Below are 57,671 nucleotides of genomic sequence, written 5' to 3'. Positions count from 1 at the left end.
ATTTTGTGCAGCTCATTCATACCGAGCCTCTAGCAGGCATTCGCCTAGCTCAACTGATGGCGCGTCGCCTGCGACAAGTCAACCGCCGCCTGCGTTTACGAGAGTCCGACAGTACCTCGCGAGTAGCAGATATTCTCTTATTTTTGGCCGAAGGGCAAGGCAAAAAAATCCTGGAAACAGGAGGTACAGAAATACCGAACCTGCCACACAGAGAATTAAGCAGCCTCAGCGGGCTGGCTCGCGAAACAGTAACGCGAGTGCTCAGCAAGCTGGAAAAAAAAGGAACTATTCAGCGCGAACGTGACGTTTTGTGCATTCCCGACCTGCACGCCTTAGAGCGTCTGTTAGTCTAGAAGTATCAGAGTTTGCTTTTATTGAATCTAATTCAAAAGCACTCTCTGTTAACTAAGTGATATTAATGATTTCCTGCAGGAGGTAAAGCTGTGAGTTTTAAGAAAATTTTCGCCGCCTTAGATGATTCTGAACTGGGCCACCGTGTCTTCACGCAAGCTTTAGAATTAGCTCTGAACGATCGCGCCCAGGTGATGCTATTTAACTGCGTTACTGTCAGCACGCTGGGGGAGACGGCAGTGCCAATTCCGGTAGATTTGGGCATGAATGTCGAGTTAATGGATCAAGCTTATCAAGCTCAACGTTTGCGGCTGGAAAGCGACGTAAAACACGCTTCGGGTTTGCTAAAAAATTACTGCGACGCTGCAGCAAAAAAAGGATTGCAGGTAGAATTTGACTGCAAAAAGGACGGCAATCCGGGGCATTGTATCTGTGAAGCCGCCGAAAATTGGGGCGCAGATTTAATAGTATTGGGGAGGCGCGGCCGCACGGGGTTCGCAGAAGCTTTCCTCGGCAGTGTCAGCAATTATGTCGTTCACCACGCATCTTGTTCGGTTTTGGTAATCCAGGAAGGCAAAATTGAAAAATAATGCTGCTGAAAATGTTTGCTGAAAAAATCGATCGAAAATAAGACTTGCGCTCCTGGCTGATTCCCGGTTTCTGCGAGCAATATTAAATTTGGCGGCGAGGCATCCAAACACTGAAACCGGGAATCAGCCGTATCGGGGGCCAGTCCCGTAAAATCTAAAATCTAAAATCTAAAATCGGATGAGTGATTTTTTGTCAGCAGATGCTGCGTCTAATTCGGGTAGTTCACCCAGTACAAATAACGAGCCCCAAACCGCCGATATTTCAGCAATGACTGGCGATCGCCCAAATCCCGATCCGGGGAAGCACATCTCTGGGGAAGCGCCTTTAAGGCTGGTAGAAACGGCTTTTTTGGCAAGTACCGCTAGCTTAATTTGGCTGGTAAATTATTACTTTCCGCTGGGGCCTTTGCTGCGGGTTTTTTTTCCGATACCCATCGCCCTGGTTTACTTGCGCTGGGGCAACCGAGCAGCTTGGATGGCAGCTTTGGTATCGGGTTTGCTGCTGTCGGTACTAATGGGCCCGACGCGGAGCATTTTATACGTGATGCCTTTTGGAATTATGGGAGTTGCACTGGGAGGACTTTGGAGGCGCAAAGCGAGTTGGTCACTCTCTATTAGTGTGGGTGCTCTCATTGGTACTGTCGGCTTCTTTTTTCGGTTTTGGCTGCTGTCAGCCTTGGTGGGTCAGGATCTATGGGTTTACGTAACGGCCCAGGTAACAGAGATGGTGGAATGGGTGTTTGTGAAGCTGGGCTGGCTTAATGTACCGAGTTTGGACACAATTGGGGCGATCGCAGCCGGGATGATTTTAGTTAACAATATTGTCTATTTATTTGTAGTGCATTTAGTAGCTTTGCTGCTATTAGATCGTTTGGGAAATCCAATTCCGCGGCCGCCAAGCTGGGTGCAACTTTTGATCGATTATGAAGAGTAGTTATTGGGAGTTGTTGACTGTTGACTGTTGACTGTTGACTAATAACTAATAACTAATGACTAATGACTAATTTATGATTGGTATTTATACAGAAATAGAACAGGGGCAGCGATGGCTCGATCGCTATCGAGGACGAAAACCGATATTTGCCTGCGTGTTAGGATTTACCGCGACAGGCTTAATTCCGGGGATTTCAGCAGCAGGAGCAACCCCGCACGATCGACAATTTACTTGTTTAGCCGATGCAGAATTTTTGTATAACGGCCCCCAACCGTCGCCCCAATATCCTTTGCCGCCCCTAGAAGCGGGTGCCTCGCCGGTACTAATATCTCGCGCTGTAGTCGAAGCTTTGGAACTTCCGCTTTACCTATTTAATGCTGGTTTGCCCCTCCCACCTCCCGTACCTGCAATTGACTTGGGGGGCACTCCGGCAAAGTGTCTGATTTCTGGGAATGCTTTAGAACTCGAAACAGTCAAACATTTGCTCGAACAAGGATTAATTTGGGGAGCTAAATTGGCTGCTCAAACTAATGGCAGTTATTTAATCTTAGGGGAGTGCGTAGTTGGGGGAACGACTACTGCTTTGGGCGTGTTAATGGGTTTGGGTATTGCAGCGGCGGGCAAAGTTAATAGTTCTCATCCTCGCTGCAATCACGCTCAAAAATTGGCTGCAGTGACAGCGGGACTCAATAATGCTGAGTGGGAAATTAACGGACAAAACAGCACTCCCTTGGAATTGGTAGCGGCGGTGGGCGATCCGATGCAAATAGCGGTGGCGGGAATGGCGATCGCCGCGAGTCGGACTTGCGGGGTGCTTCTGGCTGGGGGTACGCAAATGCTGGCAGTGTACGCTTTGATGGAAGCCTTAGCCCGTGAATATGCTCTGCTATGGAGTCCCGAACAAGTTGCGGTGGGGACTACGCGCTGGGTGGCCAAAGACCCTACAGGAGACACGGTAGGACTTGCTAATGAGATCGGCGGTGTGCCTCTGTTGGCCGCGCAGCTAAGTTTTGCTGGATCTCGCTACGGGCAACTGCAAGCTTACGATCGCGGCTATGTTAAGGAAGGTGTCGGTGCGGGAGCGTGTGCGATCGCCAGTGGCTTGACTGCAAATTGGACTCCAACTCAACTCCTCCACGCTGTTGAAGCTTTAGCCTCGCGCTGTGAGATTAAACATTAAGTAGATAGTTATAAGAATCGATGCCAGATTTGTGAACTTCTCTCTTTCTTCTCTTTCTTCTATCTCTCTGCGTCCTCTGCGCCCTCTGCGGTTTGTAAAAAAATCTTGTTCACCAAAGAAATAGCCTTCCTATTTCTACACAATATCTCGCTTTCATGCAGTATTCTTCCTGCTAATTGCGGGAGATAAAAAACTCTATGCAATGAATCTATAAGTAGACGAGCATAAATCAACGCAACTTGTATTTTTTTTTATTACTACCCGCTCCCCGCTAGCAATATTTAATTAGGCCCGCCTAGATGTTGCGAGTGCATTCTTTTGGAGAGCAACTGTTCTTCCAAGGCGGCAATTCGATTGTAAGCTGCTGTTAGCTGAGCAGTTAAGCGCTGGATTTGAATCTCTGCGCTCAGCTCTTTTTCCAGGCTTTGAGAATTCTTGTCGAAGTAGCTGTCATCTAACAGTATGTCTTTGTGTTCGAGGAGGCCATCGAGACTGCTGTAGCTTTGATAGGGCGAGGTTTGGTCATTTCCTAGCGTTCCAGAGCGATCGTTTCTCTGTTGCTGGGTCAGCTTCGTCTCCTTGGCCGACTCCAAGAGCTTTTCATTGAGGTTTTCTATGAGTTTGTAGAGGGCCTCGACTTGTTGGCTCAATACTGTAACTTGCTGGCGGAGCGCTTCCATACAATTATCCTTTGGCTCGTAACTTAATATCTTTACATTTTAGGTAAATCTTTACATAACTTGGATTTATCACTAAATTATTTAATTTTTGACTTAATTGTTGTGTTCCCAATCCTGACGGTAGATTTAGGGAGCCAGCTTGAAGATAATCGCTCGCCATTGGTGAGTCGATTGTAGATTTTAGATTTTAGGTTTTACATAGTCTTGGACAGAGCAACCGGGTGGGTTAACCCCCATTCTTGGTTCAAACCTTCAATCAGAGTTAAAACGTCTGGTTTCTGAGAGTCGGATCGCAGAGCGTCCTATTAGATTGACTTCGCTCTCGCCCGTGCTTTCAGGATTCAGATGAGTGGATTTTTAGTTTTTTTAGTTAGTGACATCCTCCCACACCAAATCAAAGATTATGGTGTGGGCTTCCCAACATCACTGCTGGGTTTTCCTAGTTTTCCCCTTGCGGGATTTCGCCTCTGACCTAGACTGACTTTCATCAATCCCCGGCAGACCGACTGCATAGGCGTTTTCTATTCCGCAAAGTCCTTGCGTACTGATGAGTTCCAAACCACGCAACCTAATGACTTCTGATGCTGCATGATCTCTATCTGTTTCGTATCCGCACTCACCACATCTATGAACTCGTTCGGAAAGCTCTTTTTTACCCGTATGCGTGTTGCACTTAGGGCAAGTTTGAGATGTTCCATCTGGATTGACCCGGAGGAAGTAGATTTGATGCTTTTTAGCCACCCACTCCAACAGATTGAGAAATTGACCAAAAGCAGCATCCAAGGTATGTTTTCTCAACATCCCCCTGGACATCGCTTTCAAGTTCAAGTCCTCAACAAAGACCATCCCAATACCTTCCTTGGTACACAAATGGTTAGCCAGTTTGAATTGCCAATCCTTCCGAACTCTAGCGATGTGGTTGTGGAATCTGGCAACCTTGATTCGAGCTTTCTCACGGTTCTTAGAACCCTTTTTCGTTCTGGCATACTTACGTTGCAGCAATTCCAGCTTGCGGTACAAAGATGTCAAGAATCGGGGTCTAGCAATAAACTCTTTATCCGAGGTTGTCAAAAACTTGGACAGTCCCAAATCGATACCCAGCGCATCGACCTGCGGTTGAGCGTCAGGTATCGACATATCAGACTCAATTGTCACTACAACGAACCACCTATCAGCTTTCCTCAAAACCCGTGCTTGCTTAACCACAAACCCCTCTGGGATAGGTCGATGCAAGTTGATAGGCATCTTCCCAACTTTGGGCAAGCTTATCTGCCATCCCGTAATGGGGTTGATTTTGAATTGAGGAAACAGCATGGACTTGATTTGTCCAAACTTCTTGAAGCGAGGAAAGCCAAACCCCCGCGACTGAAAATAATTCCAAGCATCATGCAATCTGCGAATGGTAGTTTGCAGAACTTGAGAAGGGGCTTCGCCCAACAACGGGAACTTTTTCTTCGCTTTGGGAAGTTCGTTCTGTTGAGCGTAATAGGTAGGGAATGGCTTGTCGGCTGGAATGATGTATTCTCTCTCCAGCGAACAATAATCCAAACTACATTTACGCGAATTGACCCAATCTTTGATTTCTCGCAAAGCGTAGTTATAAACCTTGCGATAAATTTCCAACCAATGAAGCATCGTTTCTTCTTGGTTGGCGTCGGGATAAATTCGGTAGCAGTAGTTCATGATAAGAGTCATACAGTCAACTCTAACACAGAACTACGGGTCTATAAACCTACATATGCTACCGATTTCACGCCTGATTGACCGGATAAAATCGGTCTGGGGGCGTCCATGTATCGCAACACCAAATCAAAGATTATGGTGTGGGACTTATTGCTCCCCCAGACCCCCTCGAATAGTTAAAAAATGTAACACAGATGCAGTCGATCGACCCGGCTGGCGAGCACAACTGGCTCAAAGGAACTTTTCGCACAGAAATTAGGCGTTAAGTTGAGGGAGTTTTCGGCATCGGAAAGCTCGATCGACAAGGTAGAAGGTAAAATCAGGGCAAGAGCCAATCGATTGCGCGATTTTAGATTTTAGATTTTAGATTTTAGATTTTAGATTTTAGAATTGAAGCATTGACCCCATGGATAAATTCGGGGGATTGTATCCTGGATGCTTTCGGTCAAACAGACTCTCTTGGCAGCAGAACCGAGTACAATGGCTCTGTGTTTGAAAAAGAAATAAGACAAATCGGCGCCAACTACCGGACTCGACAAACAATTATTTCCCCGGCTGTAGAACACAAAACGATGGGTCAATATTTAGAAAAGCGGATTGACAGGTGAAACGAAGGTCTTTGCTATTGGGGGCCGCCACCCTAACTTTAAGTCAATTGGCGGCAGGGTGCGACTCGAAGCCCATTCTCAAAATTCGATCGCTCAAAAACGGTATTCCGGCCCAACTGGTAAGCAAATTTAGGCGCGATGTACAACCGTCTCCGCTTTTACAGGTAACGCAAGAACCACAATTAAAAGAATTATTCGCCCTGTTGCAGGAGTGGAAACGGGTTCCCGAATCAAAAAATCAAGCTAACTTGGTGATGTTGGGAGATTACTGGCTGACTTTGGCAATTAGGCAAAAATTGATTCAGCCGATCGATCCTGCTAAGTTTGCTAATTGGTCACAATTGCCCGAAAGATGGCAAAAACTCGTCAGGCGTAACGATGAGGGTAAATTAGATCCTCAAGGTAAAGTGTGGGCTGCACCTTACCGCTGGGGAAGTACGGTAATTGCCTATCGAACCGACAAATTTAAGGCTTTGGGGTGGACTCCGACAGATTGGAAAGACTTGTGGCGATCAGAATTGCGCGATCGAATTTCTCTCCCGGACAGTGCCAGAGAAGTTATCGGTTTAACATTAAAAAAACTCGGAAAATCTTACAATACGCAGCAATTAGATCAAGTCCCAAATCTTAAAAAAGAACTCGCAAATCTGCACCAACAAGTTAAACTTTATAGTTCTGACGCTTACCTGCAACCATTAATTTTAGGCGATACTTGGTTGGCAGTAGGTTCCTCTGGGGACTTGCTGCCGCTGCTGCAAACTCAAAAGGATATTGCTTTAGTAGTTCCGGTTTCGGGAACTGCACTTTGGACGGATTTGTGGGTACAACCAGCATCAGGGAATCCAGTTTCTTTAGTGGAAAAATGGATTGATTTTTGCTTGCAGCCTCGGGTTGCTCCTCAATTATCTTTGCTGGCAAAGGCTAGTTCGCCGATAATTGTTGGCATGAAACCCGAAGATTTACCGGAAGCTGTTCGCACTAATTCTGTGTTGTTGCCGGATGCTAAGATTCTTGCTGCTAGCGACTTTCTGCTGCCGTTTGGGGATGCGGGCATTTCGCTGTATCGATCGCTCTGGCAAGAAACTAGGCAAGTAGTGAGAAGTTAAATTACAGTCATCCCGCGAGCCCGCCAGGGGTTGAAACCCCTGTCTAATAGCTAAAGTCCTCTCAAAGAGGACTGAAGAACTCATTAGTCGTCTTCAGACGACTTTAGCTTTGAGGCAGGGGTTTCAACCCTTGCCGGACTATGGGTTTGACCTTAAGTTGACACTCCCAAAGGCACGGCGCCGTGTCCTAACTCTTGTAAGGACACTAATCTAAAAGCCTTTCACCCTTCCTCGAAGACCTGGATTTGAGAGAGATTCTAAATCAATCCGACAGTTAAGCCGATCGCCCTTGCATGAATAAACTGCCAAAGCAGTGCCTTGACGGTTGCAAACTCGCACATTGTAACCATAATCGTTGGCGACAGTGCCAAAGCGGTTAACAAACTGATAGCGTTCCATATAATCGAGCAAACTCCAAAGTTGGCGGTTGACTATGAGAATTACCCAAGTATTGCCGGGATCGACAAACCAGCGATCGAGCAATTTGCCGCCAAATAGTTTTTGAGCTAACCACAGACTCGGCACGCTTTTTTCGGTTTGCGAAAGCGGGGGCGACGGGAAATTAGCAGCGCTGCCAGTCGGGCAGACAGGCTCCTGGGAAAAAGCCGCAGATTGTCCCCACAGCAAGGCTCCTAGGCACGCATAACAGGCGATCGGGAACAAAAATAAACTTTTTGTCAAAATGCCATGCCTGCGGGGAGAAACTTGATTTTCGTGGCGCATTTTGGGGTAATTCATCATATTCATCATATTATTAGACAAGATTGCATAAATCATTCATTGATACAGAAACCGCAGATGTAAGGCAGATAAACACGGATAAACGCAGATAATTTTTTAAATTACTCGTTACTAGGCTGGAGCCTAGTAACGCAGATCCGGAGGCTCTGCCTCCATGTTTCCAAGCGAGGCAGAGCCTCTAGATTTAGGTTCCCAGGCTAGAGCCTGGGAACAAGTTAATTTTATTATTATTCAGTCCGCGGAGGCGGACATTGTTTGTATAGTAGCGGTTTCAACCCCCGACTCTTATTGCTGCTGCTTTCATTGTTAAAATTCCGATCGCCTAAACAATGAAGCAGGCAGACAAGCAGTAAAAGTAGAACCGCAATTTAACTCGCTAGAAACTTCAATATCGCCGCCCATCATCTGACAAAAACGCTGGCTGATAGTCAGTCCCAAACCAGTACCGCCGTACTTGCGAGTAGTTGAATTGTCGGCTTGAGTGAAAGGCTGGAACAGTCGCTCTTGTTGTTCTTGTGTCATGCCGATACCCGTGTCCGTCACTCGGAAAATTAAAAAATCTGCATCCAAAATTAACATTTGAGCAACTCTCGGTTGATATTTATTTTTTAATTCTTCACTGGTAATTCTTTCGACAGTAAGCACGATCGCCCCATTAGCAGAAAATTTAGCAGCATTGCTGAGCAAATTCAGCATTACCTGCCGCACTTTCATCAAATCGCCGTGCATCGCGCCGATATTGTCAGAACTCAATACTTGCAAAGTATTGCCGTTTTTATCCATTAGCGGTTTGATAGTTGTTACTACTTCCTCGATTAAGCCTCCAACATCGAAGCTTTCGAGGTAAATCTCCATCTTGTCAGCTTCAATTTTGGAAATGTCTAGAATGTCGTCAATTAGGCGCAGCAAGTGTTTGCCAGCAGTGCGAATTTTGTCTAAATCCGAGACTACCTGTAAGTTGCCTAACTCTTCGGCATCTTCCGCTAGCATATCGCTGTAGCCGATAATCGCGTTCAGGGGAGTGCGTAACTCGTGGCTCATATTTGCCAGAAAAGCACTCTTGGCGCGGTTGGCGAGTTCTGCGGCTTCTTTAGCCAACTGCCATGCTTCCTCAGCGTCTTTGCGTTCGGTGATATCCCGAAGTGTCGCCACCACCGCTTCGACGCTGCCGTCTGTCGCACAAACCGGGCTGAGAATGTACTCGTAGTCGCGGGTTCCCCAGCTTGCGGTGGGGACAATTACTTCGCCTTTGACGGGTTCGGCTGTGGCAAATATGCCCTGGCATTCTTGGTGAACCCGCTGCATAATTGTTGGCGGCCAGCCTAATTCCTGCCAGGTTTTGCCAATCATTTCTCTGGGGTTCATGCCGGCAGCTTGAGCGGCGGTGCGGCTGACATAGGTGTATTTTCCCGATCGATCTACTAGAAAAATTAGGTCAAGAGAAGCACCGAGAATGCCGTCAACTGTTCTGGCGTGTCGGGCTACTTGAGCCGTCATTTGTCTGACTGTGATGGCGCCGCGGACTCTGGCGGCGAGTTCAAACCGCAAGAGTTCGTTGGCTTGTTTGAGGAATAGGGTGCGCTGTTCGACTTCTATTTCTAGTTCTGCTTTGGCTTTTTCTAGGGTGCGTTCGGCAAGTTTGCGATCGCTCACATCTGTAGAAATTGTACCGACTGCATAAGCTTTACCTTCGGAGTTGCAGAGGGGAAATTTCAGAGAAATATAAGTGTGCGGGCCATCGTCTTGAGGGATGATTTCTTCGATGGTTAGGGGCGAGGAGGATTCGAGAACTTTCAAGTCGTTTTCTCGCAGGGCTGCTGCTTTGTCTTGGGCAAAAATATCGCCGTCAGTTTTCCCTGTTATTTGCTCTTTGGCGATGTCGAACAAATTGTCAAAATGGCGGTTGGTGAGCAGGTATTTTCCGTCAGCATCTTTGATGTAAATTACTGCTGTTGAGTTGTCTAAAATCGCTTGCAGCAGTGCTTCGCTCTTTCGCAGGGCTTTTTGAGTGTTTTGGCGATCGACTATTTCTGGCTGCAATTCCCAGTTGAGGCGATTTAAGTCTTGCCAAGCTTCCTGGACTAGATTTAAGGCGATCGCGCTTTTTTCTAATTCTGTATTTTCTGTATTTACCTGCCGCGACTGGTTTGAGACGGAGTTTGCGGGCAATTCTAGGGGTTGGAAAGCAAGCGGGATGTGGGGATTTGCGATCGGTCGAGCGCCCGCAATTTTTTTATATCGAAAATCGACTGCTAATTGACCATCTAAACTAGATTTTTTAGGAAATAAATCGGGGAATTCGCCGAAATTTAAATTGTCATAAATTATATCAAATGTCCGCGATCGCTGCGACAGTTCGGCGCTGGAGTTAAATGCCCAATTCCCCTCTGCTGTTGATAAATCTGAGTTAGCGCGTTTAGCAATCCGGCGGGTGACGGCAACTCCCAAGGCGAAGGGGACAATGGCAGCCGCAGACATTGCCAGCAGCCAGTTGTTTGCCCACCAAGTTTCTATTGATGTTTTGGGGATGAATCGCACTAAAATTGCTGCGGGTTTTCCCGCTAAATTGCCAAGGGATTTGGCAGCTACTGCATAAGTTTGACTGGCTGTTTGTACGTTTCCGGTGACTGGTTTGCCGGCGGCTGCGACTGCTGATTGCAGCAGCGATTTCTCTGCCAGCAAGTCTGGTAACTGTTGGTTTTTTGTAAATGTTTGCGAAGCCAAAACAAATTTGCCGTCAGCCAGCGGTGCGTAGATAGCCTGATATCCGCCGCCCTGTAATTTGAGGGTTTCGGTGTTAGCAACCGCCGAAGTTTGGCTGATAATTTTTTCTAACACTAAGGCCGCAATCACTGTCTGATTTTTGGGATCTTTTATGGGAATTGCTGCGTAGTGGAGGAGAACAGGTCGATCGCCCTTTCCGGGCGACAAAGATCCCAATTGTTCCTGAAATTCTGATTTAGCAATGATTTCGGTAGCGGTAATTGGGTTTTTTGTAGCGAATACTCGATCGACTATTTGTTGCAGGTTAAAACTTTTTCCCTTCTGGTTGGGGTTGACGCTAACCACTATCTGCCTGTTTTTTCCAACTAAGGCCGCGCTGTCTATTTCCCCTGTTTTGACTTGATTTTCTAGAATTTGCTTGACAGATTTTTGCAAATATGATGGTTTTTTGCCACTGTTGTAAGCTAAAGCTGTTTGGGCGATCGTTTTGCTGTCAGAGGAGTTTTGCAAACGATCGGCGGCGCGATCGAGTGGTAGATTATAGTTAATTTCACTAAGGCTCAGTTCTGATTTAGCTTGATTTTGCAGTTGATTGCTTCCAACTGCCGATGTTAGCCAAATTGCTGCTGTCGTTAGTCCGACGGGCAAGATTGTTTGTAAAGTTAGCAGTCCGATTAGCTGTTTTCTGGTAACAGATAAGTTGTAGGTACACGGCTTGAAAGCTGCTTTCAATCTTCTTTCGGAAGTCGCAACTTTAGTTTGCTGCAGACAATTTTGCTGGCTGTCGTTTAACTGAGTATGAGCCATAGTAGTTGATGCGGGATCGGTTATAGATGACAAGCAATCAATTTTAGATTTTAGATTTTAGATTTTAGATTTTAGATTTTAGATTTTAGATTTTAGACTTTAGCGTGAGCGCTCAGTTGAACGATTTTAGATTTTATATCGAGTTCGGTTAATCACTCCTATCCTATCCGGTCGAGCGACCGAGATTTTTGTAGGGGTTCGTGAGCCAAAAATACCTGCCAATAATTGACAATCTCCAAAACCCGCCCCGACCGGGATATTATGGTTAATCGATCGGACATGATATCATCATAAAATTGTTGCCTCTCGTCGCCGTCAACCAAGCAAGAAAATGACTGGGGTATTCTCAAAAAAATCGGTTTCTCGCTGTTAATTAGATTGTGTTATTTAGTTGTTTTTACATATAATACTGTCGGCTCCTATTTAAAGTGTGTTGGGAGCATCCAAATGAGTGCTTTCACAGGAGTATTAGCGGTTATACAGCATATTCGGTGGTTCATGAAGTACAGTATCCGCCTTAATTGTTGGTACATTGTTATGTAGGGTGCGTCGCTGCTCATGTTTAATGAAACTTGCAGATTGACTGGTGGCGACGCACCTTACTTACGACAAGATTGTGTGTACCGCATATACATGGAATATGCTGTATGTAGGCGTTGCTGTGCAAGATACTCGCATTCCTCAAAAACGCTTTTTACAAAATCGGGATGATCGCGCATACAGTCGTAAAACGAAGTAGTTTATCGATCGACTGTATCGTAAATTCAGTTAAACAGAGATGTTGCACCATTCTCAATCAGGTTTTTATGGGCGGGCTCTCCTGCCCAACCCCTACTCCCCACAAGAAATTAATTCTTTGTGGAACAGGCCGGAAAGCCTGTTCTGGAGAATGGTGCAAGATGTCAGGTTAAACCAAAGTTTAGCGTAATTATTGCAACACTTAGATACGCTCGATCGCCTTTTCCCTGCTTCACATTTTTTTCAATCCCACAACCGCCTGCCTGCTTTGCCACCGAGTCGCTGGTGAGTATCTTTGAGCAAAGTTGGGATGTCTAACTCTTCGGGACACCGGGGCAAACATTCGCCGCAATCGGTGCAGCGGTTGCCTTTGCTGCCGGGAAACCAGTGTCCGGCATTTTCAAACATGGCATAGCGGTATTTGCCAAAGTCAGTCATGTCGCACCCGACGGCGAGATTGCGGAGTCGCAATACTTCGGGAATGTTGATGTTTTCCGGGCAAGGCAAACAGGCATAGCACTGGCTGCATTTGTCGGTTTTCAAAGTGGCTGCAATAACCGATTCTAGCCGATCGAACGCAGCGATTTCGGCATTGGTGAGGGGAAAGTCGCGATCGCAATATTTCAGGGGTTGCTCTAATTCTGTCGCATTTGCAGGGCCCACACTCAAAGTCCCAATCCTCGTATCGCTAAGTAAAAACCGATAGTTTAACTCTAAGGGCGAGAAAGGCGAGCACAATTGTGCGAGAGTTTCCGGGGGCGTGTAGAGTTGCCCTCCTTTATCGGCTGGGGAAATGATGAAAACGCCCATATCTTTGTCTTTGGCGAGTTCAATTGCCGGGGCGTTGCGCTGAAAAAAATAGTAATAATGCAGATTGACAAATTCAAACAAATCTGTATTGATTGCAGCCAAAATCAGATCCAGAGGCCCGTGAGTCGAAAAGCCAACGTGCCGAATTCGGCCATCACCCAGGGCTTTACTTACAGCTTTCATGCAGCCTGTGGGATCTCGCACAATCGCCAAATGTTCCCAAGTATTCAAACCGTGAATTGCCAGACAATCGATATAGTCTAAATTCAGACGTTTGAGGGATGCGTCGATGCAGCGTTCCATTGCTGCTGCATCCTCGGTTGGGGAAATTTTTGTAGTGACGTGAAGGCGCGATCGATGGACAGACAAACCAGCCGACAGGGCCGCACCGAGATATTCCTCGCTGCAACCGTAACCCGCCGCCGTTTCCAGGTGATTGATTCCCTGAGACAGGGCCTGTTGTACAGTCTGACAGGCAGTTTCCTCAGAAGCCAAATAGCGCATGGTTCCCAAGGAAAATACAGACAGGTGCAACTCCGTTTTGCCAAACCGTCGATAGCGCATAAAGTTTAGGAAGTTTCGCCCGGGCCCAAGCCGCTTCTCTTAATCAAATCCTCTGGACGGAGGTTTGAGATAAATTCCCGGAAGGCCCGGCGTTCTGCCTCATCAGCATCTCGATCGACCGGTATCGAAGCATCGGCGACGACTTCTTCCATCACCCAGATGGGGCAGTTCGTTCGCAGGGCTAGGGCGATCGCGTCGCTAGGTCGGGCATCGATCTCTTTTTTAACTTCTCCCTGACGGACGATCAGGACGGCATAGAACGTGTTATCTTGCAGCGAGTGAATAACTATACGCTCCAAGGTAAGACTCCATGCCTCTAAGAAATTGACCATCAGATCGTGAGTTAAGGGCCGAGGAGGCTTGTGGCCTTCGATCGCGCTAATAATAGCTTTTGCTTGCTCCTGACCGATATAAATAGGCAAAGCGCGTCGCTCAGTAGAGTCTCTCAATAGGACAATAGGGCTGCGCGTGGCTGCATCTAAGGCAATTCCAGCGACTTTCATTTCAATCATAAAAATGCTCGGTAAGTGGGAAACTCAGAGACTTTAGTCCTGAGAGGGAAACAACATGGGCGGTTTCAACACATTCGACTACGCTCAGTGAGCACCACCTTGAATCCCCTTTCCCCTTTCGGGGGTAGAGGGGTATGGTTGCCCCTCTTTGGAGATATGGTTGTCTCCGGCTCCCTTTCGGGGTAATGTTCGCTTGTCGGTCAATGTTATGAGAGCTTGTTAGACTTGCAACACTGTCTCAGTGACCTTAAGACTGTTTAATTGCAAATGACAGAGCGGAAAACTAGCGTCGCATTCAAGGAGTGTCGTGACTCAAATAACGTAGCCAGTTAAGGCTGAGGCCCGTCAGCACAGCTTGCTTCGATTGCTCTTACAAGCTCAGTCCCTGGTTTTAGGGCTGGGTTACTGACAGAATTAAGAAACTGCAAGGCGGTAGAAAACTCGGACATAAAGATGACCTAAATCCAGTATGACTCGATCTTCGCCTGAATCTGCAACTGATCTGGGACTATCGATTTTAGATTTTAGATTTTCGATTTTCGATTGACTCCGGGGGACAGGGGGACAGCAAAACCTCCTGCGTCTGGTTTGTGCCTGTGGTTTCATGTAAATAAGCGATCGACTAAGGAAAAATACTTATGTTTACAGGACTGATTCAATCTCTCGGAAAGCTGAAGTCGTTAGGCAACGATTACTTCCAAATTTCCTGCACATCAAGCAACTCCTACCAGATTTTACAAGATTTAGCCATTGGGGACAGCGTAGCCGTGGATGGAGTCTGTTTGACGGTAGTGGAAGTTCTGCCGCAAGGTTTTGTCGCCGTCGCTTCCCCAGAAACTCTCCGGCGCACTACTCTGGGATCATTCCCCGATGCTTTGGTGAACCTAGAAACCTCCCTGCGCGCCGGTAGCAAATTGGGGGGACATTTTGTGACGGGGCACGTAGATGCGATCGGCACTTTAGCCACATCCACCCAAACCGCCAACGCTTGGGAGATGCGCTTTACTGCCCCACCAGCAGCAAATTCGGGATGGCAACGTCAAATCGCACCTTACATCGTTTCCAAGGGCAGCATCGCCGTCAACGGCATCAGCTTAACCGTGGCAGATTGCGATGCTGACGGTAATTGGTTTGAAGTTGCTGTCATTCCCCACAGTTTTGGTGAGACAAACCTCAGCTATTTGCAACCAGGAAGTTTAGTAAACTTAGAAGCAGATATTCTGGGCAAATATGTCGCCAAATTTCTCCGCAGCGGCTCAAAATCCCATCCCGAACCTTGGGAAGAAGATTCCGCAATCAACAGTTTAGGAACAATTACACCCGAATTCTTAGCAGAACACGGATTTATGTAATCAATGAAACAATAAAAATCATTGCTGAACGAAGTAGCTGTGGGCCGACTAGCATCTTTTTATCATTTAGAATATAACTTTTAGTTGTAGTCTATCACCATTCTCTTGCTTTGCACAACTCATTGATACGTGCTATATACCATTGACGTTGAACAGAGAAGGCGGTACAATTTTTATTAGGGGTTTCTTGGCTATCTCTTCCAGCGACTGTGTAAGTCCTGACTGCGACGAGTGTAAGGTAGATATGCCAATCTACAAAGAAAAAAAATTGAAAAATCTTGTTAAAAAGCAATGCAGCCAGATTCTCAAAAATCTCCCAATTTACCTCTCGTCTCAGTCATTATCCCTGCATACAACGCTGAGCCATTTATTGAAGAAACTCTGAAATCAGTTTTAGCTCAAACTTATCCAGCAATTGAAGTTTTAGTAGTCGATGACGGTTCCCAAGATCGAACCCCTGAAATTGTCGAAAAATTTGGCCAAAAATATTCTCGCGTCCAGCTTCTGAAACAGCCAAATTCTGGAGTCGCTGTTGCTCGAAACTTAGGAATTCAGAAATCCAGAGGAGAATATATTGCCCCCATTGATGCCGATGATATTTGGTATCCTGAAAACATAGAAAAACAAGTTGAATCTATGTTGGAGGGAGGGGAAGAAGTAGGGGTAGTCTATTCGTGGACAGTGGACTTAGATGAAAAAGGATTGCTAACAGGAGGATTCCGGTCTTTTAGAATTGAAGGTGACGTGTACGCCACCCTAATCTGCCACAACTTTATAGGAAACGCGAGTGCTTCTATGATCCGTCGCAGTTGTTTGGAAAAGGTGGGGGTTTATGACAAGACATTGAAGGAAAGGAATGCTCAAGGCTGTGAAGACTGGGACTTATACCTGCGGATAGCAGAGCTTTATCAATTTCGAGCCGTGCCGGAATTTTCCATTGGCTATCGCAGAATGTATAACACTATGTCTACCAACTATACGACAATGGCGAATTCTCAATCTTTGATGCTGCAAGCGGCCAAGCAACGGCATCCCGAAATTCCCGATTTCCTGCACCGATTATCTACCAGTAATTTTTTGCTGTACTTAGCGAACCAAAGCAGCCGCAACGGCCGCGATCGCACCGCGCTCTTTTGGTTATTCCAAGCTTTAAAAACTGAGTGCATCTCACCCTTATTACGTTCTGGCTTTTACATAGTATTGGGAAAGAGCCTTCTAAACCTATTATCCCAGTCTGGGAAACATCAGGATGCTCTAGATGCACCTGTGAGAGTAGAAGATACGCCATACTCTGAGAACCAACCGATGGGCCGGGAGGTGTTGGTAGAGCTCCGGCGCAAAAAGATCGAATTCATGGTAACGATAGGGAACATTTTTCACCAGTCAATTTCCCTCCTTGTCCAGCGAAATCAACCAAATATTGACACGCTCCCTTAAGTAAAAATTAGCGCCACGCCACCGACAAAGGCAGAGTTGTCTTATGAAAAAAGAAATTCAGGCTATTAGAACTCTGCTACCCCTCCTCAAGCTTTATCCTTGGGCTATCCCGGCAATGATTTCCTTGGGTATGCTTGCTTCCCTTTCCGACGGCTTTGGCATTAGCTTATTCATTCCCTTTTTGCAAACTTTACAGCAAGAACAAGCTCAGGCTATAACTGGCAATTCTTTCATTGATTCTCTGAACCAGATATTCGCTGGTGTCCCTGCTGGCTACCGCGCCTTAATCATTCCATCTTGTATTTTAGTCAGCATCCTCATCAAAAACCTGATTGTCTATAGTAATTCTCTGCTTTTTGCTTGGTTAAATTCGCGAATTAGCAACCGATTGCGCTGCCAAATTTTTAACCAAACTTTAACTGTTAGCTACTCTTTCTTAGAGCGCAGCGAATCGGGAAAGATTATGAATATTTTGGCAACAGAGAGTTGGCAGACTAGCAAAGCTTTGAGTTTGTTTGTTAACTTGATTACGTCTGCTTGTACGATTACTGTCCTGGCGACGCTGTTACTGCTCATCTCTTGGCAACTCACCTTAATTATCAGTATAGCGCTCTTCCTCATCTCACAGTTCATCCAGTTTGTGACGCGGCGAGTCAAACATCTGGCACAGCAAGCAGTAGACGCCAATTCTCAGCTCGCTGTCCGAATGTGGGAGGGATTAGGGGGGATGAAAACCATCCGCTCCTTTGGACGGGAATCTTACGAGCAAGAACGCTTCGATCGCGCTTCCCTGCAGGTGCGAAACACCTTTTTGCAACTCGATATGCTGGGAGGGCTCATCAATCCGCTCTATGAAGTTTTTTCCGCACTCCTCCTGCTAGCAATTTTGGCGATCGCCCTCCTGCAAAACCAGTCAGCTATGCCAACGCTGCTGACTTTTTTATTCATCCTCTACCGCTTGCAACCGCAGGTGCAACAACTAGATATCGCGAGGTTAGGTTTAGTCTCTACCGCCTGTTCTGCTGAAGTGGTAATGTCTTTTTTAGACACTTCGGATAAACCTTACATCCGCTCTGGTACAGTTCCCTTTGACAAGCTGAAGCAGACGATCTATTTTGAGTCAGTTTCCTTAACTTACAATCCTGAAGATCGGCCGGCAATAGAGGCTGTCTCCGTCGAGTTTAAACGCGGCGAAACGACTGCTTTAGTGGGGCCATCGGGTGCGGGAAAATCTACGATCATCAGCCTCCTCTGCCGCTTTTACGAGCCAACATCAGGAGGAATTTATGTTGACGACTGCTCATTAAAAGAACTTAATTTAATGGACTGGCGGAAACGAATTGCGATTGTCAGCCAAGATGTCCATATCTTTAGCGGGACGGTGAGGGATAATATCGCCTATGGGCGTTTAGAAGCAACCGAGGCAGAAATTTTTGAGGCGGCAAAACTTGCCAATGCTCACGATTTTATCAGCCAACTGCCGGAAGGGTATGACACGAAAGTGGGCGATCGCGGCGTTCGCCTTTCTGGCGGGCAAAGGCAGCGCATTGCCCTCGCTCGGGCGATTGTCCGCAACCCAGATATTCTAATTCTGGATGAAGCAACGAATGCTCTGGATAGTATTGCCGAAAACTTGATTCAGGATGCCCTCAATACGCTCAGCCAGGATCGTACCGTCATTGTCATTGCTCACCGCTTATCGACGATAGAAAATGCTGATAAAATTATTGTGATGGAAAATGGCAGGGCGATCGAACAAGGCAACCTCCAGTATTTGCTGAAACTCGACGGCCTCTTCGCCAAGCTTTATCACTTGCAACACCGTAACGTACAAAACTAAGTAAAAAACTAAGAGTAAGTTGGTGAATTATTTATGCCTTATCCCATCCTTGACATTGAAGTGACACAGCCCCTCCCAAATCTGATAATTTCTGAGGAGGATACAGGAATTGCCTTAGTTGTGCGGCGCAAAGATAAAGCTGTTGGTTTGATCATGCAGCCTCTTCCTCCCAAGACCGTCCTTTCTCCTGAAGATTTAGCTAAAATCATTGAACGGGAGGTTGGCATTAAGTTACTTCAGGAATCGATTAGAGAAGAGCTAACTCCTGCCGAAAATGGCGATCCCTTTCCGCCGCTGACAGTAGCAATTTGTACGAAAGATCGGCCGGACAACTTGGCGCGGTGCCTGCAACATTTACTCAAGTTGCAAACACCTATTTTGGGTGAAAAGCTTTACTTTGAAGTGTTAGTAATTGATAATGCACCTTCAGATGAAAGAACGAAGGAATTGGTAGACTCTCTACCAGGAGTTCGCTATGGCCGGGAACCAAAACCCGGTTTAGACTTCGCTCGCAATCGCGCCTTGCAGGAAGCAACGGGCGAACTATTAGCCTTTCTTGACGATGATGTCACGCCCGATCGCCAATGGCTCAAAGGCTTGAGGGAAGCTTGGGCAGAAAATCCTGATGCTGGCGGTTTTACAGGGTTAGTGCTGCCTTATGAGTTAGTGACTGAAGCCCAAATTTTATTTGAAAGCAGAGGAGGCTTTCGACGCGGTTTTGAAAAAATTCGTTATGGTCAAATCTTGCCCTATAATCCCTTATACCCCTGTGGGGCTGGCATATTTGGAGCTGGTTGCAATATGGCATTTCGCCGAGATGTTCTACTGAAATTAGGGGGATTTGATGATGCACTCGATACAGGTGCGCCTCTCCCCGGCGGTGGCGATTTAGATATGTTTTATCGAGTTGTTCGCGCTGGCTATCCCCTCGTCTATGAGCCTCGCTATCTGGTGTTTCACCAACACCGTCGGGAATATGAAAAATTGCGCCGCCAGTATTGGACGTGGGGTTTAGGTTTTATGGCTTTTGTCGTAAAATCTTATCAGACCGATCCGAGCCAACGCTCGAAATTGCGCTGGCTTGTAGCCTGGTGGTTTGCCAATCAGTTAAATCAGTTGCAACAAAGTGTCAGAGGATGCCATGTATTGCCTCCGCCCATGATTCTAGCCGAGTTGTGGGGCGGTGTTGTAGGTCTGTTTGGGGAATATCCCCGCTCTTTAAAACTAATTGAAAAAATTAGGCAGCAATTTGCCTAAAATTAGGAGAGTTTTTTCAGAGATATGTTTCATATTGAATGCAGGGAAGAATAGTTAAATATGAGTAAGCTTCCGCCGATTGATATCGTAATTTGTACTTATAACAATGCTCCCCTTTTAGACAAAGCTCTCTCAGCTATTTCCCAACAAATAGTTTCACCCAACCTAGAGTGGAGGGTTTTAGTAGTTGACAATAATTGCACCGATAATACGCAGAAAATTGTCGAAAAATATCGAGTGATGGGGCAAATTCCCCAGCTTTCTACAGTATCAGAAACACAGCAAGGATTAACCTATGCCCGCCACTGTGGCGTTAAAAATACAACTGCTGATTGGATTGCTTTTGTAGATGACGATTGCTTCCTGGCAGAAAATTGGGTGGAACAAGCTGTTAGATTTGCAGCAGCTCATCCCGACTGCGGCGCTTTTGGCGGTCGAGTAATTTTAGATTGGGAAACTCTACCAGCCAAATATGTATTGAATTATGGGTACTCCTTCGCACAACAAGAACACGGTACAGAACCCCAAAAAAAATCTTGTTTAGTGGGAGCAGGATTAGTTCTGAATAGAGCAGCCCTCGCTCATACTGGCTGGATAGATAAACCCTTACTTCAAGATCGCATCGGAACTAAGCTCATATCAGGGGGAGATGTGGAAATCGCTTTGCGGATTTACGGAGCAGGATACGACCTGTGGTACACTCCCGACTGTCAGTTAAGACACTTTATTCCGGCTAGGCGTACTTCTCAAAAATACTTGATCGACATTAACTATGGTCTAGGAACCTCTCAAGTTTTGGGCGATTCTCTTCTCTGGTCTGGTTCTTATCGAGATTGGCTGTTGAAATTTATTATCGATGCGGTGAAAGCTTCCCAAAATGTCCTGATTCAATCTTTAAGAGCAGCTTTGGGGCGGATGAATCCAGCGGAAGTGGAGATAAATGGGAGTTTTGTCCGTGGTAAGTGGGCCGGAATTAGCCGTGTGGTTCGCATGAGCCCAGAAGAACGCAGCTTGATATTGGGGCGTGCAAAATTAGCTGGCTAAACAGCTCATAAATAATATTTCTTGAGGTAATTTCTGTGAGCAAGCCTTGGAAAGTTCTCAATGTCGAATTGAGCGAAAATATTCCTGAATTGCCCTTGATTTCCAACTACGCCGGAATATATGTAGTGTTTTGGTGGCATAATATCCCCCTTGGCGAACGGGAGATTTTAGAGGATCAGTTGCCAATCTCGGCTTCACAACTAGCGAATCTAGCGGCGCTGGCGATCGCGCCTGCAGTCGGCAGCCACCTGCTAGAGCAAGGTTTTAAAGCGCCTTTGCCTGAAGTTTACAAAAAAAATCGGGCGTGGCACCAGTCCCCTGAGTTTGATGCCCTGACTGCCTTAGAGCAACCCCTGGCCAAGCTGCAGGAACGCTTGAACCAGACTAGCAGCGCATCTGTTTCTGTCGTAATCGGCACTCGAAATCGGCCAGAACAATTGGCGCGATGTTTGCAATCCCTGCAAAATTTATCCCAACCTGCTCATGAGCTTATCGTGATTGATAATGCTCCGAGTTCAGACGCCACCCGCCAACTGGTGGCTGAGATCCCTGGAGTCAAATATGTATTAGAACCTCGCCCTGGTTTAAGCGTCGCCCGCAATACTGGCATCCGCCACTGTACAGGCGACATTATTGCGTTTACCGATGACGATGTGATCGTTCACCCTGACTGGGTGGCCAGGATTGCACAAAGCTTCCGCGAACCCAAGATCATCGCTGTAACCGGCCTCGTCCTGCCTGCTGAACTCGAAACAGAAGCCCAATTAATATTCCAAAAAGGTGATACTGGCTTTGGTTGGGGATACCGATCTCTGACTTTTGACGCTGAATTTTTTAAGGATACGAAACACCTAGGCGCTCCCGTTTGGCGCATTGGTGCAGGAGCAAATATGGCTTTTCGGCGTGAAGCTTTTGAGTTACTAGGAGACTTTGACGAACGCTTGGGTGCAGGGGCATCTGGGTGCAGTGAAGATTCAGAGCTATGGTATAGAGTGCTGGCGGAAGGGTGGATTTGCTACTACGATCCGACCCCTGTTGTTTATCACTATCACCGGGGCGATCTCGATAGCTTGAAACATCAGATGTACCAATATATGCGGGGTCACATCGCGGCCCTTTTGATTCAGTTCGGGCGCTACAAGCACTGGGGGAACTTGCTTCGCTTATTCATCATTTTACCTCTCTATTATGTGAAACGATTTTTAATCGGTCTTTTGACCGGATTTAAAGGGATTAATAGAACGCTATTGGCAGAGGTATTAGGTTGCTTTGCGGGAGTCAGCTTTTACCTCAAAAATCGTGTAAAGAAGGATCAATAGTTTTTCCAATTATAGGAAGATTATGGCAACAGTTGTTGAGACTAAGAAATCGGAAACACATAAAGAAAAGCTGGGCAATTTCTTAGCCCGCAACCCTTTCGGTCAGCCCTTGACCCTGGGATTCTTTTACCGAGAAAAGATGCGGGCAATTCACCGCATTTCCCCAGATATGCCCTTTAAAGAAATTTTAGAAGTAGGAGGAGGTCAAGGAGGCTTAACGTCTTTACTTTATCCGCAAGCGCAAATTACTAACATTGACCTCGATCCTAAATATGCAAATGTTCCTTGCAATCGGCAGGAAAAAGTACGCTTCATCTGTGGCGACGCGACCAATTTACCGTTTGAAAATGAGTCCTTTGATGCAGTGACGATGTTCGACGTTCTCGAACACATTCCCGACCACCAAAAAGCTGTATCTGAAGCGCTGCGAGTGCTTAAACCCAAGGGTTTTTTATTAGTGAGCAGTCCCAATGAGAACTGGCGCTTTCCCTACTACGGCGTGATGAAACCGCTCTGTCCGCCTGAAGCAGAGGTGATGGCAGAATGGGGTCACGTTCGGCGCGGCTATAGGATCGATGAACTGACAGGACTAATCGGTTTGCCTTACCAGAGTTCTGCTACTTTTATCAATCCCCTGACAGTAGTCTGCCATGATTTTGCTTTCTCTCGCTTGCCTCCCCTCATACGCCTATTATTCTGTACTGCTCTGAGTCCTGTAACCTGGGTAAGCTATTGGCTGCATAAACCTGAATCATTGGGGACGGAAACTGCATACGCTTGGCAAAAGCCATAAAATTTATGAATTTCCAACCAGAACCAACGATCGCCCTCCTGCACTGGGGCGATTTAATCGAAGATTTTTTAGATACCATCGGGGTTTCCTTTGAAGCTTTCTGCAACGAAATGACGGGGGGCTGGATGTTTGGCTACATTGAGGCGCTGCGACGGGCAGGGGTGCGGACAGTGTTATTCTGCATCTCTGGTAGCGTGGCTGAACCCGTGCGCTACACCCACAAAGACACAGGTGCAACAATCTGCACCCTGCCCGCACCTCAACTTTACCAAGCTGTCCGCCGCCAGATGGTTAACCCTCAAGGGTGGACGGTTCAGGATATGTTTGGAGAGGTTCGAGGCCTGGGCCGTCTGATGTTGGCAGGAGTGAAAAGCGTTACTCCTTATCTGGCTACACCGCTGGGGTTGCTGGCGGCAGAATTGCGACGGGAAAACTGCCAAGCGATTCTCTGCCAAGAATACGAGTACCCGCGCTTCGACGCTTGTACTTGGTTGGGGTGGCGGATGGGGCTGCCTGTTTTTGCGACGTTTCAGGGGGGCGATTTTCAGGTTAGTCCTTGGGAAGGTTTGTCGCGCCCGATCGCCCTCAAAGCGAGCGCGGGTTTAATTATTGCTTCGCAAACCGAGGTACAGCGCGTGCAAAGTCGCTATGGCGTGCCGACAGCCAAGATTGCCCGCATTTTTAACCCGCTGGATTTGGAACTGTGGCAACCAATGGATCGCGCTGAAGCTAGGCAACTGCTGGGTTTTCCCGGTGACGCTGAAATTGTCGCCTGTCACGGGCGGATTGAGATTCGCCGCAAGGGGTTAGATATATTGCTGGAAGCTTGGGAAGGGATCTGTCGCGATCGCCCAGGCCGAGATTTGCGGCTGTTGCTGGTGGGGACTGGTAGCGACGCGGAGGAATTGAGCCAGCGAATCGCTCAGATGCAGCTTTCGGGCATTGTTTGGGTGAATGAATATGTGCGCGATCGCGCTTTGATGCGACAGTATCTCTCGGCTGCTGACGTTTATACTTTGCCTTCTCGGCATGAGGGGTTTCCGGTGGCACCGCTGGAGGCGATGGCTTGCGGGTTGCCCGTTGTGGCTGCTGACGCCCCTGGAGTGCCTGATATTTTCGAGGGGGGCGAAGCTGACGGCGGGATCGTTGTGCGCCGTGAGGATGCAACCGCTTTGGCGGGGGGGCTCGGTCGGGTTTTAGACGATCGGGCGTGGGGGCGGGAGTTGGGTAAGCGCGCTCGCATTCGGGTGGAAACTCATTTTTCTCTGGAGGCGATCGGTGTGCAACTGCGACAGTTTTTGTGCGATCGCTCTTTAGCGCACATTCCGCATATCTGACTCGCAGCACTGGGAATGCTTGAAAAATCCCAGCCCTAAAAATTTATCTCCGCCTAATTTTTGTGGTTTTATTATCATTTTTTTTGCCAATTATCGGAGACCTAATAAATTTAACTTGACGATTTTTTTTAATATATTCATTCTTTCAACTAAGGAATGAGAATTAAATAACTTCCACAATTTTGTGGGATGGGCGTCCCGCCCGTCCAAAAAGGACGGGCGGGACGCCCATCCCACAATAACAATTAAAATTGTAAGTTATTTAATTCGCAATCCTTAGCAATTTATTCTGGGAGGGTGACAAAGATGTCTAGGAACTAGAACGACTCAGGGTTTCTCCCTGTGTACGCTGTTGATAAAAGCTAATTTTATTACGAGCTAACTTCATTAATTATTGCACAGGTTCAGAAGATTGTTACCGATAATTTACCCGCTGCCCTCCATCTCAACCAACGCCAAATGTACTCCCTATAAGGTATTTTGGGCTCGGTTATTTACGGCGAGACACATATCTTTCCACCTGCATTTTCTGAATATTAGTGCCTTCAAATCCAGCATTTTGAGAACTAAAAAATTCCGCGCGATCGCCCAGAGCATTATAGTAGCTGTAAAGGTAATCGATCAGTTGCTGGCTGCCAGTCGAATAGAGGTTATTCGGCAGCGCGTTTACCGTTATACCTCCGATTAAGCAGTGTGGTGTTTCCACAAATCGATTTTCCAGATTTGGCAGCCCTGCCGCCACTAAACCGTATTGAATTATAACTGCTATATTTTAATTTTTCAAACGATACAACACCGACTCAGTATTAAAATTTTTTCCGAAAACTGGTTGCAGCGGGCCCTCGGCACTTGTCAGCCAAGATAGAGCTTTTCTGGTAGCTGCGTCTGTCCCAGTCAGGGGCCCGAATCCTACAGTCCTAATTTTATTTCGCCGTAGATTGTCAATCCATGCCGAAAGTCGATCGGCTCTAAACGGCACATATAAGACTTGTCTGTCCATATTTCTCCCGTAAAATAGGTAGCTGCGCGAACTTAAAAAGAAGCCTATTTTTTGATCTGGTACTGTATTTTTATCAATATATTCGTAAATACCACGATACAGTTCGGTGCGTGCAATATCTCGCTTTTCCCTCCAATGACCAATTACTATCAATCCGATAACGACACCAATTATCACGATGTAAATCGATTTTTTGCGGGTGGGAAATAGATGATTCAGCCATTCTAAGCGAGGATTGATTTTCCACAATATCGCAGCCAGCGTCACTGACACCAGATAAAATATTGGGTATCTTAATATATCTGGCAAACTGGGGCCTAATATTTTCCCGATAGTATTAATAGCTTCTATTGGGTTAGACTTAAAATTGTCAATCAACAAACTACCCCAAACAATACTATCTCCGGTGAAAGAAGCATTTTTAATATAATCAAAAATTGTGTTGCTAGTAATTCCGAACAAACCACTAACCAAAACCACTGCCAGAACAACTAGATTTGGAGTTTTCAAGATAGTTGCTGTAGCTGCTGCTGCGATGCCCAGCAAGCTTAAAAAGGGAAAGCCGTATCTGAGGTTAAAACCCAGTAAAGGGCTGAGTTTACCGATCGAATCTCCCGCCGTACCGGACGTGTAAGGTGTAAATAGATACAGAATTCCTGTGCTGGCGAGAAGTATAATTAAAATAATATTATTTTGATTAATTATTCTAGTTTTACCCTGGAAAAAAGCCAGAGGTGCTGCCAATACCTGAAGGGCGATCGCCATAAAGGGCAGTTGCAATCTAATGATAATTTGTAAGCCGACAGTTTGCCAGTGGGAAACATTGCTGGGATTAAATTGAGCGGCTAAAGTGCTTTGCCAAATCTTTAGAAGTGGCGAAGCGGGCTGCTGCTGTACCGGAGGTGCTAGCCCAGGTATGGGAGACGGTAAGGAAACAGGATCTAAGGGAATTTTAATATCGCCGAATTCGCCGACAGGATAATTGATTTGCAGCAAGTTTCTCGCATACCAAAAACATCCTAAAAGCAAGCAACAAGCTAGGCCGCAAAGTAACACTGGTTTGAGAAAGTGGCGAATTCTAAAATGAGCTGGTGTAGATTTTTTATTAACCGCGAATCTTTTAATTTCTAATATTGCTAATCCTCCTAAAAGTGAGGCGGCATAGATTATTCCCGTGATTTTTATTCCGGCTAGCATTCCTGCGGTTGCCAAAAATAGCGATAGTTCCGATTGCGAGCGGCTGCTATGATAGGATAAACCTAGATACAAGCCGACTGTAAATATTGCAGCTAGCGGTAAATCTGGCTGAATGGTGTTAACTTGGTTGAGCATCATCGGTACTGTCAATACTAAAGATGCTGCTGCCATACCGTGAATTCGGGTTGCTCCAAATTTTATGCTTAATAGATAGACGGCAATTCCCTCAAGTACCCACGCAATTACCAGGGGGAAAGCTGCTAGAAAATCTTCTCCGAAGGGAAGCACACACAAAGCAGATAAAACGTGCCAATTGTAGGGATATACTCGTGCTTGCTCTTGTTCAAAAATCCAATTTCCGGTGGCATCTAATAATGTAAATGAATGGGTTTGATACCATCGGGCGATCGCAGGCAGGTGAAACCACAATGAATCATAATTGGTTATGGGTTTGGTTGCGATAGTTTCCAACAGCACAAATCCAGCCAAAGCGGTGGCAACAATAATTAGTGATTCTGAGAGAGTCCGAGGTTGATTGAGTTGGGGAATCTGCCACTCGGAGAAGGTAAAAGTTTTGTGGTTTTTGGTATAAATCAGGATGAAGCCGATCGCACAAATCAGAATTTCTGCTATAATCACCGCAGTAATATTTAGTCGATCGGCACTTCCTAAAATCAAGCCGATACAAACTTGGGCAATACTCCATCCCGTCAGGAGTACGAGGAGAAAATGGGGAAATGAATAGTTATTGTTTTCTTTCTGATTCTCAAAGGCAAGAGACAAGCTTAAGGGAATCGGCCCGACTACAATAATCAGAAATAAAATTAATTCCCACAAATGCTGCGCTATTAGCATAAGCTGCAAGTTACCATTTTTTATGAGTTTTTCCTCGTTACCCGAAAGAGTCGGGTAACGAGGAAAAACAACGAGTTAGCGTGCTGGTTGCACAAAACATTAATTTTCTTGTGGGGAGTAGGGGTTTGGCTTTTCGACCCTTCCACAAGAAAATTAATCTAGCCCATCCCCAATTTTTACCTGTTAGCTTGCTTCTGAGGTTTGGGTTTGACTGCTTCGGCATCTTTGGGCTTAGAAGTATCAGCTTTTAAGAATTCCGGGAATGGCGGCTGGAGGTTGTGAACTTCGATGTCCATTCCCAGCGGCAGAGGTGGAAGCTGGGGCAGATCGTTTTCCCAATCCTTGAGTGAGCTAGCGGTTTGTATTTCCACCATTTTCGGCATTTGCGGTACTTTGGCGGTTTCCAAACTGCCGATCATTTTTGCCAGAGCGAATTCTAGCTGAGATCCCGGGTCGATCGCCACCCAACCCTGATCGGTCATTTGCCGAACCTCGAAGTGAAGGTGAGGCCCTGTAGACATTCCCGTACTGCCGACGCGGCCGATCGTCTCTCCCTGTTTCACGAACTCTCCCGGTTTCACAAAAAGTTCCGAAAGGTGGGCGTAGAGAGTTTCCTGAGACTTTTTGTTGTGGTTGAGAACCACTGTCAAACCGTAACCGCCCAACCAATCGGCGATCGCCACTTGACCCGCATAGGCTGCCAGTACGGGCGTTCCCATCGGGGCACCCAAGTCAGTTCCGGTGTGAAACCTGCCGTAGCCCAGAACTGGATGAGTCCGCCACCCAAACGGCGAAGTAATTGCCGAAGCAATAGATAGCGGGAACAGCAAGCTGGTGTTGCCATTTCCGGGGACGCCTGGGGGACGCGGCGTGAGATTGTAGTAAGCAAAACCGGTATTGCTGCCACTGCTGACACTAACGGCACCGACTTGAACCGGCCCAAGTCCCATGCTGGGCGCTGGAGCGCCGCCGCCGTAAGATGCAGATCCGGCATAATACCCAGCGTCTGCGGAGTATCCAGTGTCTGCGGAGTAGCCGATGTTAGCCGACGAGTATCCAGCGTTAGCCGAGTATCCAGTGTCTGCTGAGTATCCAGCGTTCGGCGAGTAGCGCGGGGGTACGTAAGCAGATCCCGGTGGGTTTGAATCCCTCCAAACCTGGCTGCCTATTTGTTGAACGGCTTGACCGAGTTTACTGACAGGATTTCCGCTACTATTTCCGGCAACAGTTCCCCGAACGTCGCCCGGAAGGCTTTCTGGCAGATTTCGAGGAGGAGGGGCTGCAATATAGCCGTCGTCTGCGATCGGAGGTTCCTCTCTGTAGTTGGGTTCTCCGGCATCTGCCGTCACCGGCTCGGAAACAGGAGGAGGCGCGCACAAACCGCCTTCTCCTTCGCAGCCGGTCGATCGCTCTGCAAACTCTATTCTCGTTGGCGCTTCGTACTCTTGGTACTCTTCGTACTCGCTGGTAGCACCAATGCTGTAGTCTGTTTGGTCGATTTCAGCGTGGGCTGGGTTAACTGGCGCTTCAAAAGGTGGCTCCTGGGCCGTCGCTTCTGGCAGGGGAATCAGCGCTGGCTCCGGCAGATAATATTGGGTAGGAGGTGGTTCGCTGGCGTACTCCGGCTCCCAGGCAGGTTCGGGATCGAAAGGCTCGGACGGTGGAACTTCTGCCTGCGGTTCAGGGTATGGTTCTGGTTCCACTTGGCTGTATGCGGGTTCCGGGGGCGGGAGAGGAGCTTCAAATAATGGCTGGAGGTCTGCTGCACCGGGGATGGCTTGTTCTGCGGGCGGAGTTTCGGCTTGGGCCCAAACTAAGCCTTTGCTGAGCAGTCCCAGACTGGCAAGACAACCCAGTCCCACCAGCAGTGAGCGATCGGACAAAAGGCGCGATCGAGTCCGGGCGCCTGTAGGGTTCTTTTTTTGCTGTTTGGTTTTCAAATGGGCTGTTATTTGCTTGTCTGGAACTGGTTTCACGATTTTTTTTCCCAACTCAACAGGGGGCACAAGGATCTCGAAGTCAGGATCGAATGTATGGCAATCCTTGTCTTTATATACAGGCCTAACTGATTTTACCGGGCTTGAGGCAATTTTTTCTGCACATCGAACAAGCTCAAATGCTTTACGCATTCAGTCGCGATCGATATCCGGTTTTTTTGATCCCGATGGCACTTGCCTAAAAGTCTGTGACGGCCACAATGATGATAGCGCTTTGGTGTTCGTATATGTTAATTAGTTGCCTATATTTCTCGGCTTATGCAAAATTTCGGCGCAGTCGATCGTCCTGAGATATTGCACCATTCTCAATAATCTTTTCAGGGCGGGATCTCCTGCCCAACCCCTACTCCCCACAAGAAAATCTACTCTTTGTGGAACAGGCCGGAAAGCCTGTTAAGCGAGAATGGTACAAGATGTGAGTTGTCCTAAAACCGCCGACTCATCGCGATTTTTTCCTGAAAGCTGGCGCTGCGTTTAAACTTCGCGGACAAAATTTTTGATTGTTTAGAATACAAGCTAATTGATTCGCTTGAGTAAGGATAGGTTTCATGACTGTAGCTGGCGATCGCTTGACAAATTTTCCTGACTCTGAGTGCCTCAGACAGCCTGACGGTATTAGTTGGGACTGGCAGAGTTCTGAAGGCTTGCCCTATCTGACTTGCAGCTTGCTTTCTCGCTGGTCTCACGGCTTTTTTACTCGCGATTTCTCGCCCCAGGGGCCGATCGATCTGACGGAAGTTCTCGAACCAGGAGCTAAGGTTTACCGACTCCAACAGGTACACGGCAATGCGGTACTCAAAACGAGTGAGTTGTCACCCGTTGTGGCTCCGGCCCCGGAAACCGCTGCCCCAAGCTATGCTGAGGCTGATGGCTTGGTTGCCGATCAAGAATTGGAGGCGCTGTGGGTTTGCTCGGCTGACTGTGTGCCGGTGTTGATTGCTGACGATCGCACGGGACTCGTTGCGGCAGTTCACGCGGGTTGGCGCGGGACTGCTGCTAAGATATTACCAGAGGCGATCGCTCAACTTGTGGCACAAGGCAGTCAACTAGAAAATCTGAAGATTGCTATGGGGCCGGCGATCGCTGGAGAGGTTTACCAGGTATCTGTGGAAGTAGCAGCGGAACTGGGAGCCACCATTGCTCCTAAGAGTGCCGTTAGTGCGACAGCCGACGGCATCTGCGAGTTTTTGCATCAACTGCCGCAAACGCCTGTTTTAGCCGATCCAGAACCGGGAAAAGTACGCTTGGATGTTCGCCTCTGCAATGCTCTGCAATTGCAGCAGTTGGGAATCGATCTTTCTCAAGTGGCGATCGCTCCTTTCTGTACTTATTCTGACTCGGCTCGCTTTTTTTCCTATCGCCGCGATCGACTTAAAAAAGTCCAGTGGTCGGGAATTGTGAGCGCCTGCAGGACAAGTCCCTTCTGAGGGCATTTGGCAGAAGGTAAAATTTTAGACGGCCAAGATAAAAATAACAATCTTTGGATTCATTATTTTTTATTTACGAATGCCAAATGCCTTCTAGTTTCAACCTTCGTAAGGTTTGCTGGTTCCTGTTTTAAAGCACTAAAAACTAGCAGCAAAACTTTTGGGAAAGCGGCAGAGCTCCCGCCCCGCTTTCCTCTCTTGTTAAGATTACTCTATAACGAGAGTCTTCAGCGGGTTATTACAATGAGTGAGCCAACTCCCTATCAACTTCTTGAAGTCGATGAAGATGCTTCCTTTGATGAAGTGCAAGAGGCCCGCACGCGCCTAGGCGAGCAGTACAGCGGTGACAAGAAACGTTTGGAATTGATCGAAGCCGCTTACGATGCGATCCTCATGGATCGCCTGCGGCAGCGACAGGAAGGGAAAATTAAAGTACCCGAACGCATCCGCTTTCCCGAACGGCTGACTCCCCCACCCCCAAGCTTTACTCCGTCTCCTCCGAGTGGCAGCCCAGCTTGGTTGCAGCGGTTAATCGATACTCCTAGTCGATCAGACATTTTGTGGCCGGCTGGGGTGTATGTGGGGTTAGGCGGACTGAGTATTTATCCGGCGGCTAATGATGGTTTACTACAGTTGACTCTGGCTCTTGGGGTCGGCTGTTGTCTTTATTTTATTAATCGCAAGGAACAAAAATTTGGTCGCGCCGTGCTGCTGACTGTGGCTGGCTTGGTTATAGGCTTGTTGCTGGGAGGATTTTTGGGTTCTTTGGTCAGTCCGGCATTTATAACAACAGAGAAATTTATCGCTGTGTTTACGTTTTTAATTCTGTGGCTGGTTAGCAGTTTTCTGCGATAGTCAGTTGACAGTTGACAGTTGACAGTTGTCAGTTGTCAGTTGTCAACAGTCATCAATCATTAGTCAAGCATCAACAGTCATTAGTTATTGGTAATTGTTGAGTGGTAATTAGTAATTGGTAACAATCAACTAACTACTAACACCTAACACCTACGAACCAACCAATAACAATTAACCAATAACAATAATTAACCACTGCCAACTGTCAACTGTCAACTGTCAACTGACAACTGTCAACTGACTAATGACTACTGACTATCTAAGATAATCTCAACTGCTTCGCTCAAATTGTTAGCAATTAAATCCGGTTGGTGCATTTCTAGTTGGGTGCGATCGCGAATTCCGCACAAAACACCAATTACCTTGACACCGTGCGTTTTTGCTGATATAATATCCGCCTCCGTATCCCCAACCATCCAAGTGTCAGAAGCCGGCGGCAGTTCGGCCAGAGCTCTTGCCATCAACAGGGGCTTATCTTTGACATCCCCGGTTTTAACGTAATCGTTGGGGAGGCAATAGCGGCGGTTTTCTGGGAAAAAATGCCCTAAATTGCAGCGGTTGAAGGCTTCATCTAGTTCCCTAACGCGGCGCATGGTCATCACCGCTAAGTCTACTCCAGCGCGCTGCACCTTTTCGAGAGTTTCGACAGCGGTGGGAACTGGTCGATCGTAAATCATGTAGGGTAGGGTGTGGACGGTTTGACGGCGTTTATGGGCAAAATCGCGGGCTTGATCTGCATCTAATCCAGAGAGGATGGCGATTTCGGTTTCGGGAACCCGCGCGCGCTTCATGTCCCAAAACTCTGCCTTGGGGAGTTCGCGCACTGCTTGACCCTCACGTTGAGTCTCGGCGAGACACTTCTGGTAAACTCGGTAGTAGCGATCGGACACGTCCATAATCGGGCCGTCAAAGTCGGTAATAAGTCTCAGCATTTAGCAGAGTATTTTTAAGCTTTGTATACAAATCCTTCGATACTATATCATTTAAAGGTAACACTTTCTTTACAAAAATTGACACAAATACCTAGGGGAGGTAAGGTCTATAGGAATGGTGCTAATTAAAGCAAACATTTGAATTAAACTGTGCTGTTCATCAACTTGAGCGGTTGTCAGCCATATCGGGAAATTTAAAATTAAAATGTGTCGCACAAATAGTGTAAACCGCTACATATTGTTCATAAATCTCAACCTCAATCGAGGCTGATTTTGACTGCGCTTTCTCACAAAAAGTGGGTCAAATTAATATTTAGCCCCATTTTTAAAATAAGCAAAAAACTGCTTGGAGAATCCAAAGTGTACTGTTTGCATAAATGAGCCAGCGATAACAGGTGATAACATCTGCCAGTATAAAAATTTCCCTGATAAATCGCAGCCAAACAACAACTAACTTTACCGGCTAACCTTTGAGAGAGATGCTCTACAATAACGAGATGCTTCCCACATTAACTGTAGAGAGCAGCCCCAGAAGTATTAATATTCTTCTTTATAAGCTGTTATCCTTACGCAGGATTGAATACCTCACAGTCGATCGGGAACTTAAGATTAAAGAAATATCTTTGAAAGTGCAAGATTTTGCCTACATTCATGAAGAAGTAGCCGAAGGAAAAGACGTGCGCGATAGTTTTCCCGAACTGATCGGAATTGAAGGACTCCTGGAAGATATTATTGAAGAACGACAGCAAGATTGTCAGTTGAAATCAATTAGCAGAGTTCTCAAAGACGGATCTTATTTGTATCTAAATTTGTACATTTTTGGTTATAAGGGACAAGCCAATGCTGACAGATTGATTATTTTATGTGAAGATGTGACAGATAGCATTGGAGGTCAGCCAACCATCCTTCAGGCTGCCAAGAAAACAAGTATTAAAGGCGATAAGTTAGCTGCGGCTGGCGATTATATTGACAAAATTATTAATTCCCTAGGGGATGTTTTGTTCGTAACCGGAACATCGGGCCAAATCAAAAAAGTGAATCAAGCTGCACAGCAATTATTTGGGTATACCGAATCGGAATTAATCGGTCAATCCATATCCCTGATTACGGCAGAGGAGGAATTGTTACGCAAAGTCAGCCAGCTACCTCCTGCACTTAAAAGCCAATATTGGCCTCAAGTAAAAGTAGCTTGCCAAACGAAAATAGGTTTAAAGCTGATTGTTGCATTTTCATGCTCTACTTTCGAGACAAGCATAGGAAGCCCAGATGCAGATAGCGAGGTTATACAAGATTTTGTTTATATCGGCAAAGACATTACCAAGCAACAACGCATAAAAAAGTGTCAAGAAGCACAGTATGCTGTGACTCATATCCTGTCAGAATCGAGTTCTCTAGATAGCGCAACTCCGAAAATTTTGCAAGCTATTTGCCAAAGTTTTGGGTGGGATTTTGGCGAACTTTGGACGCCGACAGAGGCGGAGAAAGAAACTAGATTGGGTGAGGAAATAAAATCTGAAACAGATCCGCTTTGGTGCCTGCCGCTTTGCTGTCCGATCGAGGAAACTCCTAGTTGGCGGCGGGTGGCAGTTTGGCAGGCAGCGGAGGAAGTTAGGGAGTTTGCCGAAAACGATCGGCAGATTACTTTGGCTGCGGGTGAGGGTTTGCCGGGAGCGGTTTCCAGAAGCGGTTCTACGCAGTGGATTACTGATCTTGTGGGCGATCCCACTTTCGTGCGATCGCGCTTGGCAGAGGAAGCGGGACTGCGATCCGGATTCGGTTTCCCCATTCACGCTAGGAGCCAAGTTGTAGGAGTAATGACTTTTTTTTGCCGCGAAGAACTGCCACCGGATCAAGATTTACTTCAGATCATAGCTGTGGTAAGTTCTCAATTAGGAGAATTTGTTAAGCGCAAATATGCAGAGCAAGAATTGCAAGAAGCTGAAGCTTCAATCCGATTTTTGTACGAACAAGAAAAACGCCAAAGTGAAGAATTAGCTCGGCAAAATTTAGCTTTAGAACAAGCCAAATTAGAATTACAAGCAGCTAACATGGAATTGCAGCGGCTCGCTTCGGTGGATGGATTGACTCAAATTCCCAACCGTCGCTGTTTTGACAAAAAATTGGAGTTAGAATGGCAGTTGATGGAGCGAGAAAAAGAGTCGCTATCTTTAATTTTGTGCGATATCGATTTTTTCAAACTTTACAACGATCGTTACGGGCATCAAGGAGGCGACGAATGTTTAAAACAAGTAGCCGAGATTTTAGCTAGCAACGCTCAGCGGGCAGGAGATTTAGCCGCCCGCTACGGTGGCGAAGAATTTGCGGTAATTTTGTCGCGAACTGATGTGCAAGGAGCAAAGCAGGTAGCTGAAGCAATTCGCAGGGATTTGAAAGCAGCGGCAATTGTTCATGCTGCTTCCAAGGTAAGTGAGTTTATAACTCTCAGTATGGGGATCGCTACTACTGTACCTGCTGCTGGTTCATCGATCGAGGAGTTGATTGGACAAGCCGATCGAGCGCTGTATCGAGCTAAACTAGAAGGACGCGATCGTATAGTTGCCCTAGACTTGAAAATAGAATTTCAGGGCCCAAAAGGAGTATGTTCTGATGATTGTGAGAGAAGCTAACATCGCTGACGCACCTGCAATCGCACGGGTGAATCTAGATACTTGGCGGACAGCTTACCGACAAATCATACCAGCAGATTATCTCGCACAGTTATCCTATGAAAAGCGAGAAAGCAATTGGCAAGAAATCCTCGTAAACGCAGAAAAAAGTAAAAGTTTTGTGTACGTTGCTGAGAATGACGCGGGACAAATTGTGGGTTTTGCTGCGGGTGGTTGCGAGCGAACGGGCAAATATGTTTATCAAGGAGAATTATTTGCCATCTATATTTTGGAGGAATATCAGCGTCAAGGAATCGGACGGCAACTCGTCAGAACAGTTGCCACAAAATTGGCAGAATTAAGTTTTAACTCGATGCTAGTTTGGGTACTAGGAGACAATTCAGCCTATAGGTTTTATGAATTCTTAGGAGGTGAAAAAGTAGACGAAAAGCAAACAAGTAGAGCAGGAGTTGCACTCAAAGAAATTGCCTACGGATGGAAAGATATCGCAGTGCTGATTAACACGCCGATATGACCGAAAAAGTGGATGTTTTGTCAATCATCTATTAAACTTCCCCTCTTCATTTGTTCGCGTTCAATTGCCTCAAACAAAGCTCTAAAATTCCCCGCCCCAAAACCTCCAGCTTGCACCTGTTTGCCGTTAACTAAACTAACTCGGCGCTCAATAATCTCGAAAAAGAAAGTCGGTTCTGAAAAAATTGGCTGGGTAAATATTTGCAGCAGCATCGCTGCGGGAGTATCTTCTTGCCAATCTGCCAAAACTTGACAAGCTGCAATTGCTTGCCAATCTGCCGGCAAATAGTTTTGCCGCTGCTGCAATTCCGAGTAGTATGTTGGAGGAACGGGCAGAAAAGGCAAACCGCACGATCGCAAATCCGCAACAACCCCCACAATATTATTAGTTTGCAAAGCCATGTGCTGAATTCCCGGCCCCCGATTGGCGCTCAAAAACTCTTGAATTTGAGAATTAGCTGATGCCGGTTCATTAATCGGGAATTGCACCCCACCTTCAGCGTGCACCATAACTTGGCTCCGCAAAGCCGATTTCTCAGTCTGAATGTCAAAATTTTGCTGCGGTTGAAAACCTAATATTTTTTGATACCAACTCACAGCACTTGACAAATCGCCCGATTCCACATTTAACACTACATGGTCAATCCGGGTAAACAACGGCAGCTTATCCGCAGCCGATAGCAGTGAATGGCTGCCAATGCGCTCCACGAGAGTATGGGTTAAATCTCCCCAGCCCGCGATTTTGGCCCGCTTAAAATAGCCTGCTGCGTTTAGGTCTTCTTGAATCGGTTCCAGGATTTTAGCGCCTTCAGCCGCCGCTCTAGCTATCGCTAATTCGATATTTTTTACCCGAAAGCCTACATCGGCAATCCCTGGAGGATGAAACTTCAACCAACTAGCAGCGGGACTAGCGGGTGTCAGGGGCGAAGATAAAACAAAACATACATTGCCACTGCTGACAACTTCAGTGTGAGTGTGGCTGTTGGCATAACCTGCTATGAATTGAAAGCCTAACTGGCTGACAAACCAGTCGCGGGATACTTTAGCGTTTTCAACGTAAAATTGAATGCGATCGAACTCCATAATCAATAATTGAAAATGGAAACTGAAAAATGGAAAATCTGCTGATTTTCCAGGCGAAACTGCAAAGGAGGGACTGAGTAAGGGATATTTTTCATACTTTTTATTGCGCGCCCACTTAATAATAACCTAAAGATTGAATCTCTTAGCTCCCTCTGAAGGCAGAAATAAGCCGGCACTTAAAAGAAACCCCCTGTCTGCGATAATTTAGGTTTGACCGCTAGGCCTTCGCCAATAGGACTAAGGCAAAAAAATGGTTTGATGCGCTACTTATAGGGTAAGGTGCGTGAGCTCGTGCACCCTACATAATTAAGTGCTGTACAATTTCTCAAACCTAAAAAAATCATAATTTTTCTTGCCTTCAGCTTCTGCTGCCTTCTGCCTTCAAATCACTCCTCAATAGCTAAAAGAACAAATGACTTTCCGGCTGAATATTAATCTCCATCGGCACAGCTTGCGGGTCAGCCGAAAGAGCAAACATAATCGCATTGGCGGCAGTTTCGGTAGTCAGCATTTTTGACCGGTCTACCTTCAAACTCACATTATCCCAAAACGGAGAATCCACCCCGCCAAAATAGAATAGCGTAAACTTAATGCCGTAGCGTCGCAGCTCATCTGCCATGCACTTGCTGAAACCAACTACCCCAAACTTTGAAGCGCAATAAGCCGTTCCCATCGCCATCGAATGCTTGCCCAAAATCCCGATGACATTGCAAATGTGGCCGGATTTGCGCTCTTTCATCACATTCGCGGCTGCTTGAGACGTATAAAAACTGCCTTTTAAGTTTAAGTCAAGCATTGCATCTAAATCAGCGGGTTCTAACTTGTTCCACTGCTTGAGAATTCCGGCACCGGCGGCATTTATGAGGGCATCAATTTGTCCAAAATGTTCCAGAGTTGTCTGCATCAACGTCTCGACTTGTGGCAAATCGGTGATATCTGTGGGCACGCACAGTACCTCTGTTGCCGAAAGTTCGCTAGCTAAAGCGTCTAATTTACTGCTGTCTCTGGCGGCGAGCACTAGCCTCGCACCCGCATCAGCGAGTTTGCGGGCCACGGCTGAACCGATGCCACCAGTCGCACCCACCACAACCACAACTTTGTCGTGCATATCCCTTTACATTTCTTTACGTCCAGATTGTATAATAACTCAAGTTGCTTGTAATGGGGATGCTTATATATTTGAATTTTTAATTAATTGAGGGAAACTTGCCAGCCTTTTTCGGCTTTTTTTAGCTGGAGAGAAGTGCAGGATTGCAAAAATTTAGTAAATTTTTTACCCAAATTAAAATCTTTAATTATTTGGGTAATTTGTTTGCCGTATTGTCGGTGAAATTCACTGCCAACATTGGAGAGAAATACAGAATTTTCAGGAGAGTTGTCGGTTAAGTCGCCAACGATTTTGACGAGAGCTCTTTCTAAGTCTTCGAGAGAATTAATATCGGTCAAAGTTGCAGGTGCTGGCTGGTGGTTATTCAGATTTTCTTGGTTAAGTATTGGCGGTGGGGGCGATAATCTTACTTCAAAAAGAGTGACATAAGTTTGAGAAGTTTCTGAGGGTTTGTGGAGGACAAAATCGGTGGGATATTTGACAAATATATCCCTGGTTTTAGTACCAAGCAAATGATGGGCAACAACTTGATTGAGGACTAAGCCGTAATTTTCCTTAAATAAAGCTGAAACTGTAGAAAGTTTTATCCACTGAGTTGAGGTACGCTTTTGCTCTTTTTTGATTAATTCTTTGAGCTGAATAACTAATTGTTCTAGGGGGGTTATTTCCGGTGTGGTTACTAGGGAATGGGTTTCCAATTGTCCGGTTTTGCTGTTTAAAACTAGGATTTTATCTATTTGTTTGCGGACTTGAAATACGGTTAGTCCGTGGGCTTGCAGTGTGTTGCTGAGGTGAGTGAGGGCGCGATCGGACGAACAGACAAAAATCTCCTTGGCTGTGGGATAATGTACGAAAATCGATGCCCCGACTGTAGCCATTTTTAAGTCGGCGCTGTCTTTGCCGGGGGGGACGTGAATTAGTTGATAGCCACGCTGGTGAAATTCGGCATCTTTTTTGCCCATGCTGCGCCAGTTGGCAAAGGCAACTTTGATTTGGATGGGATAGTGGCAAATTCCCTCTAAAAATTTTTCGGTTTCGATGGTGAGTTGCAAGTTTTCGACATCTAGCAGCAAGATAGCAATGCCGCTAGGAAGCGGGGCTGGTTGATTGGCTGTTGAAGTTGGAGGTTCTGACGAAACTGAGTTTTGTGATTTAGCTGGTGCTGTTTGAGATTGGGCTAGCTGCTGAATTTTGGCACATAATTTACTGAATTGAGGTGAATTAACGAATTCTGGAATCAGCAGAATTTGTAGGTATTTTTTCGCACTCAGCACCAGGGAATCTGTATCGCTGGCTACTGTGAAACTTTTTGTCAATTTTCCAATCAAAACTGACTGAAAATCAGGTTTGGCCCAGGGGGTTTTCCTGTATTTTTCAGTTATCCATTCGGGATGCTTTTCCTGAATGGTAATTAGGGTTTGAGCTATATAGCGACTGATGGCGCTGAATGCGAGAGATTCTTGAGTCGCAAGCTCGGAGGTTCGATCGGGCATGGCCCTCTACAATGCGGGATGCTGTTTCAATTTATCACAATTCTAGTTTTTCGCCGGGAGTCGGACGATCGCCCGCCAAATTAAACCGGCGACAATTAATGCCAATCCTGTCAGCCAAATTTGCCTCTCCACCCAAAAAGCCAGAAACAGACAATTCCCCAAACCCACCCAAGCCAACCATTGCGGATAAAGCCTTTCGGCGGGGGAAAGTTGCAGCGCCGCGAGGTTGGTGATAGCGTAGTAAATCAAAACGCTAAAAGCGCTAAATGACCAAGTGGTTTTGACATCGCCGACGAGGATTAAAAGTGCGATCGTAACTTCGACAACCACCACAGCCACGTAGGGAGTTGTCCCCGAAGGATTCAGCCGCGCCAAGACTCTGGGCATATCCAAGCGTCGCCCCATCGCCAGCCAGATGCGCGACAGCCCTAAAATTAAGTTCAGCAAGACTCCCAACATAGCGGTAATTGCGCCGACGGCTAGCAGTTGAGAAACTCCCGGAATTCGGAAACTGCGGGCGATGACTTCCAAGGGTGCAGTCGTGCCGCCTGGTTGTAAAGACAATTTATCGGCTCCCCCCGCGCCCGCGACAACTACTGCTACCCCGACGTAAAGCAGCATTGTCAGCACCAAAGTGAAAATTATGGCTTTGGGAATGGTTTCCCTCGGTTCCCGCACTTCCTCGCTCATTGTGGTGATGCGGGCGTAACCGCTATAAGCGACAAACATCAGGGCGGTGGCCTGGAAGATGGAGCCGATCGAGCTATCATTCTGTACGGTGGCCATTTCCCACCTTACCTCTGGCAAACCGACAGCAACAAACACCGCTAAGGATAGGAGTGTAACTGAGACTATGGCAGTATTGGCAATATTCGATCGCCTAATTCCCGTCAATACAATTAAAGTGATGGCGGCGAGGGCGACTAAAGCTGTTAGGATCAGGTAAGTGCGATCGGCTACACCAACTGCATTTAAAAAATACCCCGCAAAACCCAAAGCAGCAGTAGCCGCAGAAGCCGTTTTCGCCAACAAAAACATCCAGCCCGCTGTAAAACCCAGCCAAGGATTGAGATATTTGTAGCCATATTCATAAGTACCGCCGCTAACAGGATGATTTGCTGCTAATTGAGCGCTGTTAAGGCCATTGCACACAGCAACAAAAGCTGCAATAGCTACAGCCAAAATCACTCCCGGCCCAGCAACTTCCGCCGCAATGCCGATACTCACAAATACTCCGGTACCGAGGATTGAGCCCAGGCCCATGAGAGTTGCGCCGAAAACACCTAACTCTCGCTTCAGAAGTGGTGAAGACATTTTTGCAAAAAACCTTACAAAGTTTTCAAGACGATCGCAAATAGCACATTAGACATCTCCAATAATTCTTGTGGAACAGGCATCCTGCCTGTTCAAAACTGGCTTTTCTGGAGATGCCTATTTAAAAAAACAATTGTCGCTGCCGTTTCTAGTTTAAGCTTTTTCCCGATCAATTTTATAGTCATCAAAAGATTGGTTCAACAGTCCATTATCTCAGTTGGTGGGAAAAATTTAAACTGTTCATAATCTAAATTAATTCAAAATTTAAAGATCGACTGTTATCCTCCTATAGGATTCGCTGCTCATCATACTTAACGCACAGGATCAAATTATATGGCGCTCAATTTGATGAAATTTAAGCTTAACGGCTGGACAATAGCCGGTGCATCGGCATTTGTAGCTGCGGCGATCGGTATGTCAGTCCCAGCGATTCAGGCTCAAGGACAAAGAATAGTTAAAATCGACGGTTCCAGCACAGTCTACCCGATTACCGAAGCTGTCGCCGAAGAGTTCCAAAAAACCAACAGAGGCATACAAGTTACCGTGGGCGTCTCCGGTACGGGTGGGGGCTTCAAAAAATTCTGCCGCGGTGAAACTGACATTTCCAACGCTTCCCGACCGATTTTGAAAGCGGAGATACAAGCCTGCGCTCAAGCTGGGATTAGATATATAGAACTCCCCGTGGCTTATGACGCTCTGACAGTGGTGGTTAACAACCAAAATACCTGGGCGCAAAACTTGACAGTTGCCGAACTCAAGAAAATGTGGGAACCCGGAGCTCAGGGTAAAATCAATAACTGGAACCAAATTCGGGCAGGATTTCCCAACGCACCCCTGAAGCTTTTTGGTGCTGGTACGGCTTCTGGAACTTTTGACTATTTTACTGAAGCGATCGTCGGTAAATCTAAATCTAGCCGGGGCGACTACACTGCCAGCGAAGACGACAACGTGTTAGTCAACGGTGTTTCTCGCGACAAAAATGCCATAGGTTACTTTGGCTACGCTTATTACGAAGCAAATAAGGGCAAGCTCAAATCAGTGGCAATTAATGGTGGTAGAGGACCTGTATTGCCTTCTGCACAGACAGTGCAAAATGGCTCTTATCAACCGCTATCCCGTCCTCTGTTCATCTACGTTAATGCCAAGTCGGCAGATAAACCGGAAGTGAAGCAGTTTGTCGAATACTATATCAAGAACGGTGCTAAACTAGCGCGCGATGTCAAGTACGTAGCTCTACCTCCACAGGCTTATACAACTGCTATGGGTCATTTTACCAAGCGTCGTGTAGGCACTATTTTCGGTGGCGAAGAAGCTGTAGGTTTGACGATTGAGGAAATGTTGAAGCGCGAAGCCAGATAGCAAGTTTATCGGTATTTATTTAGTCAGCAGTCATTAGTTACTGGCGTAAATCCCGATCGTGGCGCTGCATTTACTTACAAAAATTATATCAATATTTCGGGGTGCCAATCCGAGAGTCACTACTAATGACTGATCGCTAATGACTAATAACCAATAACTCTTGATAACTAATGGCTCAAAAATCACTGAAATTATCCAAACAAGCCGCGTTTTCCCCAAAGCTAGTGAGGGATTTGCGCGAAGGTGCGATCGCTTTTTTGCTGTTCCTCGCAGCCTTTTCCTCAGTAGTAACTACTTTCGCTATTCTTTACATCCTAGTTTCGGAGTCCTTGGGTTTCTTCCAACAAGTTTCTTTGGTGGAATTTCTCACGAGTACAGAATGGACTCCCCTATTTTCCGAGCCTCGCTACGGGATTTTGCCCCTAGTTTCGGGTACTTTGGTAATTGCGGGAGTTTCAATGATGGTGGCAATTCCTATGGGTACAATCATTGCGATTTACCTGAGCGAATTTGCTGACAGTCGGGTGCGCGAGGTGATGAAGCCAGCGTTGGAATTGCTGGCGGGAGTTCCCACAGTAATCTACGGTTACTTTGCCTTCTTATTTGTGACCCCGATGTTGCAAATAGTGCTGCCGGATTTACCGGGATTCAATATGTTGAGTGCCGGATTGGTGGTGGGTATTATGATTGTACCCTTCATTAGTTCGATCGGCGAAGATGCAATGCGAGCTGTGCCAGTATATCTCAAGGAAGGCGCTTATGCAATGGGAGCAACACGATTTCAAACAGCAACGTCGGTAGTTTTTCCCGCTGCACTTTCGGGAATTTCTGCTTCTTACATTTTGGCAATTTCTCGCGCTGTGGGCCTTACAATGGTCCCCGCGATCGCCTCTGGTTTGCAGCCGAGTTATACCTGGAATCCAATGGAACCCGGTGCTACAATTGCTTCTTATATCGTGCAAGTTAGTCTCGGCGACTTGCCGCACGCCAGCTTAGAGTATCAAACAATTTTTGTGGCGGGGCTGACCCTAGTGTTGATGACTTTGATATTTAACATAATTGGGCATTTTCTGAGCAAGCGTTACAGGGAAATCTACTAATACTAAGTAAGGGTAATACCAATTTTTGGTGAGTTTCCATACAATCAGATCCCCCCTAACCCCCCTTAGTAAGGGGGGGACAACATTCTTCTCTCCGCCCTTAATAAGGGGGGATTCTTCTCAAAGTCAACCCCTACTCCCCTTATTAAGGGGGATTTAGGGGGAGCTAGCTATGTGAAACTACCCATTAAATTGGTATAAAAAGAAAGTTTTAAGGCTTGAGTTAACTAAACACAAGAATCAAAACTCCTCACCAATTACTAATCATCAATTGCCAATTACTAACTCCCAAAATATGGCCGTAAAAAATATACAGGAAATCCGAAAAATAATTGCAAAAGCTAAGCTGTGGGACAGCATTTTCGCTGCGATCGGCTTATTGTTGATGCTAGTAGGCGTGGTTGTCCTGTTAGCATTAATCATTGATTTGGCGATCGATGGTGTACCGCGTCTTTCCTGGCAATTCTTGACATCGTTCCCATCCCGTCGCGCGGAAGATGCAGGCGTACTGTCTGCTTGGGTAGGCTCGGCTTTAGTAATGTTAGTAACAGCTTTAGCCGCGGTTCCCTTGGGTATTGCGTCGGGTATTTACTTGGAAGAGTACGCCCGGAAAAATTGGGTTGCTGATTTTATCGAAATTAATGTCACTAATTTAGCAGGCGTTCCTTCAATTGTTTATGGACTTTTAGCTTTAGGTTTCTTTGTATATCAATTAAACTTGGGTCAGAGCATTCTCACTGCTGGTTTGACTTTAGCACTGCTGATTTTACCAGTAGTAATTGTTACTACTCGCGAGGCACTGAGGGCTATTCCTAATGAGATCAGGGAAGCTTCCTACGCCACAGGCGCTACCAAGTGGCAAACGATTTCGGATCACGTTTTGCCATACTCCGCTGGCAGTATTATGACAGGAGTAATTGTGGGGTTGTCAAGGGCGATCGGAGAAACAGCACCTCTAATTACAATTGGGGCTCTCACATTTATTGCCTTTTTGCCCGACTCTCCCCTGCAATCCGAATTTCCTTATGTTTCGTTTAAATGGCTGATGTCACCCTTCACAGTCATGCCCATGCAAATGTTCAACTGGGTATCCCGCCCGCAACCGGAATTTCAAAACAACGCTGCCGCAGCAGGCCTGATAATACTGGCGATGACTTTGGCAATGAATGGCTTGGCAATTTATCTCCGCTATATTTTCCGCAAAAACATCAAATGGTAAAAAAAATCACAACCAACTCTTCGTCTTCAACTACCGTTAAGGCAAAAGCTGAAGTCAGAAACCTGAATTTTTTCTACGGTTCAACTCAGGCACTGAAAAATATCAACCTAGTTGTTGATGATAAAAAAGTGACCGCGCTAATTGGCCCGTCTGGCTGTGGCAAAACTACGCTGCTGCGGTGTTTTAATAGGATGCACGACCTCTATCCCGGCAATCGTTACGAAGGGGAAATCTTGCTGGACTCCGATGAGATTAATATCCTCAGCCGCAAGGTAGATCCCATCGAAGTTCGGATGCGGATTAGCATGGTATTTCAAAAGCCAAATCCTTTCCCGAAGTCAGTCTATGAAAATGTAGTCTACGGGTTGCGGGTGCGGGGTCAAACGAAGCGCAGCGTCATGGATGAAAAAGTCGAAAAAGCTCTGCGGGGCGCGGCTTTGTGGAATGAAGTAAAAGACCGATTAAATGATTTGGCGTTTAATCTTTCGGGAGGCCAACAGCAGCGGTTGTGCATTGCTAGAGCTCTCGCAACGGAACCTGAGATAATTTTATTTGACGAACCAACTTCTGCCCTAGACCCGATCGCAACTTCCAGCATCGAAGCTTTAATTGCCGAATTGAAGGAACAAGTGACAATTCTAATTGTTACTCACAATATGCAGCAAGCCGCACGGGTTTCTGACTATACAGCTTTCATGTATTTAGGCGAAATGGTCGAGTTTAATCAAACTAAGACTATTTTTAACAGTCCTGCCAAGCAGCAAACGCAAGAATATGTAGAAGGTCGATTTGGATAATCAATGACTCAATTAAGGTGCGTTACAACTAGATATAACGCACCCTAATTTTTCAACTAATTACACTATCTATGCGGCTGTAAGTCCCCACATAATCAGAGGTCGTTTTATGTTGAGGACTCAGGAATATAGAAGGAGCTGAAGCATACTCTACAAGTTCGCCCACTCGCCTTCCTTCTTGAATCTTGATATTGAAAAAGGCAACAAGATCAGCAACTCTTGAAGCCTGCTGTAAATTGTGCGTGACTATAACAATTGTGTAATGCTTCTTCAGCCTGTTAATTAATTCTTCTATTCGTAAAGTTGAAATTGGATCGAGCGCTGAACATGGTTCATCCATCAAAATTACCTCTGGTTGCAGTGCCAAGGCTCTAGCAATGCAAAGTCGCTGCTGCTGGCCCCCTGATAAAGTCATAGCATTTTTATTCAGCCGGTCTTTTACTTCATCCCAAAGCGCTGCTTGACGGAGAGAATCTTCGACAAGCTCGTCAATATTTCCCCGATAGCCGTTGACGCGAAGTCCCAAAGCAATGTTCTCGTAAATCGATTTGGGAAATGGATTGGGTTTTTGAAATACCATACCGATGCGGCGGCGAATCTCTATGAGATTGAACTCTGTGATGTCTCGATCGTAAAAAGTAATTTTTCCGGTTATTTTAGCGCCTTTAACTAAGTCGTTGATGCGGTTAAAACAGCGCAGCAGAGTCGTTTTTCCGCAGCTAGAAGGGCCGATAAATCCTGTAACTTGATTTTTGTAAATTTCCATATTGATTCCTTGTATGGCTAAAGTGTCATTGTAGGATACGGATAGTTGCTGGACGCGCAAAATAGCTTCTAGAGGTGTTGGCAATTCAAAATCTGTTTGCATAGGTACAAAGAAACTGGGTATTGGCGATTGGGAATTGCAGATAGGGGGGTGTAAGGAAGAACCAATAATTTATCCATTACACTCCTAATCCTGGATTTTTAAGTTTACAGGTGCGAAATTTAATTGCTAGTTGAGTGAGGCTTGCTAATTGCTCTTTGATGCTTTAAGCTTTTTTTTTGCTACAGCTATCTCGCAATATTATAGCCGAAATATTCATCACAAATAGAATGCCAATTAGCAAGATAATTGCTGCTGCTGCATTTTGTTGGAAATCGGCTTGACTTCGAGAAACCCAGTTAAATATTTGAACTGGTAAAGCGGTAAAAGGACTGCGTAACCCCTCCAGAGATAAAGCGGGCGTAAAGGTAATAAAAGCCGATGCACCTACCGCAATTAGCGGGGCTGTTTCGCCAATTGCGCGGGAAAGGGATAAAGAAATTCCCGTTAAAATACCGGGCATTGCAGATGGCAGGACTAGATGCCACAAAACCTGCCACCGAGTCATTCCTGTAGCGGTGCCTCCTTCGCGCAAGCTATGGGAAACGGCGCGCAGTGCTGAACGAGTAGCTATAATTATTGTGGGTAAAGCGATTACTGATAGGGTGAGGGATGCAGAAAGTAAACTGTACTTGCCAGTTAAAAATCCTAATCCGTGAACAAATACTCCCAGCCCTAGCAAGCCATAAATAATAGAGGGCATTGCTGCTAAATTTGCAATGTTAATTTCGAGGAATTCGCTAAATAGATTATTGGGGACATATTCTTCGAGATAAATGGCTGCTCCTACTCCAATGGGAGTAGCGAAAATGGCAGTTAATACCAGCAAGCAAAAAGTTCCCGCTAAGGCTACGTAAATTCCTGCTTCTTCGGGGTTTCTGGAAGCAAATGACGTGATAAATTGCCAGTTAAGACGCGAGAGACCATCTTGAGAAACATCAAATAATAAAAGCCCTAGAACAATTATTAAAACTAAAGGTGGAATAGCTGTGAGAATTATGAATATTCGATCGAGGAAGTGACGTTTGGTGAAATCAGGCTGAAAAATGTGAGAAAATTTTGGTATTTTTTGAGGCGAGTATTGATCGATATCTGACCGAGAATTAATAGCTAAACTTGCTTGATTTACCTCCGGGCTGCAAATTGGGAGTTCTAACATTAAATTGCGGTGGCGCCGGACAAGCAAGTGACTCAGTGTGTTGAGGATCGAGGTCATCAAAAATATGACAGTCCCTACTGTAAAAATAGTGTGAAATTCTAGAGAACTTATAGGTACATCCCCCAAACTTACTTGAATGATAAAAGAAGTCATTGTCGATACTGCTTCTAGCGGATTCAGAGTCAACTGGGGATTTTGTCCTGCTGCAATGGAGGCGATTAGGGTTTCTCCCAAACAGCGAGAAGCTGCTAATGTAAAGGAGGCAATGATGCCGGGGAATGCGACTGGTAAAATTATTTTAGTAATAATTTCGGGTTTAGTAAAACCTAAAGCATAAGCTGCTTCTTGTAATCTTTTTGGTACATTTTGAATAGCGTCTTCACTCAGAGAAGATACAATAGGTGCAATCATTATGCCAGTGACTAAACCTGCGCTTAAAGGGCTAAACCCGGCTAGATTGGGGATAAGTTTTTGCAGCAGCGGGGTGACAAATAACAGAGCAAAATAGCCATAGACTACAGTGGGGATGCCCGATAGAGTTTCTATAAATGGTTTGAGCAGATAACGCACTGTATGGGGAGCGTATTCACTGAGGTAGATGGCTGTGAGCAAGCCAATAGGCACGGCAACAGTCATGGCGATCGCCGTTGTCAACAATGTGCCGCTGGCAAGTACCATAATGCCAAAGGTTTTATTGGGAAACAGCGGCGTCCACTGCGTATCTGTCAAAAATCTCCACAAAGGTACTTCTTGGAAGAAAATAGCTGTTTCATAAATCAGGACTGTAATAATTCCTAGGGTGATGAATGCGGGAATACACCCAAGTATTCCCAATAGAGCGTGTAAAGCATACTCTTTCCACATAGCTGAGGTTAAATTGCGCTGCCAAAGCTTAGACTCAGGGGGTGGCAGATGCGAAGGGGCAGTTTTCATTTAAACCTGGGCTTTTGATTGTTGGCGATCGAGAGTGTATTGATAGTTTAAAAATAATTAAATTTTCGTGCTAGTTAGTGAGGGATTAATTATTATTCAGTAATTGAGTCGCTGGCATCGGACTCAAAAATTTAGGTGGGAAAACTAATAACTAATAATTGCTACTAGAGGATTATTTTAAATAACTCATGCCTATGATAACTTATCATAATTTCTGAGCAAAAATGGTTAAAAATAGGTAAGTAATTCGATAAATTAGGGTTAAAGTATTGCACTGGTTGAAAGAAAAGTTAGCCGCCCGGTAAAACCTGAAAGACGAAAACTTGTCTGTTTGACTTCAATCTTGAATACGATCGCCCGGGAGTTGGAGAAGCGTTTTTTGTCGATCGCCCCCACCCCTTACCTGTCTCGCCTCATAATAGTAAAGGAAACTTAACATTTATTTAAACACAATGGCTAGAGACTTGCGGGGATTCCTAAAACTACTCGAAGAACGGGGACAACTGCGCCGGATCAGCGCCTTAGTCGATTCCGACCTCGAAATTGCCGAAATTTCCAACCAAATGCTGCAAAAAGGCGGCCCTGGATTGCTGTTTGAAAACGTCAAAGGGGCCGAATTCCCCGTCGCCATTAACCTGTTGGGTACGGAAGAGCGCGTTTGCTGGGCGATGAACATGGAAAAGCCGATCGAACTAGAAGAGCTCGGCAAAAAACTGGGAATGCTGCAACAGCCAAAACCGCCGAAAAAGATTTCCCAAGCGATAGAATTCGGCAAAGTGCTGTTTGACGTAGTGAAAGCCAAACCGGGCCGCGACTTTTTCCCAGCTTGTCAGCAAGTGGTATTTGAGGGAGAAGGGCTGGATTTGAACAAAATCCCGATGATTCGCCCTTATCCGGGAGATGCGGGCAAAATTATCACCCTGGGTTTGGTAATTACCAAAGATTGCGAAACGGGCACGCCGAATGTGGGGGTTTATCGGTTGCAGTTGCAGTCAAAAAACACGATGACTGTACACTGGTTATCGGTACGGGGCGGCGCGCGGCACTTGCGGAAAGCGGCGCAGGCTGGTAAAAAGTTGGAAGTTGCGATCGCCCTTGGAGTCGATCCCCTGATTATTCTCGCCGCAGCAACGCCAATTCCTGTAGATTTATCGGAATGGTTATTTGCCGGACTTTACGGCGGTTCCGGCGTGCAATTGGCCAAGTGCAAAACCGTAGATTTGGAAGTACCGGCGGACTCGGAAATCGTGTTAGAAGGAACGATTACGCCGGGGGAAGTTCTGCCCGACGGGCCCTTCGGCGATCACATGGGTTATTACGGCGGCGTGGAAGATTCGCCGTTGGTTCGATTCAACTGCATGACGCACCGCAAAGACCCGATTTATCTGACTACATTTAGCGGGCGGCCGCCGAAAGAAGAAGCAATGATGGCGATCGCGCTTAACCGTATTTATACGCCTATTTTGCGGCAGCAAGTATCGGAAATTGTCGATTTCTTCTTACCGATGGAAGCCCTGAGTTATAAAGCGGCAATTATCTCGATTGATAAAGCATATCCCGGTCAAGCGCGCAGGGCTGCTTTAGCATTTTGGAGTGCATTACCGCAGTTTACTTACACTAAGTTTGTGATTGTTGTCGATAAAAGTATCAACATTCGCGACCCGCGTCAAGTAGTTTGGGCAATTAGTTCTAAAGTCGATCCGGTTCGGGATGTATTTATTCTGCCGAATACGCCTTTTGATACGTTAGATTTTGCCAGTGAAAAGATTGGTTTGGGAGGCAGAATGGGGATTGATGCTACTACGAAGATGCCGCCGGAAACCGATCACGAATGGGGGGAAGTTTTGGAATCAGATCCGGATGTGGCGGCGATGGTAGAAAGGCGTTGGGCTGAGTATGGTTTAGCCGATTTGAATTTGGGAGAAGTCGATCCAAATTTGTTTGGATATGAGATGAAGTAGGGAGTTAGGCATTGCCCATTAGTGTCAATTTAAGCTGTCAGCCCACCAAGTCCGTTAGTCATCCCGCGAGTCCGCCAGGGAATGAATTCCCTGTCTAATAGCTAAAGTCCTCTGAAAGAGGACTGAAGAACTCATTAGTCCTCTTTGAGAGGACTTTCGCTTTGAGGCAGGGGTTTCAACCCTTGCCGGACTATGAGTTTTACCTTAAGTTGACACCAATGGGCATTTCCTTGTTATCAATACCAAAGAAGAAGAGAGGTGGAAAGAATGATGCAAAATCTTGATATCAATCAAACAATTGGTGCTTGGTCATCCATTGCTAAAATGGTTTTTGTCCCTCACACCGAACAGGAATACGAGCGTTTAGTCGAACTACTGGATAGCCTTATTGATCGAGTGGGCGAGGATGAAAGCCACCCCCTTGCTTCGATGATGGACGTTATTGGTGTCTTAATCGAAAACTATGAAGCTGAACATATTCCTGAGTTAAAAGAGGTTGTGTAACTCACTATTTCACATTGCGGGGGTGATTTGATTTAGCAGCAAAACTGCGTAAGTTATATTATATTCTAAAGTTTGTGCCACAATTGAGGAACGATCGATTAATCCCACTGACGAACAAGCCCAAGCCTGTCTGCGCGTCTGCCAGATGTTCTCTAGCTACTACCGAGATATTCAACTATTCCGTTTTAATGCTCAAACCACAGAAGTGTATATTTTCGTAAGTGATGAGCTGCAAGTAATCGTATCTAGTAATGGACTTTGGAGGTTTTTGGATGAAACCGAACTTTGATGAAATGAGCAGATCCGAATTAAAAGCTTACGTGCTATCGCATCGGCATGATGATGAAGCGATTCGGATATTTTTTGGTCGCCGTAATCCCCCAGATTCAAAAGCGACATGGTACGGGCCGATGTGTACTCCTGAAGGTGTACCCATTGCCGAAAATATTCGCATCGCTGAGGAAGCAATTAAGCAAAGAGTTGAAATCGATCGCGAAAAACAAAAACCAATAAAAAAAGCACAGGAGGATCGATTACGCCAAACATTAGAACGGGAAATTGAGGCAAAACTTCGATCGCAAATTGAATTAGAAGTCGAACAGAAGTTGCAGGAAAACTTAGAAAAAGAAATTGAGGCTCTGATAAGTGCGATCGCCCAATTTTTAGCGTCAACCACCAGCTTACCATCAAGACTGGCAGGGTCGATCGCACTTTTTGCAATGAAGCAAGGAATTGAAGATTTTGGCGATTTTTAGAATGGGCGATCGAATTGAGTGCGATCGGGACTTATGCACTTCCTCAGAGAAACCGGGTTTTTTGCCTTATCTGCGGGCTGTAACGAAGTATTCTGGAAAAAACCCGGTTTCTGGGCCCCATGCGTAAGTTTTGTAGGAAATTGGCAACAATCGCTCTAGCAGCAACAGCTACTCCGTCTCCCGAAGTCGCTTAAGCATTGCTTGCGTTGTTGGATGCTGGGAAAGTTGCGAGTCTTGACCAGTTGATATGACCTGCTGGAGAAAATTAATGAAATTGCTCCAAACTTTTTGGGTGTTGGGATGATTCTCTCCTAATCGGCTCAAAAAGATTTCTAACCCTCGCAGATAAAGCGGTTCCGCCTCCGGGTAGCGTCCCATTGCATGGTACAGATTTGCCAGATTGTTCAAACTCATAACCGTATCGGGATGGTCGGCTCCGAGCTGCTGCTCGTAAATAGAGAGCGATCGTACTAACAAAGGTTCCGCCTCCGCGTAGCGTCTCATTGCACGGTATAGCTCTGCCAGATTGCTCAAACTCTGAGCCGTATGGGGATGGTCAGTTCCTAGCTGCTGCTCCCAGATGGCGAGAGATCGCACTAATAAGGGTTCCGCCTCCGCGTAGCGTCTCATTGCACGGTACAGCAACGCCAGATTGTTCAAACTAATTGCCGTGTGGGGATGGTCGGCTCCGAGCTGCTGCTCTATGATGGCTAGCGATCGCACTAATAAGGGTTCCGCCTCCGAGTAGCGTCTCATTGCACGGTATAGCTCTGCCAGATTGTTCAAAGTCGGAGCCGTATTGGGATGGTCGGCTCCTGGCTGCTGCTGGTAAATCGAGAGCGATCGCACATACAAGGGTTCCGCTTCCGCGTAGCGACCCATTGCATAGTACAGCGCTGCCAGATTGTTCAAACTCAATGCCGTCTGGGGATGGTCAGGTCCGAGCAGTTGCTCCCAGATCGAGAGCGCTCGCACTAACAAGGGTTCCGCCTCCGGGTAGCGTCCCATTGCCCGGTATAGGTCTGCCAGATTGTTCAAACTCGTTGCCGTAGCCGGATGGTCGGCTCCGCAGCGTTGCTGTGTCATCTGGAGGCAAGCTTTGAACCACTTTTCTGCCTCTACCCAAGAACTCTGTCCCTGAGCAACCCACCCTAAGCTCGTGAAAGACCACACAGCATCACTATCTTCCAGCAAATGCGACCATTGCTCCGCCACCACATCCAAATGGGGCAGCGCCTCCTTCACCCGTTCCTGCACCTCCAGCGTCACCGGATACGAAATCGTCTTCGCCACCGCTATCAGCGCCACTGCAAAGTTGCTCCGCAAAATCTCAGCATCGGCGTGTCCCTGCAATTTTGCCGCAAAAAACTCCCGAATCAAAGCATGAAGTTGATAGCGTGGCTGCACCAACCCAGATTGAGCCGAATCTGAGGTTTCATCCTCCACCAGCGACAGCAAACTCTGTTCCAGCAGTTCGTAATCCCGACAATCCTCCAACTCCTCCTCATCCCAATCCGGCAAACAGTCGGCTACCAACTCCCAAGGAATCGGAGCCTGAGCAAACACGCTCAGCAGACACCCCAGCGTCCGCGCCGGAGATTTCAACTCCGCCCAACTCAACTCAAAAGCTGCCGCCACTCCGCGCCTAGCCGTCATCCCAGCTTCCGCCTCCTGCAATGCCCGCGCTTCCAATCGCTGACTCTGCAACCGTTGCAGCATTTCTGCCAAAGACAGCGCCCGCTTGCGCCGCAGATAGCGCCCTACCAGTTCGATGCCCAAAGGCAAATAATCCAACCACTGACAAAGCGCTTGAGCATCCTCAAGCTGGGCATCAATCCGTCCCAGCCCGTTTCCCGGCAAATCCCCAGCCGTCAGTCGCAGCAAGTTTAGCGCCGCCTCTGGTTTCAACACTTTTAACGGCAAACACCCCACAGGCGACGGCACAATTTGTCGCGCTGTCAGCAACACCTTAAAGCGGGGATTTCTAGGCAGCAACGGCTGCACCGCCCGGTAATCATTGACATCATCCAATACCAGCAGAGCATTCCCAGAGGTTTGTTTTGCCCACTCTTCGTAGCAAAACTGCAACCGTTCCTCCAGATTGTCGAGAGTATCCGGCGGCTGAATTCCCATTCGCAGCGCTTTTTGCAACACCTGTGGCGCTAAATCGTTGTCCCGGACAAACAGCCACCAAATCCCCGCTGGATAGGTGTTGCAGTCGCGGTGAAATGTTGCATACTGCCATGCCAATTCTGTCTTGCCGATGCCGCCCATTCCCGACGCAGCGGCAATGGCAACGCGGCTTCCATCCTGCAACAATCCGTGCAACTGCTGCATTTCCTCATCCCGTCCGACAAAGTTTTTGGAACCGAGTTCGGAGGGAATATCGTATAGTTGGTAAAAACTTGTGAAACCTGGATTGGGTGTTTTTCGCTCCAGGTCTAGGACTTTTTTGCTAATACCTTAACCAATTTCCAAAACGTTGGAAAATACCGCTGTAAAAGATTCTCTGTATCCAATTCAGCCTCGTAGGAAATTCCCACAAACGGCGGAATGCTTGAGATTACGCCTTTAAGTTTCGCGGCCGCTGTCTGTCCCGGTTGGTTCAGCCTATCCCGAATCTCCTGCAAAATCTGAACTACCTCATCGGGATACTGCGGCTGCACTTCAATTTGCCCAACTCCTTCGACAATCTCGGCAACAATACTCTCAGCTTCCTGTTCGGGAATTTCCACCGTTTTCGTTTGCTGAGCGAGAACCTGCAAATACTCCTTCTCGTACTCGCGGATTTTCGGCTTAATTTGTTCTTCCAACCGCTGCTCAGCTTGGATTTTTGGTAGTCCTGTTGTCAGGATAGCTTCTTCCTCTAAAGCGTGTTGCTGGTCTCGCAGAGATTTCAGGTTTTTTTCAAGTTGAGACAGACGATCGCTCGGCATTGATAGAACTCCGGCAGAATAAACAACTCCTGACTTTAGTCTACAGCCGGAAAATTCCAATATACGTAAGTATCGTGCAAAAAGTGCTAACGCAAGAGCCGTCGTTTACGCACAATCAGTTTACTGTTCCAAAATCTCGACTAAATCTTCGATCGCAATATCGAACGCACGAGCCATCTTGTCCAAAGCCGTGTAGTCAACAGTTGCCATACCTGGAGAACTGGCATAGGTGGCGATCGTAGTGTATGGAATACCCGTTCTGTTGGAGACTTCCCTAAGAGTCCAACCCTTCTCTTGAGCAAGTTCTCGAACTCGCAGTCTAATTCGTCCCATTCCGCCCTTGACAATTACGACTACTCGTAATTTAATGAATATACAATTAATAGCGATCGCCCTCGGACCTGAGAAATCTAGAGCGATCGCCTTTCATTCACCACCCACAAAAGTGGGAAGGATTTTCCTATGATACCAAAACAACCGACATATCGCGATCGACTTCAACCTTGGTGCATAATTCGCCACCTCCCCAACTGTCAGCGCTTAACAGTCGCCCGTTTCAGCCGCCGCCCCGATGCCGAATCTTACCTAAATGCACTGCGCCGCTTAATGCCCGCAGTCCCGCATACAATTGTTTTCGTAAATGCGCTGTCTGTCTTAGATGAAAATAGCGTTCCAATTGAAACACAATTGCCGATCGAAGTTTAACCGTTAACAAGTGCGATCGCCATTCCACGAATAGGAATTATTCTATTTTACCGGAAGTGCGATCGCCCCTAATTTTCCCAAAACAACATTGCTAAACTATAAATAGAGTTGAGTCAAGGAGTCACATCAATGCCATCTCCCTTTCCTGGTATGGACCCGTATTTAGAGCATCCTGACTTTTGGCCTGGGATACATAACTTGCTGATTAGTGAAATTGCCAGATTTTTATCTCCCCAACTGCGGCCTAAATATCGAGTCGCGGTAGAAATGCGAATGTATGAAACCAGCGGGGAAAGTTCTGTGAGTGTTGGTATTCCAGATATAACGGTACAGCCTTTGGCAAACGCCAGCAGTCCTTCAATGCCGAATATGGCTGTTTTATTACCCCCAACACAACCAGTGACTGTGACAATTCCTGTTCCTGAGATTATCAAAGAAGCTTATTTAGAAATTAAACAGGTGGAAACCCGAGAAGTAATAACAGCGATTGAAATTCTTTCACCCACTAATAAGCGTTCTGGTAAAGGACGGCAGATGTATGAAGAAAAACGCCAACAGATACTAAGTACCCGCACTCATTTAATTGAAATTGATTTACTGCGAAATGGGGAACCCATGCCAATTGTTGGCAATAACATTGAGAGTCACTATCGCATTTTGGTGTGTCGCGGCAACCGCCGTCCTCGCGGTGATTTATATGCTTTTAATATTCAGAATGTAATTCCTTCTTTCCCGTTGCCTTTGCTTTCAGAAGATCCTGAGCCTGTTGTTGATTTGGAAATGCTGTTCAATGGAATATATGATATTGCAGGTTACGATATGGAGATAGATTATAATAGGCAATCAGTACCGCCCCTCTCGGAAACAGATGCAGCTTGGGCAGATGCTTTGTTGCGCGATCGAGGATTGCGAGATTAATTTGGGCTGGAGCCAAAATCTGGTTAAATACCCTATTTATTTCTTAGTCTGCGGAGGCAGAGTTCGTTTGACTTGCAAAGCGGTTTCCCTCGCAGAATGACTTAATTCTCAAATTGCTTGACAGCTAAACATCTTGGCTTTGCATCAACCGCTGCTTCAAACGCGCCGGATCTCCCCGATCGACAACTTGGCCCTTTTCCAACAAAAAAGCCCCATCGCAGTAATTCAACTCATCCAAACGGTGAGTCACCCACAAAGCCGTAATCCCGCGATTTTTCACCAACCGCTGCACCGCCGCCACCAAATCCAACTGAGAATCAGGATCTAACAAAGCCGTCGGTTCGTCCAACAGCAGAATTTCGCAGTGACGGGCGATCGCCCCAGCAAGAGCAATTCGCTGCTTCTGGCCTCCACTCAAAGCATAAATCGGTCGCCGCTGCAAATCCAGCAAATTCACAGCCTCCAAAGCCTCCGCCACCCTCTCCCGCACCTGAACGTTAGAAAGCTTTTCCTCCACCAAACCAAAAGCCACATCCGCACCCACCGTCGGCATCACCAATTGGTGATCCGGATTTTGGAACACAAAACCCACTCGCCCACTCAGGTCAATTTCCCCCGACTGGGGGTGCAGCAGCCCAGCCATCAGCCTCAACAGCGTAGACTTGCCGCTGCCGTTAGTGCCCAAAAGCATCCAAAACTCGCCCTTGGGTACATCCAGAGAGCAACCTTGCAACACTCGATCGCCCGACGGCCAGCAAAAACCCAAATCCCGCACAGCAACGGCTGACTGGCTCATATCGGCACCAACACCCCCAGCCCTCATTCTGCTGTCATCGAGACAAAACCAGGGGATCTGCCTGTAGATGACGCCCCCGATTTCTGAGAAACCACCACCCCAGAAATCTCGCTGCTGAGCACAGCCACCTTTTTCTCAGGATTTTTCTCGCAGGTGAGTTCCAAAATTTGCGGTTGGGAGTTGCGAATCGCCGCCAGCACCTGCTGGTAAACAGTCTCAGCGTCCTCCTCCAACTTCCGCTGCACCGACAGCGAGACGGGCGTATTTTTCACAATGATGTCAATGCTGAACATATAGTCTTAAAAACCTAAGTTTGGAGCTCTCTCCTCAGTATATATATAGGAATTACCCACGGAAACCCAGTTTCTTAGAAAAATCAGAGGTTGAGGCCGATATATCTACCAAGCCACGGGGCTTCTGACGCAAAGCGCAGAGACTCCTATATATTAGAAGTTCCCAAATGCAGGGCAAAGACTTCGGGGACTTCGAGGGCTTCGGGGACTTCGGCGACTTACGACAAGTCAAGAGCCAAAAGTTTTTTAAGAAATACTTGCTCTTGTAAAGAATTACCTCTATAATCGTCAATACGGTAAAGAAAAGTAAAGTCTGTTCATAATCCAACTCGTTTTCTGCTAAGCAGAGGCAACAGTTGGAGACTAATGACTAGAGACAGATCCGCTGTAATTATATCCATTTGGAGATTTCCGTAAATGACAATCGCAGTCGGACGCGCCCAGACCGAAAGAGGCATCTTTGATGTCCTCGACGACTGGCTCAAACGCGATCGCTTCGTCTTCGTAGGCTGGTCTGGCATCCTGCTATTCCCCTGCGCCTACCTAGCCATCGGTGGCTGGTT

50 protein-coding genes and 1 pseudogene (1 of these 51 running past the window's edge) are annotated in these 57,671 nt (G+C 46.6%); 29 read left to right on the top strand and 22 right to left on the bottom strand.

Going from position 1 to position 57,671, the window contains the following annotated elements; genetic code table 11:
* The 4 genes from QUB20_RS08030 to cobT form a co-directional block, all read left to right on the top strand.
* Window positions 1-353, top strand: partial view of a Crp/Fnr family transcriptional regulator gene (locus QUB20_RS08030; RefSeq protein WP_190663937.1) — the end only. Its footprint begins 361 nt before the window's first position; only the last 353 of its 714 coding nucleotides appear in the window; its start codon lies beyond the left edge, outside the window; its stop codon occupies window positions 351-353.
* A 90-nt stretch (window positions 354-443) separates the two neighbouring features.
* The gene (locus tag QUB20_RS08025; RefSeq protein ID WP_333245415.1) at window positions 444-941 is read left to right on the top strand and encodes a universal stress protein; all 498 of its coding nucleotides are present in this window, start codon (window positions 444-446) and stop codon (window positions 939-941) included.
* 178 nt (window positions 942-1,119) lie between these two features.
* Window positions 1,120-1,875 carry a DUF2232 domain-containing protein gene (locus QUB20_RS08020; RefSeq protein ID WP_333245412.1) on the top strand — a complete coding sequence of 252 codons (756 nt, stop codon included), beginning with the start codon at window positions 1,120-1,122 and terminating at the stop codon, window positions 1,873-1,875.
* Between the two features lie 73 nt (window positions 1,876-1,948).
* Window positions 1,949-3,055, top strand: coding sequence for a nicotinate mononucleotide-dependent phosphoribosyltransferase CobT (gene cobT, locus QUB20_RS08015; RefSeq protein ID WP_333245410.1), 1,107 nt, complete (start codon window positions 1,949-1,951; stop codon window positions 3,053-3,055).
* Window positions 3,056-3,336: 281 nt separating this feature from the next.
* Here cobT and QUB20_RS08010 read toward each other — a convergent pair whose 3' ends face one another.
* The 3 genes from QUB20_RS08010 to QUB20_RS08000 form a co-directional block, all read right to left on the bottom strand.
* Window positions 3,337-3,735: a hypothetical protein gene (locus tag QUB20_RS08010; RefSeq protein WP_242715966.1), complete on the bottom strand. Its 399-nt coding sequence runs from the start codon at window positions 3,733-3,735 to the stop codon at window positions 3,337-3,339.
* A gap of 423 nt (window positions 3,736-4,158) precedes the next feature.
* The gene (locus QUB20_RS08005; RefSeq protein WP_333245408.1) at window positions 4,159-5,430 is read right to left on the bottom strand and encodes a transposase; all 1,272 of its coding nucleotides are present in this window, start codon (window positions 5,428-5,430) and stop codon (window positions 4,159-4,161) included.
* A gap of 164 nt (window positions 5,431-5,594) precedes the next feature.
* Window positions 5,595-5,753, bottom strand: a complete 159-nt coding sequence (locus QUB20_RS08000) for a hypothetical protein (protein WP_333245404.1) — start codon at window positions 5,751-5,753, stop codon at window positions 5,595-5,597.
* A gap of 63 nt (window positions 5,754-5,816) precedes the next feature.
* Between QUB20_RS08000 and QUB20_RS28645 the strand changes: the two genes are divergently transcribed.
* Window positions 5,817-6,026 carry a phycobiliprotein lyase gene (locus tag QUB20_RS28645; RefSeq protein WP_445299383.1) on the top strand — a complete coding sequence of 70 codons (210 nt, stop codon included), beginning with the start codon at window positions 5,817-5,819 and terminating at the stop codon, window positions 6,024-6,026.
* Window positions 6,023-7,132: an extracellular solute-binding protein gene (locus QUB20_RS07990; protein WP_333245401.1), complete on the top strand. Its 1,110-nt coding sequence runs from the start codon at window positions 6,023-6,025 to the stop codon at window positions 7,130-7,132. Before QUB20_RS28645 ends, QUB20_RS07990 begins: the two co-directional genes overlap by 4 nt.
* Window positions 7,133-7,342: 210 nt before the next feature.
* On the opposite strand, the gene QUB20_RS07985 is transcribed toward QUB20_RS07990, so the two are convergent.
* The 4 genes from QUB20_RS07985 to QUB20_RS07970 all read right to left on the bottom strand — a co-directional run bounded on the left by QUB20_RS07985 (window position 7,343) and on the right by QUB20_RS07970 (window position 14,028).
* A complete protein-coding gene (locus tag QUB20_RS07985) occupies window positions 7,343-7,873 on the bottom strand; it encodes a hypothetical protein (protein ID WP_333245398.1) in 531 nt (176 codons plus the stop codon).
* A 306-nt stretch (window positions 7,874-8,179) separates the two neighbouring features.
* On the bottom strand, window positions 8,180-11,404 hold the full coding sequence (locus tag QUB20_RS07980; protein WP_333245396.1) for a PAS domain-containing protein: 3,225 nt from the start codon (window positions 11,402-11,404) through the stop codon (window positions 8,180-8,182).
* A gap of 981 nt (window positions 11,405-12,385) precedes the next feature.
* Window positions 12,386-13,516, bottom strand: coding sequence for an aldo/keto reductase (locus tag QUB20_RS07975; protein ID WP_333245393.1), 1,131 nt, complete (start codon window positions 13,514-13,516; stop codon window positions 12,386-12,388).
* Window positions 13,517-13,521: 5 nt separating this feature from the next.
* Window positions 13,522-14,028: a bifunctional nuclease family protein gene (locus tag QUB20_RS07970; protein WP_333245390.1), complete on the bottom strand. Its 507-nt coding sequence runs from the start codon at window positions 14,026-14,028 to the stop codon at window positions 13,522-13,524.
* A gap of 638 nt (window positions 14,029-14,666) precedes the next feature.
* On the opposite strand from QUB20_RS07970, the gene ribE reads away from it, so the two are divergent.
* From ribE to QUB20_RS07930, 8 genes are all read left to right on the top strand, one after another.
* Window positions 14,667-15,380: a riboflavin synthase gene (ribE, locus tag QUB20_RS07965; protein ID WP_333245388.1), complete on the top strand. Its 714-nt coding sequence runs from the start codon at window positions 14,667-14,669 to the stop codon at window positions 15,378-15,380.
* 291 nt (window positions 15,381-15,671) lie between these two features.
* The gene (locus QUB20_RS07960; protein WP_333245385.1) at window positions 15,672-16,817 is read left to right on the top strand and encodes a glycosyltransferase family 2 protein; all 1,146 of its coding nucleotides are present in this window, start codon (window positions 15,672-15,674) and stop codon (window positions 16,815-16,817) included.
* Window positions 16,818-16,860: 43 nt separating this feature from the next.
* Complete coding sequence (locus tag QUB20_RS07955; protein ID WP_333245382.1) at window positions 16,861-18,657, top strand: ABC transporter ATP-binding protein; 1,797 nt, start codon at window positions 16,861-16,863, stop codon at window positions 18,655-18,657.
* 33 nt (window positions 18,658-18,690) lie between these two features.
* On the top strand, window positions 18,691-19,914 hold the full coding sequence (locus QUB20_RS07950; RefSeq protein WP_333212101.1) for a glycosyltransferase: 1,224 nt from the start codon (window positions 18,691-18,693) through the stop codon (window positions 19,912-19,914).
* 60 nt (window positions 19,915-19,974) lie between these two features.
* Window positions 19,975-20,958 (top strand): glycosyltransferase, encoded by a 984-nt coding sequence (locus QUB20_RS07945; RefSeq protein WP_333057979.1) that lies wholly within the window; start codon window positions 19,975-19,977, stop codon window positions 20,956-20,958.
* A gap of 35 nt (window positions 20,959-20,993) precedes the next feature.
* Complete coding sequence (locus QUB20_RS07940) at window positions 20,994-22,277, top strand: glycosyltransferase (RefSeq protein WP_333245379.1); 1,284 nt, start codon at window positions 20,994-20,996, stop codon at window positions 22,275-22,277.
* A gap of 22 nt (window positions 22,278-22,299) precedes the next feature.
* On the top strand, window positions 22,300-23,070 hold the full coding sequence (locus QUB20_RS07935; protein WP_333233310.1) for a class I SAM-dependent methyltransferase: 771 nt from the start codon (window positions 22,300-22,302) through the stop codon (window positions 23,068-23,070).
* 5 nt (window positions 23,071-23,075) lie between these two features.
* The gene (locus QUB20_RS07930) at window positions 23,076-24,407 is read left to right on the top strand and encodes a glycosyltransferase family 4 protein (RefSeq protein WP_333245376.1); all 1,332 of its coding nucleotides are present in this window, start codon (window positions 23,076-23,078) and stop codon (window positions 24,405-24,407) included.
* A gap of 490 nt (window positions 24,408-24,897) precedes the next feature.
* Here the strand turns inward: QUB20_RS07930 and QUB20_RS07925 are convergent, their stop codons facing one another.
* The 3 genes from QUB20_RS07925 to QUB20_RS07915 form a co-directional block, all read right to left on the bottom strand.
* A complete protein-coding gene (locus QUB20_RS07925; RefSeq protein WP_333245373.1) occupies window positions 24,898-25,113 on the bottom strand; it encodes a hypothetical protein in 216 nt (71 codons plus the stop codon).
* 66 nt (window positions 25,114-25,179) lie between these two features.
* Window positions 25,180-27,459 carry a hypothetical protein gene (locus QUB20_RS07920; protein WP_333245370.1) on the bottom strand — a complete coding sequence of 760 codons (2,280 nt, stop codon included), beginning with the start codon at window positions 27,457-27,459 and terminating at the stop codon, window positions 25,180-25,182.
* 176 nt (window positions 27,460-27,635) lie between these two features.
* Window positions 27,636-29,435 carry a peptidoglycan DD-metalloendopeptidase family protein gene (locus QUB20_RS07915; RefSeq protein WP_333245367.1) on the bottom strand — a complete coding sequence of 600 codons (1,800 nt, stop codon included), beginning with the start codon at window positions 29,433-29,435 and terminating at the stop codon, window positions 27,636-27,638.
* Window positions 29,436-30,004: 569 nt separating this feature from the next.
* Between QUB20_RS07915 and pgeF the strand changes: the two genes are divergently transcribed.
* Together pgeF and QUB20_RS07905 are read left to right on the top strand one after the other, a co-directional pair.
* On the top strand, window positions 30,005-30,883 hold the full coding sequence (pgeF, locus tag QUB20_RS07910) for a peptidoglycan editing factor PgeF (RefSeq protein WP_333245364.1): 879 nt from the start codon (window positions 30,005-30,007) through the stop codon (window positions 30,881-30,883).
* 243 nt (window positions 30,884-31,126) lie between these two features.
* Entirely contained in the window at window positions 31,127-31,738 is a 612-nt protein-coding gene (locus QUB20_RS07905; protein ID WP_333244724.1) for a CPP1-like family protein, read from the top strand.
* A 248-nt stretch (window positions 31,739-31,986) separates the two neighbouring features.
* Here the strand turns inward: QUB20_RS07905 and QUB20_RS07900 are convergent, their stop codons facing one another.
* Window positions 31,987-32,670, bottom strand: a complete 684-nt coding sequence (locus QUB20_RS07900) for an HAD family hydrolase (RefSeq protein WP_333245359.1) — start codon at window positions 32,668-32,670, stop codon at window positions 31,987-31,989.
* Window positions 32,671-33,149: 479 nt separating this feature from the next.
* Between QUB20_RS07900 and QUB20_RS07895 the strand changes: the two genes are divergently transcribed.
* Window positions 33,150-35,297, top strand: a complete 2,148-nt coding sequence (locus QUB20_RS07895; protein WP_333245356.1) for a diguanylate cyclase domain-containing protein — start codon at window positions 33,150-33,152, stop codon at window positions 35,295-35,297.
* Window positions 35,278-35,811, top strand: coding sequence for a GNAT family N-acetyltransferase (locus tag QUB20_RS07890; RefSeq protein WP_333245353.1), 534 nt, complete (start codon window positions 35,278-35,280; stop codon window positions 35,809-35,811). The genes QUB20_RS07895 and QUB20_RS07890 overlap by 20 nt, the downstream gene beginning before the upstream one ends.
* A 20-nt stretch (window positions 35,812-35,831) precedes the next feature.
* Here QUB20_RS07890 and hppD read toward each other — a convergent pair whose 3' ends face one another.
* From hppD to QUB20_RS07870, 4 genes are all read right to left on the bottom strand, one after another.
* Complete coding sequence (gene hppD, locus QUB20_RS07885; RefSeq protein ID WP_333245350.1) at window positions 35,832-36,893, bottom strand: 4-hydroxyphenylpyruvate dioxygenase; 1,062 nt, start codon at window positions 36,891-36,893, stop codon at window positions 35,832-35,834.
* A gap of 400 nt (window positions 36,894-37,293) precedes the next feature.
* Window positions 37,294-38,001 carry an SDR family oxidoreductase gene (locus QUB20_RS07880; RefSeq protein WP_333245348.1) on the bottom strand — a complete coding sequence of 236 codons (708 nt, stop codon included), beginning with the start codon at window positions 37,999-38,001 and terminating at the stop codon, window positions 37,294-37,296.
* An 83-nt stretch (window positions 38,002-38,084) separates the two neighbouring features.
* Window positions 38,085-39,494, bottom strand: coding sequence for an NYN domain-containing protein (locus tag QUB20_RS07875; protein ID WP_333245345.1), 1,410 nt, complete (start codon window positions 39,492-39,494; stop codon window positions 38,085-38,087).
* Window positions 39,495-39,536: 42 nt separating this feature from the next.
* Window positions 39,537-40,808, bottom strand: a complete 1,272-nt coding sequence (locus QUB20_RS07870) for an APC family permease (RefSeq protein ID WP_333245342.1) — start codon at window positions 40,806-40,808, stop codon at window positions 39,537-39,539.
* Between the two features lie 333 nt (window positions 40,809-41,141).
* Between QUB20_RS07870 and QUB20_RS07865 the strand changes: the two genes are divergently transcribed.
* The 4 genes from QUB20_RS07865 (at window position 41,142) to pstB (QUB20_RS07850) (ending at window position 45,283) form a co-directional block, all read left to right on the top strand.
* Window positions 41,142-42,167 carry a PstS family phosphate ABC transporter substrate-binding protein gene (locus QUB20_RS07865; protein ID WP_333245339.1) on the top strand — a complete coding sequence of 342 codons (1,026 nt, stop codon included), beginning with the start codon at window positions 41,142-41,144 and terminating at the stop codon, window positions 42,165-42,167.
* 170 nt (window positions 42,168-42,337) lie between these two features.
* Complete coding sequence (gene pstC / locus QUB20_RS07860) at window positions 42,338-43,267, top strand: phosphate ABC transporter permease subunit PstC (protein WP_333055221.1); 930 nt, start codon at window positions 42,338-42,340, stop codon at window positions 43,265-43,267.
* A gap of 271 nt (window positions 43,268-43,538) precedes the next feature.
* Window positions 43,539-44,486, top strand: coding sequence for a phosphate ABC transporter permease PstA (gene pstA / locus QUB20_RS07855; protein WP_333291282.1), 948 nt, complete (start codon window positions 43,539-43,541; stop codon window positions 44,484-44,486).
* The gene (pstB, locus tag QUB20_RS07850; RefSeq protein WP_333245335.1) at window positions 44,480-45,283 is read left to right on the top strand and encodes a phosphate ABC transporter ATP-binding protein PstB; all 804 of its coding nucleotides are present in this window, start codon (window positions 44,480-44,482) and stop codon (window positions 45,281-45,283) included. The genes pstA (QUB20_RS07855) and pstB (QUB20_RS07850) overlap by 7 nt, the downstream gene beginning before the upstream one ends.
* Before the next feature lie 52 nt (window positions 45,284-45,335).
* Here pstB (QUB20_RS07850) and pstB (QUB20_RS07845) read toward each other — a convergent pair whose 3' ends face one another.
* Both pstB (QUB20_RS07845) and pstA (QUB20_RS07840) read right to left on the bottom strand, forming a co-directional pair.
* A complete protein-coding gene (gene pstB, locus QUB20_RS07845) occupies window positions 45,336-46,151 on the bottom strand; it encodes a phosphate ABC transporter ATP-binding protein PstB (protein ID WP_333244754.1) in 816 nt (271 codons plus the stop codon).
* Window positions 46,152-46,314: 163 nt separating this feature from the next.
* On the bottom strand, window positions 46,315-48,240 hold the full coding sequence (gene pstA / locus QUB20_RS07840) for a phosphate ABC transporter permease PstA (protein ID WP_333245331.1): 1,926 nt from the start codon (window positions 48,238-48,240) through the stop codon (window positions 46,315-46,317).
* Window positions 48,241-48,692: 452 nt separating this feature from the next.
* Between pstA (QUB20_RS07840) and QUB20_RS07835 the strand changes: the two genes are divergently transcribed.
* From QUB20_RS07835 to QUB20_RS07825, 4 genes are all read left to right on the top strand, one after another.
* Complete coding sequence (locus QUB20_RS07835) at window positions 48,693-50,201, top strand: UbiD family decarboxylase (RefSeq protein ID WP_333245328.1); 1,509 nt, start codon at window positions 48,693-48,695, stop codon at window positions 50,199-50,201.
* Window positions 50,202-50,468: 267 nt separating this feature from the next.
* Window positions 50,469-50,705 carry a hypothetical protein gene (locus tag QUB20_RS07830; protein WP_333245326.1) on the top strand — a complete coding sequence of 79 codons (237 nt, stop codon included), beginning with the start codon at window positions 50,469-50,471 and terminating at the stop codon, window positions 50,703-50,705.
* 55 nt (window positions 50,706-50,760) lie between these two features.
* Window positions 50,761-50,994 carry a DUF6888 family protein gene (locus QUB20_RS28640; RefSeq protein ID WP_445299384.1) on the top strand — a complete coding sequence of 78 codons (234 nt, stop codon included), beginning with the start codon at window positions 50,761-50,763 and terminating at the stop codon, window positions 50,992-50,994.
* Complete coding sequence (locus QUB20_RS07825) at window positions 50,978-51,460, top strand: DUF6887 family protein (protein WP_333245323.1); 483 nt, start codon at window positions 50,978-50,980, stop codon at window positions 51,458-51,460. The genes QUB20_RS28640 and QUB20_RS07825 overlap by 17 nt, the downstream gene beginning before the upstream one ends.
* A gap of 168 nt (window positions 51,461-51,628) precedes the next feature.
* Here QUB20_RS07825 and QUB20_RS07820 read toward each other — a convergent pair whose 3' ends face one another.
* The 3 genes from QUB20_RS07820 to QUB20_RS07810 all read right to left on the bottom strand — a co-directional run bounded on the left by QUB20_RS07820 (window position 51,629) and on the right by QUB20_RS07810 (window position 54,729).
* On the bottom strand, window positions 51,629-53,797 hold the full coding sequence (locus QUB20_RS07820) for a tetratricopeptide repeat protein (protein WP_333245320.1): 2,169 nt from the start codon (window positions 53,795-53,797) through the stop codon (window positions 51,629-51,631).
* Window positions 53,798-53,901: 104 nt separating this feature from the next.
* Window positions 53,902-54,396, bottom strand: a complete 495-nt coding sequence (locus QUB20_RS07815) for a hypothetical protein (RefSeq protein WP_333245317.1) — start codon at window positions 54,394-54,396, stop codon at window positions 53,902-53,904.
* A 120-nt stretch (window positions 54,397-54,516) separates the two neighbouring features.
* Complete coding sequence (locus QUB20_RS07810) at window positions 54,517-54,729, bottom strand: helix-turn-helix domain-containing protein (protein ID WP_172192515.1); 213 nt, start codon at window positions 54,727-54,729, stop codon at window positions 54,517-54,519.
* Between the two features lie 129 nt (window positions 54,730-54,858).
* Between QUB20_RS07810 and QUB20_RS07805 the strand changes: the two genes are divergently transcribed.
* Both QUB20_RS07805 and QUB20_RS07800 read left to right on the top strand, forming a co-directional pair.
* Window positions 54,859-55,101, top strand: a complete 243-nt coding sequence (locus tag QUB20_RS07805; RefSeq protein WP_333245314.1) for a hypothetical protein — start codon at window positions 54,859-54,861, stop codon at window positions 55,099-55,101.
* 129 nt (window positions 55,102-55,230) lie between these two features.
* Window positions 55,231-56,019, top strand: coding sequence for a DUF4058 family protein (locus QUB20_RS07800; RefSeq protein ID WP_333245311.1), 789 nt, complete (start codon window positions 55,231-55,233; stop codon window positions 56,017-56,019).
* Between the two features lie 124 nt (window positions 56,020-56,143).
* Here QUB20_RS07800 and QUB20_RS07795 read toward each other — a convergent pair whose 3' ends face one another.
* Window positions 56,144-56,815 (bottom strand): ABC transporter ATP-binding protein, encoded by a 672-nt coding sequence (locus QUB20_RS07795; RefSeq protein ID WP_333171476.1) that lies wholly within the window; start codon window positions 56,813-56,815, stop codon window positions 56,144-56,146.
* Window positions 56,816-56,838: 23 nt separating this feature from the next.
* Entirely contained in the window at window positions 56,839-57,108 is a 270-nt protein-coding gene (locus tag QUB20_RS07790; RefSeq protein ID WP_190663726.1) for a hypothetical protein, read from the bottom strand.
* 417 nt (window positions 57,109-57,525) lie between these two features.
* Between QUB20_RS07790 and QUB20_RS07785 the strand changes: the two are divergent.
* Window positions 57,526-57,671 (top strand): annotated as a pseudogene (locus tag QUB20_RS07785) (photosystem II D2 protein (photosystem q(a) protein)); the annotation flags it as partial.

Source organism: Microcoleus sp. B4-C2 (assembly GCF_036705265.1).
Classification (GTDB): domain Bacteria; phylum Cyanobacteriota; class Cyanobacteriia; order Cyanobacteriales; family Microcoleaceae; genus Microcoleus.
The sequence above is the reverse complement of the archived record's forward strand: the minus strand, read 5'-3'. Positions and strand labels throughout refer to the sequence as shown.

What these genes read in the sequence shown, in the direction of transcription:
- QUB20_RS08020 (WP_333245412.1), top strand. Translation starts at nt 1,120, where the DNA reads ATGAGTGATTTTTTGTCAGCAGATGCTGCGTCTAATTCGGGTAGTTCA.
- cobT (WP_333245410.1), top strand. Translation starts at nt 1,949, where the DNA reads ATGATTGGTATTTATACAGAAATAGAACAGGGGCAGCGATGGCTCGAT.
- QUB20_RS08010 (WP_242715966.1), bottom strand. Translation starts at nt 3,735, where the DNA reads ATGGAAGCGCTCCGCCAGCAAGTTACAGTATTGAGCCAACAAGTCGAG.
- QUB20_RS08005 (WP_333245408.1), bottom strand. Translation starts at nt 5,430, where the DNA reads ATGACTCTTATCATGAACTACTGCTACCGAATTTATCCCGACGCCAAC.
- QUB20_RS07985 (WP_333245398.1), bottom strand. Translation starts at nt 7,873, where the DNA reads ATGATGAATTACCCCAAAATGCGCCACGAAAATCAAGTTTCTCCCCGC.
- QUB20_RS07980 (WP_333245396.1), bottom strand. Translation starts at nt 11,404, where the DNA reads ATGGCTCATACTCAGTTAAACGACAGCCAGCAAAATTGTCTGCAGCAA.
- QUB20_RS07975 (WP_333245393.1), bottom strand. Translation starts at nt 13,516, where the DNA reads ATGCGCTATCGACGGTTTGGCAAAACGGAGTTGCACCTGTCTGTATTT.
- QUB20_RS07970 (WP_333245390.1), bottom strand. Translation starts at nt 14,028, where the DNA reads ATGATTGAAATGAAAGTCGCTGGAATTGCCTTAGATGCAGCCACGCGC.
- ribE (WP_333245388.1), top strand. Translation starts at nt 14,667, where the DNA reads ATGTTTACAGGACTGATTCAATCTCTCGGAAAGCTGAAGTCGTTAGGC.
- QUB20_RS07960 (WP_333245385.1), top strand. Translation starts at nt 15,672, where the DNA reads ATGCAGCCAGATTCTCAAAAATCTCCCAATTTACCTCTCGTCTCAGTC.
- QUB20_RS07955 (WP_333245382.1), top strand. Translation starts at nt 16,861, where the DNA reads ATGAAAAAAGAAATTCAGGCTATTAGAACTCTGCTACCCCTCCTCAAG.
- QUB20_RS07950 (WP_333212101.1), top strand. Translation starts at nt 18,691, where the DNA reads ATGCCTTATCCCATCCTTGACATTGAAGTGACACAGCCCCTCCCAAAT.
- QUB20_RS07945 (WP_333057979.1), top strand. Translation starts at nt 19,975, where the DNA reads ATGAGTAAGCTTCCGCCGATTGATATCGTAATTTGTACTTATAACAAT.
- QUB20_RS07935 (WP_333233310.1), top strand. Translation starts at nt 22,300, where the DNA reads ATGGCAACAGTTGTTGAGACTAAGAAATCGGAAACACATAAAGAAAAG.
- QUB20_RS07930 (WP_333245376.1), top strand. Translation starts at nt 23,076, where the DNA reads ATGAATTTCCAACCAGAACCAACGATCGCCCTCCTGCACTGGGGCGAT.
- QUB20_RS07920 (WP_333245370.1), bottom strand. Translation starts at nt 27,459, where the DNA reads ATGCTAATAGCGCAGCATTTGTGGGAATTAATTTTATTTCTGATTATT.
- pgeF (WP_333245364.1), top strand. Translation starts at nt 30,005, where the DNA reads ATGACTGTAGCTGGCGATCGCTTGACAAATTTTCCTGACTCTGAGTGC.
- QUB20_RS07905 (WP_333244724.1), top strand. Translation starts at nt 31,127, where the DNA reads ATGAGTGAGCCAACTCCCTATCAACTTCTTGAAGTCGATGAAGATGCT.
- QUB20_RS07900 (WP_333245359.1), bottom strand. Translation starts at nt 32,670, where the DNA reads ATGCTGAGACTTATTACCGACTTTGACGGCCCGATTATGGACGTGTCC.
- QUB20_RS07895 (WP_333245356.1), top strand. Translation starts at nt 33,150, where the DNA reads ATGCTCTACAATAACGAGATGCTTCCCACATTAACTGTAGAGAGCAGC.
- QUB20_RS07890 (WP_333245353.1), top strand. Translation starts at nt 35,278, where the DNA reads ATGATTGTGAGAGAAGCTAACATCGCTGACGCACCTGCAATCGCACGG.
- hppD (WP_333245350.1), bottom strand. Translation starts at nt 36,893, where the DNA reads ATGGAGTTCGATCGCATTCAATTTTACGTTGAAAACGCTAAAGTATCC.
- QUB20_RS07880 (WP_333245348.1), bottom strand. Translation starts at nt 38,001, where the DNA reads ATGCACGACAAAGTTGTGGTTGTGGTGGGTGCGACTGGTGGCATCGGT.
- QUB20_RS07875 (WP_333245345.1), bottom strand. Translation starts at nt 39,494, where the DNA reads ATGCCCGATCGAACCTCCGAGCTTGCGACTCAAGAATCTCTCGCATTC.
- QUB20_RS07870 (WP_333245342.1), bottom strand. Translation starts at nt 40,808, where the DNA reads ATGTCTTCACCACTTCTGAAGCGAGAGTTAGGTGTTTTCGGCGCAACT.
- QUB20_RS07865 (WP_333245339.1), top strand. Translation starts at nt 41,142, where the DNA reads ATGGCGCTCAATTTGATGAAATTTAAGCTTAACGGCTGGACAATAGCC.
- pstC (WP_333055221.1), top strand. Translation starts at nt 42,338, where the DNA reads ATGGCTCAAAAATCACTGAAATTATCCAAACAAGCCGCGTTTTCCCCA.
- pstB (WP_333245335.1), top strand. Translation starts at nt 44,480, where the DNA reads ATGGTAAAAAAAATCACAACCAACTCTTCGTCTTCAACTACCGTTAAG.
- pstB (WP_333244754.1), bottom strand. Translation starts at nt 46,151, where the DNA reads ATGCAAACAGATTTTGAATTGCCAACACCTCTAGAAGCTATTTTGCGC.
- pstA (WP_333245331.1), bottom strand. Translation starts at nt 48,240, where the DNA reads ATGAAAACTGCCCCTTCGCATCTGCCACCCCCTGAGTCTAAGCTTTGG.
- QUB20_RS07835 (WP_333245328.1), top strand. Translation starts at nt 48,693, where the DNA reads ATGGCTAGAGACTTGCGGGGATTCCTAAAACTACTCGAAGAACGGGGA.
- QUB20_RS07830 (WP_333245326.1), top strand. Translation starts at nt 50,469, where the DNA reads ATGATGCAAAATCTTGATATCAATCAAACAATTGGTGCTTGGTCATCC.
- QUB20_RS07825 (WP_333245323.1), top strand. Translation starts at nt 50,978, where the DNA reads ATGAAACCGAACTTTGATGAAATGAGCAGATCCGAATTAAAAGCTTAC.
- QUB20_RS07820 (WP_333245320.1), bottom strand. Translation starts at nt 53,797, where the DNA reads ATGCAGCAGTTGCACGGATTGTTGCAGGATGGAAGCCGCGTTGCCATT.
- QUB20_RS07815 (WP_333245317.1), bottom strand. Translation starts at nt 54,396, where the DNA reads ATGCCGAGCGATCGTCTGTCTCAACTTGAAAAAAACCTGAAATCTCTG.
- QUB20_RS07810 (WP_172192515.1), bottom strand. Translation starts at nt 54,729, where the DNA reads ATGGGACGAATTAGACTGCGAGTTCGAGAACTTGCTCAAGAGAAGGGT.
- QUB20_RS07805 (WP_333245314.1), top strand. Translation starts at nt 54,859, where the DNA reads ATGATACCAAAACAACCGACATATCGCGATCGACTTCAACCTTGGTGC.
- QUB20_RS07800 (WP_333245311.1), top strand. Translation starts at nt 55,231, where the DNA reads ATGCCATCTCCCTTTCCTGGTATGGACCCGTATTTAGAGCATCCTGAC.
- QUB20_RS07795 (WP_333171476.1), bottom strand. Translation starts at nt 56,815, where the DNA reads ATGAGCCAGTCAGCCGTTGCTGTGCGGGATTTGGGTTTTTGCTGGCCG.
- QUB20_RS07790 (WP_190663726.1), bottom strand. Translation starts at nt 57,108, where the DNA reads ATGTTCAGCATTGACATCATTGTGAAAAATACGCCCGTCTCGCTGTCG.